Raw genomic sequence first — 40,704 nt, 5'->3', positions numbered from 1 at the left:
CCTCGATGGCCTATGTGCTGATCTGTGCCCTGCGGCGCATCGGCCTTGCCGAAACCACCTTTGCGGACGCCACCTGCGGCACCATCCGCCTCAAGCTCCTGAAGATCGGCGCGCTGGTGCGCATCAGCGTCCGCCGCATCAAGATCGCCATGGCCTCGGCCTGCCCAGCCGCCCAAGAATGGGGACACGTGGCTCGCCGCCTGGCCGAAGCCGCCAAGGCGCGCGCCTCGCCGGCCTGACACGCGACGCTGCGACGCGCCCAATCGGCGGCATCACCAACAAGGTCCAACGGAGACACTCAAAATCAAATCGCCCGCCGCGCCTTCAGCGCCACGGCTCCTCATCGCCTTCGCCAGATCATCCTATCCCCGTCGCAGAGCAATTGGTCGTGTGAGAAATACGGGCTAGCCATCCTTAGCCCGGATTAACCCTAACGGTTGCGTTGCACGATCACGCGTCGGGACGATGCGCGACGAACGTCATCCGCCATGGATTGTGGCCGATATTGCGGGGGGCGCGGGAGGCTTTGAAGCCGGCGGCCGCGAGCTTCTTCAGCATTTGCTCCTCGCCGTAACGCTGAAGGCCGATCCGTGTGCGCAATTGCCGATAGTCCGACAGCGCCGTGCTGATCAGCCCGAGCAGGGCATCCTTGAGGAAGCCGTGGCGGGCGCCGAAACCCAACAGCGCGAGAACGTCCCTGCCCATGCCGACTTCGGGCCGCAGGACATCGCCGAGTATGAGGCGCCCGGAGGGTTTGAGCAGGCGGCGAATGACGGCGAATGCGGCGTCCAGCTCTTCCGGTGTCATGTATTGCGCAACCGAATTCATGATGACGAGATCGACCGAGCCTTCGGCCATCTGCCCCACCTCATCCAGCGAGCGCACCCGGATCTTGGTGTTGGGCGCAAAGCGCGCGATCAGCCCTCCGCGCACGCCGGGCGCGGGCTCCGCGAGATAGAGCGTGGCGCAGGCATCCGCGACCTCTGCTGCGGACAGCGCTTCGCCACAGGCATAGTCGAGCACGATGGCGTCGGGCGAGGAGATATAGGCAATGATATCCCGCGCAACGATCCGGAAATGCAGGTCGCGATGCAGCTTGCTGACATAAATCGTATGCGTGGAATCGTAATAATCGATCCATTCATCCATCGGCAGTGGGCCCGGCAAAAACTTGCGGTTCCGGCATAGGAACCGGCATCCGTATGATGCGTTAGAGGGGCCGGCGACCAGGAGTTCGGGCCGCCGGTGTCCGGTGTCCTAACAGGAAGGTTCAACGTGAGCAAAGCCAAGCCTGATCCAAAATCCGACAAAATCTCCCCCGACCTCGATACCCCGACCGACCTGCCCAACGAGGCGGTCACGAAGGTCTCGGCGGCGCTCAATACGCTGCTCGCGGATGCCTTCGCACTCTACCTGAAGACCAAGAATTTCCACTGGCACGTCAGTGGCCGGCATTTCCACGATTACCACCTGATGCTGGACGAGCAGTCGGACGCAATCTTCGCCACCACCGATCAACTGGCCGAGCGGGTGCGCAAGATCGGCGGGACCACCCTGAAATCGATCAGCCAGGTCAGCAAATTGCAGACCATCAAGGACAACAACGAGGACTACGTGCCGCCGCGCGAGATGCTGCGCGAATTGATGGAAGACAACAAGCACGTCGCGGCCGCAATGCGGAAGGCGCGCAACCTCGCCGACGAGCACGGCGACGCCGCGACCGCAAGCATCCTCGAGACCTTCATCGACGAGACCGAGCGGCGCACCTGGTTCCTGTTCGAGGCCAGCCGCCAGGAAGGCAGTAATGCGGCATAGCACCAAAGACGGTGCGCAACGGCGACGAAGAGTGCGGAACGGCAGCGGGCTGCCTCGCCGCCGTTTGAGCTTATAACAGGTTAATTGGCACCTTCAGATATTGCTTGCCGTCGGCGTCCGGCGCCGGAAGCTTGCCGCCCTTCATGTTGATCTGCAGCGAGGGGATGATCAGCTTCGGCATCTGCAGCGTCTTGTCGCGCGCTTCGCGCGTGGCGACGAATTCGTCCTCCGTGATGCCGTCATGGACGTGGATGTTGTGGGCATGCTGCTCGGCCACCGTCGTCTCCCAGCGGATCTCGCGGCCGTTCGGGCCGTAATCGTGGCACATGAACAGGCGGGTCTCGTTCGGCAGCGACAGAATCCGGTGGATCGAGCGGTAGAGATCGCGGGCGTTGCCGCCCGGGAAATCCGCGCGCGCCGAGCCGCCGTCCGGCATGAACAAGGTGTCGCCGACGAAGGCCGTGTCACCGATCACATGCGTCATGCAGGCGGGCGTATGGCCGGGCGTATAGAGCGCGAAGGCCTTCATCGCGCCGATCTCGTAAGTGTCGCCGTCCTTGAACAGGCGGTCGAACTGGCTGCCGTCGCGCTGGAATTCGGTGCCCTCGTTGAAGATCTTGCCGAACGTCTCCTGCACGACCGTGATCTTCTCGCCGATGCCGATCTTGCCGCCGAGTCTGCTCTGGATGTAGGGCGCGCCCGACAAATGGTCGGCATGAACATGGGTCTCGATCAGCCATTCCAGCTTGAGGCGGTGCTTCGCGATGAAATCGATGATCTTGTCGGCGGATTGGTAGGCGATGCGGCCGGCCGCGTAATCGATGTCCATCACGGAATCGATCACGGCGCAGGCCTTCGATGTGGGGTCCTTGACCACGTAGCTGACGGTGTTGGTCGCCGGATCGAAGAATGCGGTGACCTCGGGCTTCACGGAGAGGTCGACGGTGTGAGGAATGTCGGACATGGGCTGCTCCTCTACTCGTAAAGTGATCCGGCAAGCGCCGGCTGCCGGTCGGCGAGCGCGCGAGCGCCGGCCATTCCGACCAACATGGCGATCAAGAACTGGATCGACGCCGACGATCCATAACCAAGCGCCACGAAGGCCGGACCGGGACAGAAACCGGCGATACCCCAGCCTACCCCGAAAATCGCAGGTCCGACGATCACGCGCAAATCGAAATCGGTTTTGGTCGGCAGATGGAATGCACCCGCAAGAACCGGTCGTGGCCACCTCAGCACAACCCTGAAGCCGATAAACGTGACGATGACGGCACCTAGCATCACGAACACGAGACTGGGATCCCACGATCCGGTGCGAATCGCCGCGAGGTCGAGGAAGTTCAGGACCTTCGCCGGATTGGACATGCCGGAGACCAGGAGCCCGAGTCCGAATGCCAGGCCGATGACGAACTGGATCAGAACAGACATGCGGGACCTCATGCGAGATGCCGGATGACGAAGGTCGTCGCAAATCCCGTCGCCATGAAGACCAGTGTAGCGACAATGGATCGAAGCGACAGCCGCGATATGCCGCAGACGCCGTGGCCGGAGGTGCAGCCGCTGCCCCATACCGAACCGAAGCCAACCAAAAGGCCCGCGATCGCCAAAAGGATACCGCCGGTCTCGATGGCTTGCGGCGGAAGGCTGCCGGTCGCAACCCGTACCACGACGGGCGCGGCGACGAGCCCGGCAATGAAGGCGAGACGACCGGGCCATTCCTGATCGTTGAACGGCGGAAGCAGGCGGGCGGCAATGCCGCTCACTCCCGCGATCCGACCGGCGAACGCCATCAACGCCACGGCGGAAAGGCCGATCAAGGCTCCGCCCAGCAGCGCGGTCATCGGCGTGAAGGCGGTCGGCATCTTCTTGCTCCCTCGATGGGCCGTCACTGAGACGGGGGCGGCGTCCGAAAGTGCGGAGGCTGCGAACCGGATCCGTCATCCGCCAGCCGTCTGATCAACTCGCCCAATTGATTGCGCGAGCCAATCTAGAGCATGATCCAGAAAAGTGGGCACCGGTTTTCCGAAAAAGATCAAAGCGGGATGACGATTCGAAGAAAAGTCATCCCGCTTTAGTGGGTCTTGAGACGGCGCCGACGCCCGATCGAGATTTACTGTGCCGACAATCCCAGCGTTGCCTGCGTCTTGACGACGGGCGGAGGATTCCATTTTCCGGTCAGCGCCTCGGACTTCGGACTGTAGAGGCGCATGGTCAGGTTGAAGGGGCCCTTCGGCGCCGGAAGCCAATTGGCTTCCTTGTCCTTGCCCGGGCTTTCGTTCTGGAAGTAAAGATCGAGCGAGCCGTCCGCGTTATACTTGAACGGCATCCAACTGCTGACTGCGAAGCGGTTCAGCACATTGCCGACCTGGAAGCCTTCCGGATCGTACAGCGTGATCGACCAGAACGCGTTGACCGGCGGGGCGGCATTCTTCTCGAACGTGATGGTGTACTTGCTTGCGCCGTCGAGCGGCTTGCCGGTCTCGTCGCCGAGATTGAGCGGATAGATGGCGTCCTCGGGCAGATTCGCGCCGAGCCCCAATTGCGAGACGATGGCACGCTTCAGATAGTAGTTGCCGTAAACACCCATCGTATCGGTGTTCATCGACCAGCCATTGGCAACCCTCGCCAGCGTCGGCACCTTCCAGGCCATCAGCTTCTGCGCGTCCTGCGGGGCGGTCTCGAAGGCGCGCTGCAGGACAGGGTCGATCCTGCCGATGTCGAAGCTCTTGCCTGGCTCGATGCCGATCTTCTTCATCTGCGCGATGATCGGCTGATCGGTGATATGAGGCGGGTGAAGCTTCAGCAGTTCGGCCGCATAGGCGAAATACACGCCGGCCGTCATCGCATCGACCTGGACCTTCGGCGGCGTCTTCATGTCGACGCTTGGGTCGGGCTTGAATTCGACGGGTTTGGGCGTCTTGCCGAATTCTGAAAGCGGCGCGACCTTGTAACCCGCCTGGATCTTGTGAACCGCATCGTAGTCTGCCGGGCCGTCGGTCTTGGTACGGCCGATCACCCAGACATAAGGCGTTGGTGCGTCGATCCGCTGCGTGTCCTTCGGGAGCTTGAACTCATCGACAAATCTGTCACGCAGATCCGGTCGCCAGCCGGGAGGCGTCAGCAGGAAGGTGCCCGCCTTGGTGCCCGTCGTCCGCCACCCCGGCGAGGCAAAGACATCGGTCCACATGTCCAGCATCGGCAGCAGATAATAGCGCCCGTCGGTATCAGGGACCGAGACCACGACGGGCTCCTTGGTCATGTCGAGCCATGATACGGAATAGAGCGTGTCGAAGTTGGAGCGCACCACGCCCTTGAAATTCGCCGGCGGATATTCTGATACGTTGACGAACGTGTTCATCGGCCCCTTGAAATCGGTGGTGCCGTTGGTGAATTGTTTCCGCGTCACGTCCATCGACAGGATAGGGTAGAAATAAATATAGGCGTCCACCGCGATGGCATGCGCTTCCTGCTCGGTGATTGCCGGCGCCGCTTGTTGCGCAAGCGCAGCGGGCACAGCCGGCGCGCCCAGGCCGAGAGACAAAGTCAGCGTCAGAATTCCTCGAAACATATCGACTACTCCTCAACTGATGTGTGCTGTCGTGATTTATGGGGGCAGGCCTCTACAATCGTTGGATGCTTCGACTTCGAAGTCTTCGCGTTCAGGCAAGGGATGTCAGGTGTGCAAGAGGGGGTGTGCAAGAGGGGGTGTGCAGCATAAGACGCCACACGACGCCCGCGGGGCAGATTATTGAATCCAATGCTATAAAGTCCGATGTCGAAGAACGACTGTTTCAACTACCTCCACGAGTACAATCTAGCACAAGCGCAGATGTGAACCAGTCGGGCCATCGCTAGCTCGTTGCGCTGTGTGCCCGCTCGTGGGCATATCCCCGCGGGCACCTCCCGCATCTTTCGGTCCTGCTGACCCCATGGGGACGCGCGATGGTGCCACTTGGCCCGCACGGTCAGCCGCGCTTCCACAACCTCACCAGCGGCCCATTCTCGCCCATCACCGGATCGGTCTTGGGTGTCGCGACCTGTGGGATCGTCTTCAGCGCCTTGGCGTGATTTTCGGGCGTCGGTCGCGTGATCTCCATCGGCGGTCCCGGCGGATAGGCGCCGACCACGCAGAAATCATCGCTCGCGGCAATCAATTGGTGCCCGGTGCCGGCGGGCAGGATCGCGACGTCTCCGGCGGAGATCTCCAGCACCTTGCCGCGATCGCCGCCGAACTGTACGCGCGCATGTCCTCGTGAGACGCCGAGCACCTCGTGCACGGTCGAATGATAGTGCAGGTAATCGTAGACGCCGTTACGCCACATCGCGCCCCAGCCATTGGCGCCGAACAACCCTTCGATAGTCTTCTCCGGATGCTCGTTGTCGACGTCGACGGTCGCCTTGTAGACCAGGAACGGCAGCGGATTGTTCGGCACCAGGCCGTCATCCTCGAAGACGATCGTGAGCGGCGTTGCATCGGCCTTGACGACGGACATGGGAAGCTCCCGTAGGATGGGTAGAGCGAAAGCGAAACCCATCGCGATTGCCGTGAGCCACCAGATGATGGGTTTCGCTTCGCTCTACCCATCCTACAACGTCATTTCGGCCGCCTACGTTCCTACGCCCGCTTCTTGTCGCGCATCAGGTCGGCGAAGCGCTTGAACAGGTAATGCGAGTCGCGCGGGCCGGGCGACGCCTCCGGGTGATACTGCACGGAGAACACCGGCTTGCCGTCGAGCTGGATGCCGCAATTGGAGCCGTCGAACAACGAGATATGGGTCTGCGTTGCGCCGGCGGGCAATGTCGCCTGGTCCACAGCAAAGCCGTGGTTCATCGAGGTGATCTCGACCTTGCCGGTGGTCTCGTCCTTTACCGGGTGATTGGCGCCGTGATGGCCCTGGTGCATCTTTTTGGTCTTGGCGCCGACGGCGAGCCCGAGGATCTGATGCCCCAAGCAGATGCCGAAGGTCGGCGTACCCGACTCGATCACCTTCTGGATGACGGGCACGGCATATTTGCCGGTCGCGGCGGGATCGCCGGGGCCGTTGCTCAAGAACACGCCGTCCGGGTTCATCGCGAGGATGTCTTCGGCCGACGTGGTCGCCGGCACCACCGTGACCTTGCAGCCGACGCCGGCGAGCAGGCGCAGGATGTTGCGCTTGATGCCGTAGTCGACCGCGACCACGTTGAATTCAGGGGTGGTCTGCCGGCCGTAGCCCTTGTCCCATTCCCAGGGCGTCTCGTCCCAGGTGAAGCGCTGACCGGAGGTCACCATCGGCACCAGGTCCATGCCTTCGAGGCCGGGCCATTCCCGCGCTTCTTCCTTGAGGCCGTGCAGGTCGAACCTGCCGTCTTTTGAATGCGCGATGACGGCGTTCGGCATGCCCTTGCTGCGGATCAGCGCCGTGAGCGCGCGGGTGTCGATGCCCGACAGGCCGATGATGCCGCGCGCTTTCAGCCATTGATCGAGATGGCGGGTGGCGCGGTAGTTCGACGGATCGGTAATGGCGGTGCGGAGGATCACCCCGCGCGCGCCCGGCGTTGCCGCCATGTTCACCGTCTCGATATCTTCGTCGTTGGTGCCGACGTTGCCGATATGCGGGAAGGTGAAGGTGATGATCTGCCCGGCATAGGAGGGATCGGTCAAAATCTCCTCATAGCCGGTCATGGCGGTGTTGAAGCAGACTTCGCCGACGGCCTGGCCTTCCGCGCCGAGGCCAAAGCCTTCCAGCACGGTGCCATCGGCGAGCACGAGGAGCGCGGTCGGTTTGTGGTCCGGCCAGGCTGAAGCGTTTTCGGATGTGGTCATGAGCCCTTTACATAGTTCCCACATCCTGCCGCGTCAAAGCGAAAGGGCGTCCATTCACACGGGTTTTGCGCCTATTTGACTGGCGGTTCCGGGGTTTTAAGCTAGGGTTCCCGCCATAACCTCGTTTCCCGGCCAAATTGCCCGTTTCGGAGCCCGCATGGACAACACGATGCCGATCCTGCTCGTCCCGGGCCTGGTTTCGTCGCCGCGGATCTTTGTCCCTGTCGTGCCGGCGTTGTGGCGGCTCGGACCGGTCACGGTCGCCAACCACATCCGCGACGATCATATGGGGGCGATCGCGCGCCGGATCCTGGCCGAGGCGCCGCCGCGCTTTGCGCTGGCCGGGCATTCGATGGGCGGCTACATCGCCTTCGAGATCATGCGCCAGGCGCCGGAGCGGGTGGCAAAGCTGGCCTTGATCAACACCCAGGCCCGCCCTGATACGCCGGAGGCCTCCGAGCGCCGCCGCAGCATGATGGCCCGCGCCAAAAGCGGCGATTTCCGCGGTGTGTTGGATGAGCTGTTTCCCGGCTTCGTGCACCCGTCGCGGCGCGAGGATGCCAGCCTGCGCCGGCTTGTCCACGAGATGGGCGAGGATGTCGGGGTCGAGGGCTTCATCCGCCAGCAGACGGCGGTGATCAGCCGCCCCGACTCGCGGCCGACGCTGGCCTGGATCAGGTGCCCGACCCTGGTGCTGACGGGCGACGAGGACCATACCATCCCGAATTCGCTGTCGGTTGAGATGGCGAACGGCATTCCAGGCGCCAGGCTCGTGATCCTGCCCGATTGCGGGCACCTGCCGCAGCCGGAACAGCCCGAGGCGACCGCGAACGCACTGGTCGAGTGGCTGCGGAACTGAGGTTGTTCTCGCGGAACGAACGGCCTAGATGGAAGGTTTCATCATTCAGGGACACGGCCATGCTGCGCGACGACATCAACAACGCGGTCAAGGACGCCATGAAGGCGAAGGAGGAGCGTAAGCTCTCCACGCTGCGCATGGTCAATTCGACCATCAAGAACGCCGATATCGACGCGCGCGGCCAGGGCAAGCCGCCGCTTTCGGATGCCGAATTGCTCGGCGTGCTGCAGAAGATGATCAAGCAGCGCCAGGAAGCGGTCGAGCTCTACGACAAGGGCGGCCGCGCCGAGCTCGCCGCGCAGGAGCGCGAGGAGATCGCGGTGATCTCAGCCTATCTGCCGAAGCAGATGTCGGAGGATGAGGTGAAGGCCGCGATATCAGCCGCGATCGCCGAGACCAATGCTGCCGGGGTCAAGGACATGGGCAAGGTCATCGGCGCGTTGAAGGCGAAGTACACCGGGCAGATGGATTTCGCGAAGGCCAGTGGCCTGGTGAAGGCGGCGCTGGGATAGGGCTTCGAACGGACCAGTTTCAAACCGACGGAGGACATCATGGCCGACCAGCAAGCCCAACCCTCCGGTCCCGATCTGTCGCAAGGCGTGGCGCCCTCCGACTTCTCCGGCGCCACTCTGCTCGGCCATGTCGGCGATGAAGACGTATTGCTGGTGCGTTCAGGGTCGGACGTCTTCGCGATCGACGCCCATTGCAGCCATTATCACGGGCCGCTGGCGGAAGGCCTCGTCGTCGGCGAGAGCGTCCGCTGTCCCTGGCATCACGCCTGTTTCGATCTGCGCACCGGCGAGGCTGCACGCGCTCCGGCGTTGAGCACGCTCGCGGTGTGGAAGGTCGAGCACGAAGGCGAGCGCATCTTTGTCCGCGAGAAGCGCGAGCAGCCCAAGCCTCGCGTGAAAGGCGCGATCGATGCGCCCGGCCGCATCGTGATCGTGGGCGGTGGCGCGGCGGGATTTGCCGCCGCCGAGATGCTGCGACGACAGGATTATCACGGCAGCATCACGATGCTGAGCGGCGAGGCCGCGGCGCCTGTCGATCGGCCGAACCTGTCGAAGGACTATCTTGCCGGCAGCGCGCCGGAGGACTGGCTGCCGCTGCGGCCTGACGATTTCTATTCTGGCGCCGCGATCGATCTGCGGCTCAAGATCAAGATCGCGTCGATCGATCCGGCTGCGCACCAGGTGGTTCTCGCCGATGGCAAGGCCTTGCCCTATGACCGGTTGTTGCTGGCGACCGGCGCGGAGCCGGTGCGTCTATTGATACCGGGCGCGGACCAGCCCCATGTTCATCTCTTGCGCTCGCTGGATGATTGCCGCGCGATCATCGCTTCAGCGAGCGGCGCGCGCCGCGCGGTTGTGATCGGCGCAAGTTTCATCGGGCTCGAGGTCGCGGCCTCGTTGCGGGCGAGGGATATCGAGGTCCACGTCGTCGGGTTGGAGCAGCGGCCGATGGAGCGCGTGCTCGGGCCCGAAATGGGCGACTTCGTCCGCAACCTGCACGAAGAGCACGGCGTCGCGTTTCATCTCGGCGACACCGTCACCGCGATCGACGGCAAGCGCGCGAGCCTGCAGAGCGGCGGCGTGCTCGAGGCCGATCTTGTCGTGATCGGCGTCGGCGTGCGGCCGCGTCTCGCGCTGGCCGAAAAGGCCGGGCTTGCGATCGATCGCGGCGTCACCGTCAATGCCTATCTCGAAACCAGCAGCGCCGGCATTTATGCAGCGGGCGACATCGCCCGCTGGCCGGATCCGCATTCCGGCGAGAACATCCGCGTCGAACACTGGGTGGTGGCGGAGCGCCAGGGCCAGACTGCCGCGCGCAACATGCTCGGTCAGCGGGAAGTGTTCAATACGGTGCCGTTCTTCTGGAGCCAGCATTACGACGTGCCGATCAACTATGTCGGCCATGCCGAGAAATGGGACGAGATCGACGTTGACGGCGATATTGCCGCAAAGGACTGCGTGGTGCGCTACAAGAGAGGCGGCCGCGTGCTCGCGGTGGCATCGATCTATCGGGATATTGCGAGCCTCGAGGCTGAGCTCGCCATGGAGCGCGGCGCGTTGGCGGCGTAGCCTGACCTCAGTACAATGCCGTCATGCCCGGGCAAAAGCGCGAAGCTCGTCTTCGCGCAGATGTCCCGGGCATCCACGTCTTTGTAGCTTGAGCAAGTGTCTTCGTGGATGGCCGGGACAAGCCCGGCCATGACGAGAATTGATCACTTCGGCTGCAGCTTCAGCGCTGCCGAGTTGATACAGTAGCGCAGGCCGGTCGGGCCGGGGCCGTCGGGGAAGACGTGGCCAAGATGGCCACTGCATTTCGAGCACAGGACTTCGGTGCGCACCATGCCGTGGCTGTGGTCGGTCTCCTCGTCGATATGGCCTTCCGTCGCCGGCTGCGTGAAGCTCGGCCAGCCGCAGCCGGAATCGAACTTGGCATCGGATTCGAACAAGGTCTGGCCGCAGCCGGCGCAGACATAGGTGCCCTGGCGGTGCTCATGCTCGTATTCGCCGGTGAAGGGACGCTCGGTCGCTTTCTCGCGCAGCACCGCATATTGCATCGGCGTCAATTCCTTGCGCCATTCGGCGTCGCTCTTGACGACCTTGTCTGGGGTCTTGGTGTCGGACATGGAGGCTCCTCTCACTATGCCGTCATTGCGAGCGAAGCGAAGCAATCCATGCCGCAGCACGTGCAGAGATGGATTGCTTCGTCGCTTCGCTCCTCGCAATGACGGAAACTGTGGCGCTTAATTCGTGACCTTGGTGTTGCCGACCAGTGTCGGCTTCTCGATGTAGTTTTCCGCGAAGATCTTCTTCAGGTTCTCGACCTTCGGGATGTCATTATACGCAATATAGGGTTGGTTGGGGTGCAGCGTCAGGTAGTCTTGGTGATAGGCCTCCGCGGGATAGAACCCCTCGAGCGGTCCGACCTTGGTCACGATCGGTTTCTTGTAGACCTTGGCGGCGTTGAGCTGGGCGATATAGGCCTCCGCCACCTTCTTCTGATCGTCGCTGGTGGCGAAGATCGCCGAGCGGTATTGCGTGCCGGTGTCCGGACCCTGGCGATTCAACTGCGTCGGGTCGTGCACGACCGAGAAGAAGATCTGCAGGAGCTTGCCGTAGGAAACCTGCTTCGGGTTGTACTTGATCTCGACGGATTCCGCGTGTCCGGTCGTGCCGGTGGAGACCATGTTGTAGTCGGCGGTCGCCTTGTTGCCGCCGGCATAGCCGGAAACCGCGCTGACGACGCCAGCGGTGTGCTGGAACACGCCCTGCACGCCCCAGAAGCAGCCGCCCGCGAGCACCGCGGTCTGGATGCCATCGGTGGCCTTTGCGTCGAGCGTCGGGACGGGAATGATCACGGCGTCTTCAGCCGCCCGCGAGGGGGCTGCGGCGAAGGAGGCGATGGCCAGCGCGCCGAGGGCGGCAGCGCAGAGCGACAGGCGGCGGAACGGGCGATTGGACATGGTTTCCTCTTTGGATGGGAGGGCCTGAAGCCAGTCTAGAACGGAAGCCAGGTTTCGGAAATCGGGCGGTCTTCCCCTGGATGCCGAAGATACGGGCTGGGGAGGGGGGTGTTACGGCCGGATGGACACGAGTCTGTGAACCAGCCCCGTCATTGCGAGGAGCGGAGCGACGAAGCAATCCATGCCTCCGCAAGTGGCGGCATGGATTGCTTCGCTGCGCTCGCAATGACGGAGGAGAGAGGTCACACCACCACGCTCAATCGCTTCGCCGCTCGCGTGATACCGGTGTACAGCCACCTCGCGCGGCTGTCCTGGAACGCAAAACTTTCGTCGAACAGTACGACGTCGTCCCATTGCGAGCCCTGCGACTTGTGCACGGTGAGCACATAGCCGTAGTCGAATTCGTCGTAGGGCTTGCGCTGTTCCCATGGGATGGTCTCGATGGCGCCGCCGAAGCATTCGCCGCGCACGGAGACCTTGGTGACCTTGTGGCCGAAATCCTCGTCCGGCATCACGCGCATGGTGATGATCTTGGATTTCGATTGCGCGCGCGCTTTCACCCGCCACAGGCCGCCGTTGAACAGGCCCTTCTTGCGGTTGTTGCGCAGGCAGACCAGCTTGTCGCCGGCGACCGGCAAGGGATCCTCGATGTTCTGCCGCTGTCGCATCCGCATGTTGTAGGCGCGGCGGGTGTTGTTGCGGCCCACCAGCACCTGGTCGGCATTCATGACGCGCTCGGGATCGAGCTCGTTGCGCGGCACCACCTCGCTCTCGCCATGGCGGCCGATCTCGAGCTCGCGGCCTTCGCGGATGTCCATCGACATCCGCACGATCGGATCGTCCTGCGCCTGGCGATGCACCTCGGTCAGCATCGCGTCGGGCTCGGCATTGGTGAAGAAGCCGGCGCCCTGGATCGGCGGAAGCTGCGCGGGATCGCCGAGCACGAGCAGTGGACAGTCGAACGACATCAGGTCGCGGCCGAGATCGGCGTCCACCATCGAGCATTCGTCGATCACGATCAGCTTGGCTTTCGATGCCGGCGCGTCGTCCCACAATTCGAAAGTCGGCTGCTCGACGCCGGATTCGCGGGCGCGGTAGATCAGCGAATGGATAGTGGAGGCGTTCTCGCAGCCCTTGTTGCGCATGACCAGCGCGGCCTTGCCGGTGAATGCCGCGAATTTCACCTCGCCGTCGACGCCGTCGGCGATATGTTGCGCCAGCGTCGTTTTGCCGGTGCCGGCATAGCCGAACAGGCGGAAGATCGGCGGTGTGCCGTTCTTACCCGGTTTTGCCTTGAGCCAGTCGGCGACGGCTTTCAGCGCGGAATCCTGATGCGGCGTAAAGGTGGTCATGGGTCTCGGCGGAGGAGAGGACAAGCGGGCGATCGCCCGCCGACTCAGCCCCTCAACCTAGCCATTCAGGCTGCCGGCGCAAGGTGCCGGCCGGCCGCCCCAGGATACCCAAAGATACCCAAGCCTATTGCCAGCCGGGAACGCCGCGCATATCCGGCAGGTGGTGAGCGATACCCTTGTGGCAGTCGATACAGGTCTTCTCGCCCGTGAACAGGAAGCGCTGATGCGCCACGCTCGCCCGCGGCGACTGCTTGGTGATGTCCATCGATTGCGCGCTGTGGCAGTTGCGGCATTCGAGCGAATCATTGGCCTTGAACCGCGCCCATTCGTGCAGCGCGAGCTCGAGCCGATTGTCGACGAACTTGTCGCGGGTGTCGATGCTGCCGAAAAGATGGCCCCAGACTTCCTTGGAGGCCTGCATCTTGCGGGCGATCTTGTCGGTCCAGTTGTGCGGGACGTGGCAGTCCGGGCAGGTCGCGCGCACGCCGGAGCGGTTGGTGAAGTGGATGGTGGACTTCAATTCGGCAAAGACGTTGTCACGCATCTCGTGACAGCCGGTGCAGAATTTTTCGGTGTTGGTCAATTCCAGCGCGGTGTTGAAGCCGCCCCAGAAGATCACGCCGGCGACGAAACCGGCAAGCACCAAGACGCCGAGCCCGAACACCGAGCTCGGCCGGATCAGCACGTCCCATAGTTCGAGGGCAAAACGCCACGGCCGCGCAAACCAGCCTTGGCGTGGCGGCGCCTTGTCGACGTCGCTCATCGGTGGCCACCGGGTGCTGGGCGATTCAGGATGGTGTCGATGTCGACGAAATCATTGGTCACCGGCGGCGTCGTGACGTTCTGCGGAACGTGACATTCCGTGCAGAAGTACCGACGCGGCGATACCGAGGCGAGGAACTGGCCGTCGCGGTCCATGAAATGGGTGATGCTCACCATCGGCGCCTGCGATTCGCCGGTGCGGGCGCGGGCGTGGCAGGACAGGCATTTGTTGCCGTTCATATCGACCTGGTAGCCGTCGATCGAATGCGGGATCACCGGCGGCTGCTCCGGGTAGTTGCGGATCTCCCGTTCAGCGGTGTTGCGCATCGGCGTCATCGGCGGCGCCGGTCCCTCCTCGTTGAGCGGGGCGGGACCGCGCAGGCCGGACGTGACGCCTTGCGCGAGCAGCGAGCTTGAAGCGGCGACAAGCGCAATGGCAAGAACAACGATAGCGGACTTCCCGATCATGTCGTCGTCACCTTCTCGATGCGCACAGCGCATTTCTTGTAGTCGGTCTGCAGCGAAATCGGATCGGTCGCATCCAGCGTCACCTTGTTGATGAGCTTGGATTCATCGAACCAGGGCACGAACACCAGGCCGCGCGGCGGCTTGTCGCGGCCGCGGGTCTCCAGCCGGACGCGGATGAAACCGCGGCGGGATTCCACCTTGACCTCGTCGCCGCGGCGCAGCTTCAGATCAGCGACGTCGTCGGGGTGCATAAAGCAGACGGCTTCAGGAAATGCCCGGTAGAGTTCGGGAACGCGGCGGGTCATGGTGCCGGAGTGCCAATGCTCCAGCACGCGGCCGGTCGAGAGCCAGAACGGAAAGTCCTTGTCGGGCGATTCCGCCGGCGGCTCGTAGGGCAGTGCGAAGATCCGCGCCTTGCCGTCGGGGAAGCCATAGAACTGAACGCCGGTGCCCTGCTGGACGTAGGGGTCGAGCCCCTCGCGGAAGCGCCAGCGGGTCTCCTGGCCGTTGACGACAGGCCAGCGCAATCCGCGCACCTGGTGATAGGTGTCGTACGGCGCGAGGTCGTGGCCGTGGCCGCGGCCGAACGAGGCATATTCCTCGAACAGGCCTTTATGGACGTAGAAGCCGAAGGCCTTCGACTCGTCATTGGCGTAGCCGGCCTCGATGTCGGTGACCGGGAACTTGTCGACCTGGCCGTTGCGGTAGAGGATGTCGAACAGCGTCTTGCCGCGATACTCCGGCATCTTCGCGATCAGCTCTTCCGGCCAGACTTCCTCGACCTTGAAGCGTTTGGAGAACTCCATGAGCTGCCAGAGGTCGGAGCGCGCCTCGCCCGGCGCCGACACCAGTTGGTGCCAGGTATGGGTGCGGCGTTCGGCGTTGCCATAGGCGCCTTCCTTCTCGACCCACATCGCCGTCGGCAGGATGAGGTCGGCGGCCAGCGCCGTCACGGTCGGATAGGCGTCCGACACCACGATGAAATTCTCGGGGTTGCGATAGCCGGGATAGGTCTCCTCGTTGCCGTTGGCGGCGGCCTGCAGGTTGTTGTTGACCTGGATCCAGTAGGCGTTGAGCAGCCCGTCCTTCAGCATTCGGTTCTGCAGCACGGCATGATAGCCGGGCTTGTCGGGAATGGTGCCTTCCGGAAGTTTCCAGATGTGCTCGGCCTTGGCGCGATGCTCCTTGTTGGTCACGACCATGTCGGCCGGCAGGCGGTGCGAGAAGGTGCCGACCTCGCGCGCGGTGCCGCAGGCCGATGGCTGGCCGGTCAGCGAGAACGGGCTGTTGCCGGGCTCGGAGATTTTTCCGGTCAGGAGGTGGATGTTGTAGACGAGGTTGTTGCACCAGACGCCGCGGGTGTGCTGGTTGAAGCCCATGGTCCAGAAGCTCGTGACCTTGACCTTCGGATCGGCATAGAGCTCGGCGAGTGCCTGCAGCCGGCTGAGCGGGACGCCGGCCATGTCGGCCGCCTTCTCCAGCGTGTAGTCGGAGACGAACTTGACGTATTCGTCATAAGTCATGTCCTGGGCATCGCCCGCCTTGGCGCGGCCGGTCGCCTTCTTCTCCAGCGGGTGGTCGGGCCGCAGGCCGTAGCCGATATCGGTCTGGCCGCGCTTGAACAGCGTGTGCTTGTTGACGAAGTCCGTGTTGACCCGCCCGGTCTTGACGATGTGGTTGGCGATCGCGTTGAGCAGATAGAGGTCAGTCTGCGGCTTGAACACGAGGCCGATGTCGGCGAGATCGAACGAGCGGTGCTCGAAGGTCGAAAGCACGGCAACGCGCACATGCGGCGCCGAGAGGCGGCGGTCGGCGACCCGGGTCCACAGGATCGGGTGCATCTCCGCCATGTTCGAGCCCCACAGCACGAAGGCATCAGTGGCCTCGATGTCGTCATAGCAGCCCATCGGCTCGTCAATGCCGAAAGTGCGCATGAAGCCGACGGCAGCGGAGGCCATGCAATGCCGCGCATTGGGATCGATGTTGTTGGAGCGGAAGCCGGCCTTGAACAGCTTTGATGCCGCGTAGCCTTCGAAGATCGTCCACTGGCCGGAGCCGAACATGCCGATGCCGCTCGGCCCGCGCTTCTTCAGCGCGGCCTTGAACTTCTCCGTCATCACATCGAAGGCCTCGTCCCATGAGACTTCGGTGAAATCGCCGTTCTTGTCGTACTTGCCGTCCTTCTTGCGCAGCAAAGGCTTGGTCAGGCGATCATGGCCGTACATGATCTTGGAGAGGAAATAGCCCTTGACGCAGTTCAGGCCGCGGTTGACTTCCGACTTGATGTCGCCGTGGGTGGCGACGACGCGGTTGTCCTTGGTCGCGACCATCACGCTGCAGCCGGTGCCGCAGAAGCGGCACGGCGCCTTGTCCCACTTCATTTCGCTCTCGGCGCGTTCGGTGACGAGGTTGGCGGCACCTGCCGCAACCGGCATGCCTCCGGCGAGCGCCGCCATTGCGGCGGCTTCCAGTTTCAGGACCTGGCGGCGATCCAGCTTGGGGGCGGTCATGGCATTTCCTTCCCTTCATCAAGGGGCGGCCGATCACGTGTCATCACACGTTATCGGCGTCGACGGCGTGGAACACGAGCGAGGCGGAATAGACGTTGGGCAGCGCGGAAATCGTGTTGAGCGTCGCGCCGAGCGAGCTTGCGTCGGGCGCATCCACGACGACCACGAGCTTTCCCTTCTCATCGCGGCCGTAAATCTCGCAGCCGCGCAGTGCCGTGATCGCAGCTTCGGTGGCATCGAGCCGCTCAGGCCGGGTTTGCACGAGGATGCTGGCGATCTCGCCGCCGGGCGGCGGCACGACAGGCTCGGCCTGCAGGACGCGCCCCGTGATGAGCGCTCGGCGGTCGATGGTGGTCTGAGCTCTGATCATGTCGGGTGTTCCTTGAGAAATCGGCTGCTCAATGTGGCGGGGGAGGGCCCGGCGGGCCCGCGATCATCTGATAGATCCACACAGCAAGTCCGTAGCTGCCCACCGTGGCCACGGCCAAAGCGGGCATCACAACTGCCGTGAGAAAAAGAAATGCGAAGATCTCCATGCGCCTACGGCGCGGCCTCGCGCTCGCATCGTCGCTGGTTGCCGACATACGTCGTCTCGATTCGATTTGGATTGTGTGGGGGAAGGCCTCGTTGCCTTCCGAAAAAAAGTAACGTCGCTGGGATACTTTAGCACTGATCTAAATCAATGCGCGCCAAAACTATACTAGCTCGAAGCGGATTCGGCGGCGCCGCTACCCGCAAGGTTACTGTTTGGTTGCGGCGCGCGTCTTCCGCCATCCGGAATTGGCAAAGGCTGGACTTCGCGCGCCCCGGCAATACACTGCAGCAAACAAACAAGACGTACGGGAGCGACGCCATGAAATTCGGCATCTTCTACGAGCTGCAACTGCCGCGTCCGTGGAACGAGGGCGACGAGCTCAAGCTTTATCAGGACGCATTGACGCAGCTCGAGACCGCCGACCGGCTCGGCTACGACTATGCCTGGGTCGTGGAACATCATTTCCTCGAGGAATACTCGCACTCGCCGGCGCCGGAATCGTTCCTGGGTGCGGCAAGCCAGCGCACCCGCAACATCCGGCTCGGGCATGGCATCTTGCAGCTCACGACCAACCATCCCGCGCGTGTCGCCGAGCGGGTCGCAGTCCTCGATCTCCTCAGCAACGGGCGCTGCGAATTCGGCATGGGCGAGAGCGCCTCGATCACCGAATTGACGCCGTTCGGCCGCGACATGGAGACCAAGCGGGAAGTGTTCGAAGAGGCGGTCGCGGCGATCTTCCCGATGTTCACCAAGGTCGGCACCGAGCATCACGGCAAATATTTCGATATCCCCTTGCGCAACGTGGTGCCGAAGCCGGTGCAGAAGCCGCATCCGCCGCTCTGGATGGCGTGTTCGCAATTGCCGACCATCGAGCGCGCCGGGCAGCACGGCTTCGGCGCGCTCGGCTTTCAGTTCGTCAGCGCGGACGCGGCGCATGCCTGGGTGCATGCCTATTACAACGCGATCACCAAGCGGCTGAAGAAGCTCGCCGACTACCAGATCAATCCCAACATGGCGCTGGTGTCGTTCTTCATGTGCGCCAAGACGGATGAAGAAGCGCGCGCCCGCGCCGACGGCGCCACCTTCTTCCAGTTCGCGCTGCGCTATTATGGCGCGTCGCAGAACCGGCAGCGGCCGGCGCCGGGCACCGTCAACATGTGGGACGAGTACAACAAATGGAAGCGCGACAATCCGGAAGCGCAGGAAGCCGCATTGCGCGGCGGTCTGATCGGATCGCCTGAAACCATCCGCAGGAAGCTGCGCCGCTTCCGCACCTCGCACATCGACCAGGTGATCCTGCTCAATCAAGCCGGCAAGAACACGCACGACCATATCTGCGAGTCGCTCGAATTGTTCGCCCGGGAAGTGATGCCGGAGTTCCAGCACGATCCCGAGCACGATGCATGGAAGCAGGGCGTGATGAGCGGCGAGATCAAGCTCGAGGAGATCGACACCGAAGCGTTCAAGGATCGCTACAGCAAACTGTCGATCAACCCTGGCTCGCAAGCGGAGAAGGCAGCAGCGAGCGGCTGACAAATTTGAAGGCAGCGCCACACTCCACCGTCATGCCCGCCAACGGATCGGCGCGAAGCGCCGCCCGATGACAGGCTCCGGCGGGCATCCAGTGCGCCGCGGCATTTCGGCTCACGCTCTGGCGCCGGTGGTTACTGGATCGTCTGCTTTCGCGAACGATGCCAGCGGAGAGCTGTCCGCATCCCGATTTCGTGAAGGAAATATTTCGCTACGCACAATCCGCGGCTTGAAAGAAACCGCGCGTCCGGTGCCCGATGGCAGTGCGGGCATCGCTATTTTTTCGGGGTCCTCGACAGCCTCATTCGTGCCCCCCATCATTCCCTGACGCCGCATGATGGCGCGCGGATAACGCGCTCGATCGTCAGGAGAATTTGGTAGTGAAGCGTCGCGAGTTCCTAACACTGTCGCTCGGCTCTGCCGCCGTCGCTGCTTTGCCCTTGCGCGCGCAGGCCGAGGCGGCGCTAAAGGAAATTCGTGTCGGCTACCAGAAAACCGGCGTGCTGGTTATCGCGCGGCAGCGCGCAACCTTGGAAAATCATTTCAAGTCGGCCGGCATCGAGGTGAAATGGGTCGAGTTTTCCTCGGGCCCGCCGATGATGGAAGCGATGAATGTCGGTAGCATCGACTACGGTGCGGTCGGCGACTCGCCACCGGTATTTGCGCAAGCTGCCGGCGCGGCGATCGTTTATGCCGCCGGCCAGCCGATCACCAACGGCCAAGGGATATTGGTGCCGCAGAACTCGGCCATCCGCACAATTGCCGATCTCAAGGGCAGGCGCATCGGCTTCACCAAGGGTTCCAGCGCGCACAACATCGTGGTGCAGACGCTGGAAAAGGCCGGCCTCACCTACAACGATATCACGCCCGTCTATCTGACGCCGCCGGACGCGGGCCCGGCATTCGCCAATGGCAGCATCGATGCCTGGGCGGTCTGGGATCCCTATTTCGCCATCGCCGAGACCAAGCAGAACGGCCGCATCCTGGTGAACTCCTACGAGATCACCAAGACCAACTCGTTCTTCATCGCCAACCGCGACTTTTCGAAGAATCACGGACCGATCCTGCAGCAGATCAACGACGTCATCGCATCGACCGCGACGTGGGCGGAGGCGCACCGCAACGAAGTGGCCAAATCGCTCAGCGCTGTGACCGGCGTTCCGCTCGACATCCAGACCGTCGCTGCCAATCGCGCCGCGTTCAAGATCGGACCGGTCACCGACGACATCGTCGCGACCCAGCAGGGCGTTGCCGACCGCTTCTTCAAGCTCGGCCTGATCCCGAAGCAGATCGCGATCCGCGACATCGTCTGGCGCAACCCCCAGAGCTGAGTTCATTTCCACGCAGAGGTCATCATGCGACGTATCATTCAACGCTGGATCACCAGTGCGGTGCTTTCAGTCAGCATTGTCGCCGCCGCCGTCAGCGCGTCCTACGGGCAGGAGAAAACCGTCCGCATCGGCTTCCAGAAATACGGCAAGCTGGTTCTGCTCAAGAGCAAGGGCACGCTCGAGGAGAAGCTGAAGGCGGTCGGCTACAAGCTGGTGTGGACCGAATTCCCGTCCGGACCGCCGCTGCTCGAGGCGCTCAATGTCGGCGCGATCGATTTCGGCAACACCGGTGAAGCGCCGCCGATCTTCGCGCAGGCCGCTGGCGCGCCCATCCAATATGTCGCCTATGAGCCGCCGGCGCCGAAAGGCGAAGCGATCCTGGTGCCGAAGGACAGTCCGCTGAAGTCGGTTGCCGATCTCAAGGGCAAGAAGATCGCGCTCAACAAGGGCTCCAACGTCCATTATCTCCTGGTAAAGGCCCTGGAGAAAGCCGGCGTCAAATATTCCGAGATTGAGCCGGTGTTTCTCGCGCCCGCCGATGCGCGCGCCGCCTTCGAGCGCGGCTCGGTCGATGCCTGGGTGATCTGGGATCCGTTCCAGGCCGCGGCGGAAGCTGCCACCGGCGCGCGCACGCTGGCCGACGGCACCGGCATCGTCTCGAACTACCAGTTCTATTTCTCCTCGAAGAAATTCCTGGAGAGCGATGCGAAGATCGTCGATCTCGTGCTCGCGCAACTGAGCGAGGTCGATGACTGGGCCAAGGGCGACATCCACGCGGTCGCCGAGCAACTCGCGCCGTCGATCGGCCTTTCGGTGCCGGTGGTCGAGGTGGCGTTGAAGCGCCAGTCCTACGGCATCAAGCCGCTCACCGATTCCGTGATCGCCGACCAGCAGCAGGTGGCGGACACGTTCTTTGCCCTCGGCCTGTTGCCGAAACCCATCAAGATTTCAGACGTCGCGCGGAGGTCCGGATCGTGACTAAGCAACTCAACGCCAACATCCTCTGGTTCCTGCCGACCCATGGCGATGGCCGTTATCTCGGCACCTCTATCGGCGGACGCGAGGTGAACTTCAACTATCTGCGCCAGATCGCGCAGGCGGCCGACCAACTCGGCTATTACGGCGTGCTGCTGCCGACGGGACGAAGCTGCGAGGACTCCTGGGTGGTCGCCTCCGCGGTCGCGCCGCAGACCGAGCGGCTGCGTTACCTGGTGGCGGTGCGGCCCGGCCTGCAGTCGCCCGCCGTCGCCGCGCGCATGACCGCGACGCTGGACCGGCTGTCGAACGGACGGCTCTTGATCAACGTCGTCACCGGCGGCGACCCCGTCGAGAACAAGGGCGACGGCATCTTCCTGGCGCATGACGAGCGCTACGAGGTGACGCGCGAGTTCCTCAACGTCTATAGCGACCTGCTCGCCGGCAAGACCGTCAATGTCGAGGGCAAGCACATCCGCATCGAGGATGGCCGGCTGTTGTTCCAGCCGATCCAGTCGCCGCGGCCGCCGCTCTATTTCGGTGGCTCGTCGGACGCCGGCATCGACGTTGCGGTCGACACCGTCGACAAGTACCTGACCTGGGGCGAGCCGCCGGCGCAGGTGGCCGACAAGATCGCGCGCGTGAAGGCCGTTGCCGATAAGCGCGGCCGCAAGGTCTCCTTCGGCATCCGCCTGCACGTGATCGTGCGCGAGACCAATGCGGAAGCCTGGAAGGCCGCCGACGAATTGATCCAATACGTCACCGACGACACCGTGGCGGCGGCGCAAAAAATCTTCTCGCGCATGGACTCGGTCGGCCAGCAGCGCATGGCGCAATTGCACGGCGGCCGTCGCGACAAGCTCGAGATCAGCCCGAACCTGTGGGCGGGCGTTGGCCTCGTGCGCGGCGGCGCGGGCACTGCGCTGGTCGGCGATGCTCAGACTGTGGCTGCGCGGATCAAGGAGTATCAGGACCTCGGCATCGATACCTTCATCATGTCGGGCTACCCGCACCTCGAAGAGGCCTACCGCTTCGCCGAACTGGTGTTCCCGCTGCTGTCGCTTGAGCATGGCGGCAACGTGACGCCGATCCGCGTCAACACCGGACCGTTCGGCGAGACCATCGGCAACGAGTATCGGCCGCAAAAGCAGGTATCGGAATCATGAGCCTCATCGACAGCCTCCCGCGCGTCCGCGCGCCCAAATTGCCGCGGGCTGACGGCCTGATCCCCTGGATCGTGCCGCTCGCCATCATCGTCATCTGGCAGCTCGCCTGCGTCACCGGCTTTGTGCCCGCGCGGGTGCTGCCGGCACCGACCGACGTTGCGCTGGCGGGATGGAAACTGCTGTTGTCAGGTGAGTTGATCCGCAACATCTGGGTTAGCTTCTGGCGCGCCAGCATCGGCTTTTTGATCGGCGGCGCCATCGGCTTTGCTTTCGGCCTCGCCAACGGCCTGTCGCAACTCTCGGCGAAACTGACCGACACCACGCTGCAGATGGTGCGCAATATCCCGCATCTGGCGCTGATCCCGCTGGTCATCCTATGGTTCGGGATCGACGAGTCGGCAAAACTGTTCCTGGTGGCGCTCGGCGTGTTCTTCCCGATCTATCTCAATACGCTGCACGGCATCCGCACCGTCGATCCGCAACTGATCGAGATGGGCCGCATCTATGGCATGACCGACGGCGAATTGTTCCGCCGCGTGATCTTCCCCGGCGCGCTGCCCTCGATTTTCGTCGGCCTGCGTTTTGCCCTCGGCATCATGTGGCTGACCTTGATCGTGGCCGAGACAATCGCGGCCTCCTCGGGGCTCGGCTACATGGCGATGCAGGCGCGCGAATTCATGCTGATCGACGTCGTCGTGCTCTCGATCCTGATCTACGCCCTGCTCGGCAAGCTCGCCGACAGCGCCTCGCGCGCGCTGGAGCGGCTGACGCTGTCCTGGCATCCGGCCTTCCAGAAACACTAAGGAACTGAGGAAGAAATGCAGGAAGTCCTTCGTTTTCGTCCGCTCGAGACCGAGGCTGTCGCGCGCGAGGATTTTGTCGAGGAGGCGCGCCAGTTCCGCCGTAGTCCCGACCTGCCGTCGCGCGGGCTGTCGCTGACCATCCGCGGCTTGCGCAAATCCTTCGGCGACAATGAGGTGCTGCGCGGCATCGACCTGCACATTCCGGCCGGCCAGTCGGTCGCGATCGTCGGCCGCAGTGGCTGCGGCAAGAGCACATTGCTGCGGCTGATCGCGGGGCTGGAGAAGCCGACCGCCGGCAGTATCAGTTTTGGCGAGCCGGCGCGGCCAGAGGATATCCGCGTCATGTTCCAGGAGCCGCGGCTCCTGCCATGGGCGCGCGTGCTGTCGAATGTCGAAGTCGGCCTCGGGCGCGAGCGATCGTCCGCCGATGCGCAGGCGCGCGCCGAGAAGGCGCTGGTCGAGGTCGGCCTCGGCGACAAGCGCGGGCAATGGCCTTCGGTGCTCTCGGGCGGCCAGAAGCAGCGCGTCGCGTTGGCCCGCGCGCTGGTTAGCCAGCCCCGGGTGCTGGCCTTCGACGAGCCGCTCGGCGCGCTGGATGCGCTGACCCGGATCTCGATGCAGCGGCTGCTCGAGCGGGTCTGGCGCGATCAGGGCTTCACCGCGATCCTGGTGACGCATGATGTCTCGGAAGCGGTGGCGCTGGCCGACCGGGTGCTGGTCATTGAAAATGGCCGCATCGCACACGATTTCAATGTCGACATCGCGCGCCCGCGCGAGCGCGGCTCGGCCGAACTCGCGGCGCTCGAGGGCGCGATCCTGAAGAATCTCCTGGAAGGCACCGAAGACACTTCCGACGATCTGTGAGGCCCACATGAACTCCGCCGTCCGCAACATCGCGATCGATCCCGTGGTCACCTCCGACGAGTTTCGCGGCGCCATGCGCCATCTGACCGGCGGGGTCAGCGTCATCACGGCGGGGCGCGGCAAGGACATCTCCGGGATGACGGTGACTTCCGTCTCCTCGTTGTCGGTCGAGCCGGCCTCGCTGATCGTGAGTCTCAATCGCGCCGCGTCGTCCTGGCCGCTGGTCAAGCGTCACGGCGTTTTCGGCGTGAACATCCTGAGTTCGGACCAGGTCGAGATCGCCGAGCGCTTCACCGGCAAGGGCGGGCTGAAAGGCGCCGAGCGCTTTGCCGGCGCCGAATGGACGACGCGCGCCTCCGGCGTGCCGCTTCTGGTCGGCGCGCTGGCGGCGATCGATTGCGAGGTCGAGGACGTCGTGGAGCGTCATTCGCACGCAATCGTCATCGGGCGCGTGCTCGACCTGCAGGTCTCCTCGCGCACGGGAGCGCTCGCCTATTGGCAGGGGCGCTATGTCGCCGTCGACCAGGACGAGGATGCCGCCAAGCTGGCCGACGTCAGCGTACCCACACGCGGCGTGCATCTGCGTTAAGGCTCGATGACTTCTCTTTGAAGCGGAATTCCGGGTGAGGGGAGCCTCCGCGAGCGCAACTGCTATCGTATTCGCGGAGACAGCCCCTCACCCCAACCCTCTCCCATAAGAACGGGGCGAGGAAGAACGGCCGTCATCGCTTTTGGGAACGGACACGCCAGCCGTGGCGTTTTGCCTCCTCGCGCAATAGAAGGCATCAGTCTTCTATTGCCGGAAGGGAACGAAGCGCGTCATGGGCTCGATGAAACGTCTTGCAACCTGGGTCTTCTACGGCATCGGTGCGCTCGCGATCGCCTATCTCGCGCTCTATGCCTATGTCGCCTTCACTGGGCGCGACTTTACGCCCGGTGATCCCATTCACATCTTCCGCAAGCCGGACGCGCCGAGTTATTCGTAGCTCCATGCGTCATTGCGAGGAGCGAAGCGACGAAGCAATCCATGCCTCCGCGTGCGGCGCTATGGATTGCTTCGCTGCGTTCGCAATGGCGGTGGTGGCGATTACCCGGCCGTCGCCAGGCGCTGATAGTCCGCCGTGCCCGATCCCGCGGGCGGGATCGGCAGGCCGCCATCGGCATATTCGTTCAGCTTGTTGCGCAGCGTGCGGATCGAAATGCCGAGGATGTTGGCGGCATGGGTGCGGTTGCCGAGGCAGTGCTTCAGCGTCTCCAGGATCAGATCGCGCTCGACGTCGGCAACGGTACGGCCGACCAGCGCGCGCGTCACCTGCTCGGCGGCGAGGGTGGCGTGAGCGACCGCCGGCGCGGTCTTGGCGAGGTCGAGGCGGTCGCCGTCCGGAGTCACGATGGCATCGGGGCCGATCTCGTCGCCCTGCGCCATCAGCACGGAGCGGTGGATGGTGTTTTCAAGCTCGCGGACGTTGCCCGGCCAGCGGTTCGTGGTCAGCACCCGCCGTGCCTCGGATGACAGCGGCCGCGCCGACACGCCATTGGCCTCGGCGTATTTCTTCGCGAAATGCTGCGCCAACTCCAGGATGTCGGCCGGCCGGTCGCGCAGCGGCGGGATCTTCAGGTTGACGACATTGAGGCGGAACAAGAGGTCCTCGCGGAAGGTGCCGGCGCGCACGGCGTCCGCGAGATTGCGGTTCGAGGTCGCGATGATGCGGATGTCGACCGGGACCGGCTTGGTACCGCCGACGCGGTCGATCACGCGCTCTTGGATCGCGCGCAGCAATTTCGATTGCAGCCGCACGTCCATTTCCGAGATTTCATCGAGCAACAGCGTGCCGCCGGTGGCTTCCTCGAACTTGCCGATACGGCGCGCGATCGCGCCGGTGAACGCGCCCTTCTCGTGGCCGAACAATTCGGATTCCAACAGATGCTCGGGGATCGCGGCGCAATTGATCGAGATGAACGGCCGTTTGGCGCGCGCCGAGCGGGAATGGACGTAGCGCGCCAGCACTTCCTTGCCGGTCCCGGATTCGCCGGTGATCATCACGGAGGCGTCCGAGCCCGCGATCTGCTGCGCCAGCTTGATCACACGGCCCATGGCTTCGTCGCGGTAGACGAGGTCGCGGGAATCATTTGCGACCGCGGCGAGTACGGCGGCGATCAATTCCGGCTCCGGGGGCAGCGGGATGTATTCCTTGGCGCCGGCGCGGATCGCCGCCACCGCGGCGCGGGCGTCATTGGAGATACCGCAGGCGACGATCGGCACGTGGATGTGCTCGGCTTCCAGGCGCATCACGAGGTCGCGAATGTCGAGGCCGACATCGACCAGCAGCAGGTCGGCGCCCTTGCCGCCGCGGAGCACCGCCATCGCCTGCTCGTTGCCTTCCGCGTGCGTCACGGAGGCGCCGTTGTCCATCGCGATCTTGGTGGCGGTCGTGAGCTGGCCCTTGAGGGTGCCGACGATGAGAAGCCGCATGAGTGTCTCCTGTCTCCCGCGCGTCCGTCGCGCGTCTATCGGTTAAAGGCTAGCTACGCTCTGCCTTGATGATTTCGGTCATGGTCACGCCGAGCTTGTCCTCGACCAGCACCACTTCGCCGCGCGCCACCAGGCGGTTGTTGACATAGATATCGATGGCCTCGCCGACCCGGCGGTCGAGCTCGAGCACGGTGCCGGGGCCGAGCTTCAGGAGCTGGCCGACATCCATCTTGGAGCGGCCGAGCACGGCCGAGACCTGCACCGGCACGTCGAAGACGGCTTCGAGGTCGGAGGCGATGCGCGAAGCATGTTCGTCCTCGTTATAGCCCACATCGTCGTCCCTTGGCGCGTCCGCCGAGTTGAGGTCGGGGAGCGGGACATGTGTGTCGGTGTCACTCATCGTCGATCCTTTGGCTCAATCCTCATGGCCGTTGGTCACGGGACGCCATGTAGCGTCCGACAAGTTCGTTGATCTTGGCGTCGATCGTCGCGCGTTCCAGCACGATGCCGCCGTCGGCCCATTCGATCCGGCAGTCGCCGATCGCAATGGTCGGCTCGGCCAGGATCACGAGGCGACCCTGAAAGCCGCTCTGCGCGGCCAGCCGCTCGATCTTATCGCGCGCGCCCTCGTATAGCGCATCATTGATGCGGACCACGATGTGAGGTGTCGAGACCAGATGCGAGAAGCAGTCGGACACCAGCGCCGTGATCTCGCCAAGCGGTTCGCGCGCGATCATTTCGCCGCACAATTTGCGCGCGACCGAGACCGCGACGTCGACGGCTTCGGTCTCCATCCGCGCCTCGATGCCGGAAAAGCGCGACGCGATGGTCTTGATCGCAAGCCCGATCTCTTCCAGCGCGAGCGCGGCGCGGCGGTCGCTCTCCACCTTCGCTTCGTGCTGGGCGGCATCGTAGCCGTTGCGATAGGCGCGCGCTTCGGCTTCCGCGACCTTCTGGGCGATCTCGGCGGCGGTTGCGGCGCGCTCGCGCGACTTGGCGGGGACCGAGAAGTCGGTATCGAACAGGAATTTTGCGGGCGCGGCCATCAGTACACCAGTTCGTCGTCGGCACGGTTCTTGGTCAGCATGATCTCGCCCTTGGCGGCGAGGTCCTTGGCGAGATTGACGAGCAGCGCCTGCGCCTCGTCGACGTCGCGCAGGCGTACCGGTCCCATCGCCGCCATGTCATCCATCAGCATCTTGCCGGCGCGCGAGGACATGTTGCCGAGGAAGAAGTTGCGGACCTCCTCATTGGCGCTCTTCAGCGCGATGCCAAGCTTCTCCTTGTCGACATGGCGCATCAACGTCTGGGCCGAGCCTGAATCGAGCTTGACCAGGTCGTCGAAGGTGAACATCAGCGCCTTGATGCGTTCGGCGGATTCGCGGTTTTCCTCTTCCAGCGAGGTGATGAAGCGCGTTTCGGTCTGGCGGTCGAAATTGTTGAAGATCTCGGCCATCACCTCATGGGCGTCGCGGCGGCGGGTCTGCGACAGGTTGGACATGAATTCGGTGCGCAGCGTCTGCTCGACGCGCTCGATTACTTCCTTCTGCACAGCCTCCATCCGCAGCATGCGGCCGACGACATCGAGAGCGATATCCTCGGGCAGGATCGCCAGCACGCGCGCCGCGTGCTCGGACTTCAGCTTCGACAGCACCACGGCGATGGTCTGCGGATATTCGTTCTTGAGGTAGTTGGCGAGCACCTCTTCCTGGACGTTGGAGAGCTTCTCCCACATGTTACGGCCCGCGGGCCCGCGGATCTCGTCCATGATGCCGCTGACGCGGTCGGCCGGCAGATATTGCTGCAGCAGCCGCTCGGTGGCGTCGAAATTGCCCATCAGCGCGCCGGAGGCCGACATCCGCGAGACGAATTCGAGCAAGAGGTCCTCGACCACGTCGGCTTCCACGGTGCCGAGCGTCGACATCGCCATCGATAGCTCGCGCACCTCGTCATCGTCGAGCAGCGACCAGACCTTGCCGCCGTATTTCTCGCCGAGCGCCAGCATCAGGATCGCCGCGCGCTTCGGGCCGGAGATCGGCTTGCTCTTCGGACGGTCGCCCTGACGGCTCGACAGGGTCGAGATGACGCTCGTGATGTCGTTGGCGTTTGCGGTTTGCGGGACGCTGGCCATCTCAGGTCTCGGCAGGCTCGGTCAGCCATTGGCGAACAATGGAGACGGTTTCGTTCGGATTGCGTTCGGCGAGTTCGCCCACGCGGTTCACGGCCTGGGCATGGACCTGGCCCTGGATCTGGGCGACGTCGATCATGTGCGCGGCGCCGCCGCCGGTCAGGAGCGCCTGGCCCTGTCCGCCTTCGCTGCCGGCCTGCGCGCTGGCGTCGGCCAGTGCGGGCACCGAGGCCTCGGCGCGGCCGGGTACGACCTCGTTGGCCAGGATGCGCTTGACCAGCGGGCGGATCACCATGAACAGCACGACCAGGCCGAGCAGCATCATCACGCCGAGCTCGATCACATACATCACGTCGTCCTTGGTGAACTGCAGCATGCCGAGGAAGCCGGTGGGCTCGTTGAGCGGGGCCACCGAGGGCGCTTCGGCAAAGCGCAGGTTGACGACCTCGACCTGATCGCCGCGCTTCTGGTCGAAACCGATCGCCGAGCGCACCAGGGCGGCGATGCGGTCGAGCTGCTCCTTGGGGCGGTCCTGGTAGACCATCTCGCCCTTTTCGTTCTTGGCATAGCTGCCGTCGACGAGGACGGCGACCGAGATGCGGTTGACGCGGCCGGCTTCGGTCACCTCGGTCTTGGTGGTGCGGGAGATCTCGTAATTGTTGGTCTCCTCGCTCTTCTTGCTCTGGTCGCGGGCGCGCGCGGCATTGTCCTGATTCTGGTTGCCGGGCAGCTCGTTGTTGACCGTGACCTGGCCGCTATTGTCGGCGGAGAGGCTCGATTCCTCCCGGGTCTGGCTCGAGCGCAGCACGCGCCCTTCGGGATCGAACTTGTCGGAGGTCTGGGTGATCTTGTTGTAGTCGAAATCGGCCGAGAGCTGGACGCGGGCGCGACCCTGGCCGACCACGGAGGACACGATGTCCTCGACCTGCTTGCGCATCCGTTTCTCGAAGGCAGCGCGGCGCTCGTCGCCGACGGCGTTGTCGGCATCGCTGGTGGCGCCGTCGGCGAGCAATTGGCCGGCCTCGTCGACGATCGACACCCGCTGCGGCTTCAGCCCGTTGACGGCGGAAGCGACCACGTGGCGGATGGCGCGGATCTGCTGCGGCTCGAGGGTGCCGCGCACCCGCACCACGATGGAAGCGGACGGCTCCGGCGTCTCGCGCGAGAACAGCGGCCGCTCCGGCAGCACCAGGTGCACGCGCGCGGCCTGGATACGGTCGATGGCGCGGATGGTGCGGGCGAGCTCGCCTTCCAGGGCGCGCAAATGGTTGATGTTCTGGACGAAGCTCGTGGTGCCGAGCGCGTCCGACTTGTCGAAGATCTCGTAGCCGACGCCGCCGCCCTTGGGCATGCCGCCCTCGGCGAGCTTCATGCGCAGCCGCATGACCTTGTCCTTTGGCACCATGATGACGGCGCCGTCATTGCGCAGCTCGAACGGGATCGCCTGCCGCTCGAGCTCCTTGACGATCGCGGAGGAGTCCTCGATGCTCAAATCGGTGAACAGGGTCGTCAGTTGCGGCGTGGTGACGCGCAAGATGACGAACGCGAAGAAGCCGATGAGCGCGGCGGTGACCGCCACCATCGCCGCCAACCGGGCCGCGCCCAGGCCCTTCAGGAAAGCAACCAGACTTTGCACCAACCGCCCCCAGGGATTCGGCCCTCGGAGGGTCCGACTGGGCAATTATTGCCTAGGGTATGGTTTCCATCCGGTTAACGACGGTTAAGAACCGCGGCAGAAAGTAGGACATGAAAAAAACCGGCTTCGCAAAGCGAGGCCGGTTTTCATCAAATTCGATTGGTTTCGAGGGCTTATTGTCGATATTGCTGGATCCGGGTGGTGCGCAGCCCGGCCAGCCCGTGCTGATCGATGGAAAATTGCCAGGAAAGGAATTCGTCGACCGTCAGCGTGTAGCGGCTGCAGGCTTCCTCCAGGGAAAGCAGACCGCCGCGCACCGCGGCAACAACTTCAGCCTTCCGGCGAATGACCCACCGTTTTGTACCGGGCGCAGGCAAGTCGGCAATGGTTAGCGGACTGCCGTCGGGCCCGATGACGTATTTCACCCTCGGGCGATGGGGTTCTGTCATGGCGTACTCACAAACTCTCGACCACTGAACTCACTCTGCCAAACTACGCGTGTCGGCTTAAAATTTGCCTAAGCGCAATCCTGCAATACGAATCGTTGGAAATGCCGGTAGGGTGGCTCCGCCCCGGCACCTGTCCCAGTGTGGGAAAGCGGCCCCGGCCGGAGCCGACGGGCGCCTGGTGGGGTCCGAATCACAACCCAGCGGAAGCGAGGTCGCCCGTGGGCGAGATTGTAGTGCCGATCCTCCTCTGGTTCGCGGCGATCGGCTGTGGCCTGCTTGCTGGGCTCTATTTTGCGTTCTCGACCTTCGTGATGAGGGCGCTCGGCCGCATCGAGCGGGCATCCGCCATCGCGGCCATGAATGCCATCAATGTCGACATCGTCCGCTCTCCGTTCATGCCGCTCTTCCTCGGCACGACGCTGGTAAGCGCGATCCTCGCCGCCCTTGCGGTCTTCCGCCTGGGCGAGCCGGGCGCGGCGGCGATGCTCGCCGGCGGGGTGCTCTACGTCGTCGGCATGTTCGTCGTGACGATGATCTTCAACGTTCCCCTCAACAATGCGCTGGCTGCGGCCGATCCGGCGAGCACTGAGGCGGCCTCCCTATGGATGCGGTATCTCAAGGAATGGACCTTCTGGAATCACGTGCGGACGATCGCCTCCACCGCGGCCTGCGCGCTTTTCATTGCCGCCATCGCGGCGGATTAGAGCATTTTCGAGCGAAGTGGGTACCGGTTCGCGCGAAGAAAACCCGTCAAACAAAGAATCTAGAGCTATTCGGTTCTGATTCATCAGAACCGAATAGCTCTAGGTCGATCCCGACCCATCGCCGGAGCCTGCATCAGAATCCTTGCCGCCAGTGCTCGGGCGGATCACCCGCTTGATCTGGTCGGTTGTATAGGTCTGGCCACCGATCGAGAGCAGTGGCGGGGTGGCGGTCAGGTCGACGGAATCGACAATGCCCTGGACTTCGGTCGAGATCGCGACGTTGTTGCCGGAGGCGTCCTTGCCGGTTGCGGTGAGCGTGTAGCTGCCCGGCGGCCATTGCGTGCCGTCATTGCCCTTGCCATCCCAGACGAAACTGGAGCCGCCCGTCTTCAGCGAAAAATTGCCGGAATAGGCGGTTTGGCCGGTCGAATCGGTGATCGTGATGGTGGCGCTGCTCTCCTTCGGCGAATTGATGTTCCAGGTCGCTGAGCCGTTGAAATTGGCCTTGCTGCCGTCGACCGCGACGGTATTGCCGACATAGATCAGCGCCTGCGTCGACTGCGCGCTCTTCTCCAGGGCGACGATCGAGCTCAACTGGTCGTTCATCTTGAGCTGCTGCTCGACGCCGGCGAACTGCACGAGTTGCGCCGTGAACTGGTTGGTGTCGAGCGGATCGAGCGGGTTCTGATTCTGCAGTTGCGTCGTCAGCAGCGTCAGGAAGGTCTGGAAGTTGTCGGCAATGCCCTTCGTCTGGGTCGACGCGGTGTTATTGCCCGAGGCCGTCCCGGTCCCGGGTGCCGATACGACCGGCGACGGCATGGATACGTCGGTTGCCATGGTGCGCTCCTCTAGACTCTAATATCGACGCCGCCGCTCGCGCCGAGCATGCGGCCATAGCTGCGACCGGCGACGGTCGCCGGCACGCTGTCTTCTTCGCTGACGATCAGGCGATGTGCATTGGGATTGGACTGGTGGCCGCCGTTCTGCCCCGACGACGATTGGTCGCGCAGGCTGAACTGCAGCCCGCTGTTGCCGGTCGAGAGGCCGGCATTGTCGAGCGCGCGCTGCAGTTGGTTGGCGTCCTGGCGCAACATCTGCAGCGTTTCCGGCCGCTCGACGGTCAGATGCGATGTCACCTGACCATGGTTGTCGACATGGATGCGCACATCGATGCGCCCGAGCTCGGGCGGATCGAGCCGGATTTCGAAGCGGCTCTTGCCACTCTTGGCCGAGGCCGCGATCTCCAGTGCGAGGCCGCTGACCGGCACCGCATTGCCATGGGTTGTTGCCGCGGTCACGGTCAGTTGCGAATTGGCCGCCGGCGTTGTGGGCGTGGATGGCATCTGCGGCTGGATCATGGCGGCCGCCTGCGCAGCGTTGTCGGATGCGGCGGCCAGCGTTTGCGCGGTGTTCGCTGCGCCCGACTCCACATGGCTTGCCGCGTGCGCGGACGGCGTCTGCGCGGAATTGCCTGAGGCGTCCGCTTTCACCGCGTCAGCAAAGGCGTGCTCGGCTTTCTGCTTGCCGGCGGCTGCTTCTGGCGGGGCGATATCCGGGACAAGGCCAGTCGGTGTTTCGGCCGGCGCGGAGTCTGTCGCGCTGTCTTGTGCGCCGGACGTGGGGATGGCGTCCTTCGCGGTCAGCGTCGGCTTTGACTGGGCTGTGGCCTTCGCCTGCGGCGTCGGCGAGGGGGCGGCGGCTGCAGACAGTGCGATGCCGGTCGCGGTGTCGCCAACTGCCTCCGCGCCAACGGAAACGGCGGTTACGGCTTTGGCGTCCGCCTGAGCTTCGGCCTGGGCATCGGTCTTGGCCGCGTCGGCCGCTGCGGGAGTTGTAGCGGCGACCGAGGCCACAGCCGCGATGGCCGCGGCTGCCGTCGCGAGCGGAGCGGCGGCCGGGTCCGCTACCGGCGGTGTTGCGGGCGCTGCATTCGCGGGGCTCCCGACGACTGCGGAAACCGTCGCTGTTATCACCGTGGTTGCAGCGGTGCCGTCGTCCTGCTTGGACTCATCACCATCCTTGTCACCATTCTTGGCATCGTCCTTGGCTGGGACATCGTCCTTCGGCTTCGACGACTTTGCCGAATCGGACTTTGGCGTGTCGGGTTTCGAATCAGGCTGATCGGCTTTGTCGGCCCGGGTGCTGGAGCCGATGTCGTTGCGCGCACCGACATCGTTCCGCTCAGAGCGGTCAGGGCCGGCGCCGTCATCGCGCGACCTCGAGTCCGCCGCCGGAGCAGGATCATCGTTCCGGCGCGCCGATGCAGGCGGCGCACGGGAACTGTCGTCGGGGCGCTCGTTGCGGGCCGCCGTGTTGCTGTCGACCAGTGCGGCAAAACTGTCATTTCCGGGCGCGGGGCCGGAATCCGGTCGCGCCGACCTCGGCGAATTGGCCTGAAACGACATGCCTGCCAATGCTTCTTGCGCGACCTTGACCACAACCGACCCTCAGGATGGAATTCAGTTCCCCATCAGCAAGGAGCGGGCCAGCAAGTCTGCGAAAGAATATCCATACATTACAGTGGTTTACGAGGAGGATGCGGGATTTGGAACAATGGCCCGGCGGTTCGCTTTTTGCCCGGCGGCAAGATTTGCCGTCTACATCTCTTCCAAGGACGGCTGATTGCTTCGCGGCGATACGGCCTATATTCTATATTAAAGGGTGGCTTTTCCTGCGCCCCGACGAGGCAAATCGGCCTTTTTCGGCGATGCTCCAAAGCCTTCTGGGTAAAGTCCGCTTTTAACGCTGGTCGCGGGGGCAACGGCTGCTCGCGACAGAAATCGATGACCTCTTCCATGCGCAACAGTCTCGATCTCGAAGGCCGTCCCGAGGACACCAGGGTCGTGGTCGCCATGTCCGGCGGCGTCGACTCATCGGTGACGGCTGCGCTCTTGAAGTCGGAAGGCTACGATGTGGTCGGGATCACGCTGCAGCTTTACGACCACGGCGCCGCGACCCATCGCAAGGGCGCCTGCTGCGCCGGCCGGGACATCCACGACGCCCGCAATGTCGCCGAGCGGATCGGCATTCCGCATTACGTGCTCGACTATGAGAGTCGTTTCCGCGAATCGGTGATCGACAATTTCGCCGACAGCTACGCGCTCGGCGAGACGCCGGTGCCATGCATCGAGTGCAACCGCGCCATCAAGTTCCGCGATCTGCTCGCGACTGCGCGCGAGCTCGGTGCCGCCGTGCTCGCGACCGGGCACTATGTCGCCTCGCGGCCCCTCGCCGACGGATCGCGGGCGATGGTCTGCGCCGCCGATGCCGATCGTGACCAGAGCTATTTCCTGTTCGCGACCACGCGCGAGCAGCTCGACTATTTGCGCTTTCCGCTCGGCGATATGACCAAGCCGCAGGTTCGCGAACTCGCGCGCCGCTTCGGTCTCGAGATCGCCGACAAGCAGGACAGCCAGGACATCTGCTTCGTGCCGACCGGCCGCTATACCGACATCATCAGCCGCCTGAAGCCGAATGCGGTCGCGCCCGGCGACATCGTCGATCTCGACGGCAAGGTGATCGGCCAGCACCAGGGCATCGTTCATTTCACGGTGGGCCAGCGCAAGGGGCTGGGGATCGCCACCGGCGCGCCGCTGTATGTCGTGAGGCTCGATGCGGCGAGCCGCCGTGTCGTGGTGGGCCCGCGCGAAGCGCTGCGCATGGATCGCATTCTCTTGCGCGACGTCAACTGGATCGGCGATGGCGCGCTCGATCGCGTCATCGGCGAGGGTATCGAGCTGTTCGTGCGCGTGCGCTCGACGCGCGCGCCGCAACCGGCCTGGCTGCGTAGGACCGATCGCGGCTACGAGGTTGAGCTCGTCGCCGGCGAAGAGGGCGTATCGCCCGGGCAGGCCTGCGTGTTCTACGACGCGCCGTCCGGCCAGGCGCGCGTGCTCGGCGGCGGATTCATCAAGAGCGCGGCCGCGAGGAACGTGGCTGCGATGGTGCGGCCTCTCGCCGAGGCCGTGCGCTGACATAAATTCGGGGCAGGGGATGGCGGCGGATATCGACCGCGAGGGGGTCGAAAAGGCCTATGGGCGCTGGGCGCCGATCTACGATTTCGTGTTCGGCAAGGTGTTCGATCAGGGCCGGCAATCGACGATCGCCGAAGCCGACCGGATCGGTGGTCGCGTGCTCGATGTCGGCGTCGGCACTGGACTGTCGCTGGCGGATTATTCGCGCAGCACCAGGCTTTGCGGTGTTGATATTTCCGAGCCGATGCTGCGGCGGGCGCAGCAGCGCGTGCGGGCGCTGGGCCTGACCAATGTCGAGACGCTGGCGGTGATGGACGCCAAGAACCTCGCGTTCCCGGATTCGTTCTTCGACGCCGTGGTGGCGCAATATGTCATCACGGCGGTTCCGGATCCCGAGGCGACGCTGGATGATTTCATCCGCGTGCTGAAGCCTGGCGGCGAGTTGATCCTGGTCAATCACATCGGCGCCGAAAGCGGGCCGCGGCGCCTGTTCGAACTGGCTTTCGCGCCGCTTGCCCGAAGGCTCGGCTGGCGGCCGGAATTTCCATGGGCGCGGCTCGCCAACTGGGCCAGGAAACATGGCGGCGTCACCCTCGCCGAACGGCGCCCAATGCCGCCAATGGGGCATTTTTCGCTGATCCGCTTCCGCAAATCGTGAATGCGGTTTTGGCCGGAACCTCCGCGCGCGCCGGCCGTTTGCTTCGCATGCGGATGAACCAGTCACTTGTCTTTTTCGGTGTGCTGATGGCGGTGCCGGGTGCGGCGGTCGCACAGGCCCCGCCTGCGCCGACGACGCCCCCGGCGCAGACCGCGCCGCCCCAGCCCCAGCGCGGCGAGAATTGCACGCCGATGCAACAGCCGGCGAATCCCAACGCAAAGCCGGATACCACCACCGGGCAGCGATCCGAGCCGCTCGGCGAAAAACTGTCGCGCTCCGATGGCGTGCTGTGCCCGCCTGCGGGCGTAGATCCCGAGATGCGGGCACCGCCCCCGGACGGCGGCAATACTCCGGTGATCCCGCCGCCCGGCAGCCCCGGCGGCGATCCCTCCGTCCGGCCAAAATAGCCTCCGTTTCGCAGCACCTTGGCTGGCGGCTTGTTGGCAGGAGGCATATTGGCAGAAGGCCGGCCGACGGCCTGCTTTGCTTGACAGGCCGTCCGCCCACTCCTTATATGCCGCGCATTCGCGCCGCGGCATCTGCATGCCGCAACGGCGCCGCCGTGGCGGGGTAGCTCAGCTGGTTAGAGCACGGGAATCATAATCCTGGGGTCGGGGGTTCGAGTCCCTCCCCCGCTACCAGCTTTCACCACACTCCTTTGACCTGGTTTGGATAGGGCTTTTCCGAAGGCTATATTGCCGGCCTGCTCTCTCAACGGCTACGCTACCTGGGCGTCCTGGATCGCGAAACACGGTGTCTCGGCCAGGTTTAATGGCTTCTGCCGCCTCTCCATCGTCCATGAACTCGATGCCGACGATGTGTGCGCCTTCCAAAAGGAAGGCATGCAAGGCAAAAGGCTGCAGCTATGGCTATTGAGCAGCAGCGATTCGCAACAGCAAGCTTCGTTCACAACTGGCGATCCAGTCTTAGCGCGCGGAGCCACCCACGTTGCGGTATCTGCTCAAAATGCGCTGCTCGATCGATTGCATGGTGTCATCGTCCGCGCTGCCCCGTGGAGCAGAAGAAAATGAATCGCGAACTTCGCGCGGACTGACGCCGAAGCGGCGACGAAAGGCGCGGCTGAAGCTGACGTCGCTATTGAACCCGCAATCGTAGGCGAGACTGGTGATCGGGCCAGCCTCGCGCCCTTGGGTTCTTAGCTTCTGCCAGCAGCGGTCGAGCCGGCACGCCCTAATATGGGTGATGACGCCGCCTTCCTGTTCGAACAGGCGGTAAAGGGTGGATTTCGAGATACGGAAGGCCGCGCAGATGACATCCGGTCCAAGGCGCGGATCGGCGAGCCGGTCCTGGATGAATGACTGGATCGAACGCAGCACCGTTCGGCTCATCGCTTGCCGATGCTCCGGTTGCAATGGCATGGTCGCATGAAGGCTTCCGCTGGCGATTACAAACGCAGCGTCCACCGAGGCGGCGATCTCGTCTGGCGCAAGATCGGCGAGCGAGGACCACAGACCCTCGATGTGCCGGGTGAGCAACGCGGTGCCGGCGCGCCCTTCCTTCAGAACGGCTCCGTTGACGTCGCTGTCGCGCAGAAAGGCGGGCGCCATGGCGCGTGGAATGTGAAGCCGGAGACACTCGAAGGACGAGTAGGCGATCGTACTGGAGCGCGCGTGATGGGTGAAGAAGACGTCGCCGGGCAAGAGGGTCGCGGATCTTCCGTCTGCTCCGTGCGGAGGATGCGCCGAAGCAGCCGGGGCCGGCGCCGGAAAAGCTCGAGCTGCGATATCAGGGCTGGTCGGGCCGCGTGCTCTACCCCGAGCTCGCCGAGGAGCTCGGATAGCTCGCGCCGTCAAACTCAACTGGATCGGCAATACAATTAGTGGCCCTCAGGACATCCAGGCGGCAGTGACGGTGACATCGACTTCGGCGGCGCTTTCAACGGCTCTATCCTGAAGCTCGCCGCTGCGGGCGCGCCTATCAAGGCGGTCATCGCCTATCTCGGCACCGACGCGCAGACGTCAAGCGGTATCGTCACGCTTGCCTCCAGCCAGACCCAGAGCCTGATCATCACCGAGGCCGCCGACGTGGATCAGTCCAGCCACGGTTACGCAAGGACACCCGGAATCCACTCGGAAGCCCAAATGCAGGGCTGGCGCCCGGTGACCGATGAGGTTCACCGTCATGGCGGCACGATCTTTCTGCAGTTGTGGCACGTCGGCAGGATGGCCCATTCCTCGATTCTGCCGAACGGCCAGGCGCCGGTGGGCGTGACCGAGCAACGGGCAAAGGGCTCGTCGGTGTTTGCCCACGGCCCGGATGGCCGATTGGGTTATATGCCTACGGAGACGCCGAGGCCCCTCAGCACGGATGAAGTGTCGGCCATAGTCGGCACCTTTGCCAAAGCTGCCGCCAATGCACGGAAGGTCGGGTTCGATGGTGTCGAACTCCATGCAGCCAACGGCTATCTGTTCGAGCAGTTCATGAACTCGGTGCTCAATACGCGCACCGACAGTTACGGCGGGGGCCGCATGGAAGATCGCACGCGCTTCCTGATGGAAGTCTTGGAGAACACTGTAGTCAAAGGTCAAATGCCCACGCTCCGGCAGACGCTCATTCCGGGCGAACATATACCGTTGCGACGCCGATCGTTTTTGCGTCAGCTAAATTGACCCGCCACTTTTGCCCGCAGTAAAGACAACAACCTCGCGGCGGCAGCCGCGCCGCTGACACCGCCAAAGCAGCCCTCTATTGATCTAGATCAAGTAATCAATCCGGCAGGCTCGAAATCTAGGCAAGCGCGCTCCATCTAGTCGAGTTTCTGCAATGGATACGCTGCTCCGGACCCTGCTGACCATCGCTGTTGCTGTTGCCTCGTTGGGCGCGATCTCGGAGCGCGTGCGTGAGGAGGTGGCCGACAACGAAATCCGCATCGGCAATCTCATGCCGTATAGTGGAAACCTTGAGATCTTCGGGGCAATCGGCAAGGCCGAGGCGACCTATTTTGAGATGCTCAATGAGCGCGGTGGCATCAATGGCCGCAAAGTGCGCTTCATCTCCTACGATGACAAATCTGATGCGGCATCCTCCCTGAGCTTGACGCGTGCGCTTGTCGAGCAGGACAATGTTCTCCTGATGTTTGGTTCCTTCGGTACACCAGGCAATTTCGCCGTTCGCCAATACTTGAATGAAAAACAGATCCCTCAGCTGTTTGTTGCTTCCGGCGACGATCATCTCAGCGATCCAAGCTCGTTCCCATGGACAATGGGCTGGCAGCCTTCGTTCCGAGAAGAGGGACGCATCTACGCGAATTACATCCAGGCAGTGTACCCGGGAAAGAGGATCGTGGTTCTCTGGCAGAATGACTACTTCGGTCGTGAGATCATCAAGGGTCTGGAGGATGGGCTAGGAGAGATCGCCCGAATGATCAGGGTTGGTATCGCCTACGATCTTAGGGACGAACATCTAGACACACACGTATCGATCCTGAAGCGATCAGGTGCAGAAATCGTTGTCTTTGCGGGCGTAGCCTCAAACGCCGCGAAAGTGATCCGCCTGGCAGCGGACATTAATTGGCGTCCCACCTTCATCCTGAACCAGATGGCCTCGTCGATCGCAATGGCTCTAAAACCTGCCGGCTTGGACAATGCGGTAGGTGTAATCACCGCCGCATACCTCAAGGACGCCGACGATCCGGCTTGGAAGGTCGGACAGTCCGGCTCTGATTGGCAATCATTTCTGGAGAAATATCAACGAATCGGTGGCAGGGACGAAAGCGCCGCCATGTTCGGATACGCCGCCGCCGAGACGCTGGCGCAGGTGCTCAGGCAGTCTGGCAATGACTTGTCGCGTGAGAATGTCATGAAGCAGGCTGCAGCGCTAAAGGACTATCAGAGCTCAGCCCTTTTGCCCGGCATCAAGATCACCACCGGTCCATTGAATTTCCGGCCAATCAAGCACATGCGATTGGTTCAATTCGACGGCCGCACTTGGCAGCCGATTGGCGACGTTCTAGAGACGGCGTTTGCCAACCTCGATAACTAGGCATTCCCGTCCAACAGCTTTAGAGGACCGGAAATCATGGCCGAAACAAAAAACTCTCCGTAGAAGGCGCTCAGCAAGATGTGCGCCGACGATGCGACCGTATCGTGGTCTAATCGTCATGATGAGGAGATGCAACGCGCTTGATGAGGAGATCAAGCGGATGCGGGCGCAGCGGCTTCGCCTCTCGGCTGCAGTGACAGAGTTACGATCGATTAATCAACTCGCTTGCGCCGCGCCAGGCTGCCCACCACAGGTGACCGCCATTCTGGTTCTTCCTCCCTATGCGCCCCCAAACAAGCTCTGCATCCACAAGACGCTTGCAGAGATCAGCGAAATTGACTCCACGCGGCGGTTGCGCGCGGGCAGTACCATTCCGTTGCTTCAACACGCGACGTCGCAAGGCGTAACCTGGGCGTCGATGAGTCCGACACG

44 protein-coding genes and 1 tRNA gene are annotated in these 40,704 nt (G+C 63.5%); 21 read left to right on the top strand and 24 right to left on the bottom strand.

The features are described 5' to 3' along the window. Positions 1 to 239 (top strand): transposase (locus tag AC5ZG5_RS28300; RefSeq protein ID WP_496165474.1); only part of this gene is annotated, 239 nt, incomplete at its 5' end. Positions 240 to 450: 211 nt separating this feature from the next. On the opposite strand, the gene AC5ZG5_RS28295 is transcribed toward AC5ZG5_RS28300, so the two are convergent. Next, positions 451 to 1,149, bottom strand: coding sequence for a class I SAM-dependent methyltransferase (locus tag AC5ZG5_RS28295; RefSeq protein ID WP_456644815.1), 699 nt, complete (start codon positions 1,147 to 1,149; stop codon positions 451 to 453). 126 nt (positions 1,150 to 1,275) lie between these two features. Here AC5ZG5_RS28295 and AC5ZG5_RS28290 point away from each other — a divergent pair, with 126 nt between their 5' ends. After that, positions 1,276 to 1,815, top strand: a complete 540-nt coding sequence (locus tag AC5ZG5_RS28290; protein WP_028165388.1) for a Dps family protein — start codon at positions 1,276 to 1,278, stop codon at positions 1,813 to 1,815. 70 nt (positions 1,816 to 1,885) lie between these two features. Here AC5ZG5_RS28290 and AC5ZG5_RS28285 read toward each other — a convergent pair whose 3' ends face one another. From AC5ZG5_RS28285 to carA, 6 genes are all read right to left on the bottom strand, one after another. Then, positions 1,886 to 2,779, bottom strand: coding sequence for an MBL fold metallo-hydrolase (locus AC5ZG5_RS28285; protein WP_456644816.1), 894 nt, complete (start codon positions 2,777 to 2,779; stop codon positions 1,886 to 1,888). An 11-nt stretch (positions 2,780 to 2,790) separates the two neighbouring features. Beyond that, on the bottom strand, positions 2,791 to 3,243 hold the full coding sequence (locus AC5ZG5_RS28280) for a DUF6691 family protein (RefSeq protein ID WP_456644817.1): 453 nt from the start codon (positions 3,241 to 3,243) through the stop codon (positions 2,791 to 2,793). An 8-nt stretch (positions 3,244 to 3,251) separates the two neighbouring features. Then, on the bottom strand, positions 3,252 to 3,677 hold the full coding sequence (locus tag AC5ZG5_RS28275) for a YeeE/YedE family protein (RefSeq protein WP_456644818.1): 426 nt from the start codon (positions 3,675 to 3,677) through the stop codon (positions 3,252 to 3,254). Between the two features lie 248 nt (positions 3,678 to 3,925). Continuing rightward, positions 3,926 to 5,383 carry a DUF1254 domain-containing protein gene (locus AC5ZG5_RS28270; protein ID WP_456644819.1) on the bottom strand — a complete coding sequence of 486 codons (1,458 nt, stop codon included), beginning with the start codon at positions 5,381 to 5,383 and terminating at the stop codon, positions 3,926 to 3,928. 397 nt (positions 5,384 to 5,780) lie between these two features. After that, positions 5,781 to 6,308 (bottom strand): cupin domain-containing protein, encoded by a 528-nt coding sequence (locus tag AC5ZG5_RS28265; protein ID WP_456644820.1) that lies wholly within the window; start codon positions 6,306 to 6,308, stop codon positions 5,781 to 5,783. Between the two features lie 122 nt (positions 6,309 to 6,430). Continuing rightward, positions 6,431 to 7,621, bottom strand: a complete 1,191-nt coding sequence (gene carA, locus AC5ZG5_RS28260) for a glutamine-hydrolyzing carbamoyl-phosphate synthase small subunit (protein ID WP_456644821.1) — start codon at positions 7,619 to 7,621, stop codon at positions 6,431 to 6,433. Positions 7,622 to 7,778: 157 nt separating this feature from the next. Here carA and AC5ZG5_RS28255 point away from each other — a divergent pair, with 157 nt between their 5' ends. From AC5ZG5_RS28255 to AC5ZG5_RS28245, 3 genes are read left to right on the top strand one after another with little or no spacing between them, the layout of a single operon-like run. Then, positions 7,779 to 8,480 carry an alpha/beta fold hydrolase gene (locus tag AC5ZG5_RS28255; RefSeq protein ID WP_456644822.1) on the top strand — a complete coding sequence of 234 codons (702 nt, stop codon included), beginning with the start codon at positions 7,779 to 7,781 and terminating at the stop codon, positions 8,478 to 8,480. Between the two features lie 59 nt (positions 8,481 to 8,539). Further along, a complete protein-coding gene (locus AC5ZG5_RS28250) occupies positions 8,540 to 8,992 on the top strand; it encodes a GatB/YqeY domain-containing protein (protein ID WP_028165380.1) in 453 nt (150 codons plus the stop codon). A gap of 39 nt (positions 8,993 to 9,031) precedes the next feature. Further along, positions 9,032 to 10,561, top strand: a complete 1,530-nt coding sequence (locus tag AC5ZG5_RS28245) for an FAD-dependent oxidoreductase (RefSeq protein WP_456644823.1) — start codon at positions 9,032 to 9,034, stop codon at positions 10,559 to 10,561. A 143-nt stretch (positions 10,562 to 10,704) separates the two neighbouring features. Here AC5ZG5_RS28245 and msrB read toward each other — a convergent pair whose 3' ends face one another. From msrB to napE, 8 genes are all read right to left on the bottom strand, one after another. Further along, positions 10,705 to 11,115, bottom strand: a complete 411-nt coding sequence (msrB, locus tag AC5ZG5_RS28240; protein WP_130226010.1) for a peptide-methionine (R)-S-oxide reductase MsrB — start codon at positions 11,113 to 11,115, stop codon at positions 10,705 to 10,707. A 117-nt stretch (positions 11,116 to 11,232) separates the two neighbouring features. Then, the gene (msrA, locus tag AC5ZG5_RS28235) at positions 11,233 to 11,952 is read right to left on the bottom strand and encodes a peptide-methionine (S)-S-oxide reductase MsrA (RefSeq protein ID WP_456644824.1); all 720 of its coding nucleotides are present in this window, start codon (positions 11,950 to 11,952) and stop codon (positions 11,233 to 11,235) included. Between the two features lie 242 nt (positions 11,953 to 12,194). Beyond that, the gene (locus tag AC5ZG5_RS28230; protein ID WP_456644825.1) at positions 12,195 to 13,304 is read right to left on the bottom strand and encodes an ATP-dependent DNA helicase; all 1,110 of its coding nucleotides are present in this window, start codon (positions 13,302 to 13,304) and stop codon (positions 12,195 to 12,197) included. Positions 13,305 to 13,428: 124 nt separating this feature from the next. Then, complete coding sequence (locus AC5ZG5_RS28225) at positions 13,429 to 14,067, bottom strand: NapC/NirT family cytochrome c (RefSeq protein ID WP_456644826.1); 639 nt, start codon at positions 14,065 to 14,067, stop codon at positions 13,429 to 13,431. Beyond that, positions 14,064 to 14,534 (bottom strand): nitrate reductase cytochrome c-type subunit, encoded by a 471-nt coding sequence (locus tag AC5ZG5_RS28220; protein ID WP_028165374.1) that lies wholly within the window; start codon positions 14,532 to 14,534, stop codon positions 14,064 to 14,066. The genes AC5ZG5_RS28225 and AC5ZG5_RS28220 overlap by 4 nt, the downstream gene beginning before the upstream one ends. After that, a complete protein-coding gene (napA, locus tag AC5ZG5_RS28215) occupies positions 14,531 to 17,044 on the bottom strand; it encodes a periplasmic nitrate reductase subunit alpha (protein ID WP_456644827.1) in 2,514 nt (837 codons plus the stop codon). The genes AC5ZG5_RS28220 and napA overlap by 4 nt, the downstream gene beginning before the upstream one ends. Positions 17,045 to 17,087: 43 nt before the next feature. Next, positions 17,088 to 17,414: a chaperone NapD gene (locus AC5ZG5_RS28210; protein ID WP_028165372.1), complete on the bottom strand. Its 327-nt coding sequence runs from the start codon at positions 17,412 to 17,414 to the stop codon at positions 17,088 to 17,090. A 28-nt stretch (positions 17,415 to 17,442) separates the two neighbouring features. Beyond that, the gene (gene napE, locus AC5ZG5_RS28205; RefSeq protein WP_028165371.1) at positions 17,443 to 17,628 is read right to left on the bottom strand and encodes a periplasmic nitrate reductase, NapE protein; all 186 of its coding nucleotides are present in this window, start codon (positions 17,626 to 17,628) and stop codon (positions 17,443 to 17,445) included. 269 nt (positions 17,629 to 17,897) lie between these two features. Here napE and AC5ZG5_RS28200 point away from each other — a divergent pair, with 269 nt between their 5' ends. The 8 genes from AC5ZG5_RS28200 (at position 17,898) to AC5ZG5_RS28165 (ending at position 25,234) form a co-directional block, all read left to right on the top strand. Beyond that, positions 17,898 to 19,112, top strand: a complete 1,215-nt coding sequence (locus tag AC5ZG5_RS28200) for an LLM class flavin-dependent oxidoreductase (protein WP_456644828.1) — start codon at positions 17,898 to 17,900, stop codon at positions 19,110 to 19,112. Between the two features lie 377 nt (positions 19,113 to 19,489). Next, positions 19,490 to 20,440, top strand: a complete 951-nt coding sequence (locus AC5ZG5_RS28195; protein ID WP_456644829.1) for an aliphatic sulfonate ABC transporter substrate-binding protein — start codon at positions 19,490 to 19,492, stop codon at positions 20,438 to 20,440. A 24-nt stretch (positions 20,441 to 20,464) separates the two neighbouring features. Next, positions 20,465 to 21,418, top strand: coding sequence for a sulfonate ABC transporter substrate-binding protein (locus AC5ZG5_RS28190; protein ID WP_456644830.1), 954 nt, complete (start codon positions 20,465 to 20,467; stop codon positions 21,416 to 21,418). Next, complete coding sequence (gene ssuD, locus AC5ZG5_RS28185; RefSeq protein WP_456644831.1) at positions 21,415 to 22,581, top strand: FMNH2-dependent alkanesulfonate monooxygenase; 1,167 nt, start codon at positions 21,415 to 21,417, stop codon at positions 22,579 to 22,581. The genes AC5ZG5_RS28190 and ssuD overlap by 4 nt, the downstream gene beginning before the upstream one ends. Beyond that, positions 22,578 to 23,384: an ABC transporter permease subunit gene (locus AC5ZG5_RS28180; protein ID WP_028165366.1), complete on the top strand. Its 807-nt coding sequence runs from the start codon at positions 22,578 to 22,580 to the stop codon at positions 23,382 to 23,384. Before ssuD ends, AC5ZG5_RS28180 begins: the two co-directional genes overlap by 4 nt. 15 nt (positions 23,385 to 23,399) lie before the next feature. Continuing rightward, entirely contained in the window at positions 23,400 to 24,248 is an 849-nt protein-coding gene (locus AC5ZG5_RS28175; RefSeq protein ID WP_456644832.1) for an ATP-binding cassette domain-containing protein, read from the top strand. Between the two features lie 7 nt (positions 24,249 to 24,255). Then, positions 24,256 to 24,837 (top strand): flavin reductase family protein, encoded by a 582-nt coding sequence (locus tag AC5ZG5_RS28170; RefSeq protein WP_028165364.1) that lies wholly within the window; start codon positions 24,256 to 24,258, stop codon positions 24,835 to 24,837. Positions 24,838 to 25,069: 232 nt separating this feature from the next. Beyond that, positions 25,070 to 25,234 carry a hypothetical protein gene (locus tag AC5ZG5_RS28165; RefSeq protein ID WP_165435215.1) on the top strand — a complete coding sequence of 55 codons (165 nt, stop codon included), beginning with the start codon at positions 25,070 to 25,072 and terminating at the stop codon, positions 25,232 to 25,234. Between the two features lie 101 nt (positions 25,235 to 25,335). On the opposite strand, the gene flbD is transcribed toward AC5ZG5_RS28165, so the two are convergent. From flbD to sciP, 6 genes are all read right to left on the bottom strand, one after another. Further along, positions 25,336 to 26,721: a sigma-54-dependent transcriptional regulator FlbD gene (gene flbD / locus AC5ZG5_RS28160; protein WP_028165362.1), complete on the bottom strand. Its 1,386-nt coding sequence runs from the start codon at positions 26,719 to 26,721 to the stop codon at positions 25,336 to 25,338. Between the two features lie 49 nt (positions 26,722 to 26,770). Further along, entirely contained in the window at positions 26,771 to 27,121 is a 351-nt protein-coding gene (gene fliN, locus AC5ZG5_RS28155) for a flagellar motor switch protein FliN (protein ID WP_028165361.1), read from the bottom strand. A 22-nt stretch (positions 27,122 to 27,143) separates the two neighbouring features. Next, complete coding sequence (locus AC5ZG5_RS28150) at positions 27,144 to 27,767, bottom strand: FliH/SctL family protein (protein WP_130226000.1); 624 nt, start codon at positions 27,765 to 27,767, stop codon at positions 27,144 to 27,146. After that, positions 27,767 to 28,852 carry a flagellar motor switch protein FliG gene (gene fliG / locus AC5ZG5_RS28145; RefSeq protein ID WP_028165359.1) on the bottom strand — a complete coding sequence of 362 codons (1,086 nt, stop codon included), beginning with the start codon at positions 28,850 to 28,852 and terminating at the stop codon, positions 27,767 to 27,769. The genes AC5ZG5_RS28150 and fliG overlap by 1 nt, the downstream gene beginning before the upstream one ends. 1 nt (position 28,853) lies before the next feature. Next, the gene (fliF, locus tag AC5ZG5_RS28140; protein WP_456644833.1) at positions 28,854 to 30,485 is read right to left on the bottom strand and encodes a flagellar basal-body MS-ring/collar protein FliF; all 1,632 of its coding nucleotides are present in this window, start codon (positions 30,483 to 30,485) and stop codon (positions 28,854 to 28,856) included. Positions 30,486 to 30,658: 173 nt separating this feature from the next. Further along, the gene (gene sciP, locus AC5ZG5_RS28135) at positions 30,659 to 30,934 is read right to left on the bottom strand and encodes a CtrA inhibitor SciP (protein ID WP_002714638.1); all 276 of its coding nucleotides are present in this window, start codon (positions 30,932 to 30,934) and stop codon (positions 30,659 to 30,661) included. A 218-nt stretch (positions 30,935 to 31,152) separates the two neighbouring features. On the opposite strand from sciP, the gene AC5ZG5_RS28130 reads away from it, so the two are divergent. Continuing rightward, positions 31,153 to 31,638, top strand: coding sequence for an anthrone oxygenase family protein (locus tag AC5ZG5_RS28130; RefSeq protein WP_456644834.1), 486 nt, complete (start codon positions 31,153 to 31,155; stop codon positions 31,636 to 31,638). A 99-nt stretch (positions 31,639 to 31,737) separates the two neighbouring features. Here AC5ZG5_RS28130 and AC5ZG5_RS28125 read toward each other — a convergent pair whose 3' ends face one another. Next, positions 31,738 to 32,475: a flagellar hook assembly protein FlgD gene (locus AC5ZG5_RS28125; protein ID WP_130225196.1), complete on the bottom strand. Its 738-nt coding sequence runs from the start codon at positions 32,473 to 32,475 to the stop codon at positions 31,738 to 31,740. Positions 32,476 to 32,486: 11 nt separating this feature from the next. Then, positions 32,487 to 34,043: a flagellar hook-length control protein FliK gene (locus AC5ZG5_RS28120; RefSeq protein ID WP_456644835.1), complete on the bottom strand. Its 1,557-nt coding sequence runs from the start codon at positions 34,041 to 34,043 to the stop codon at positions 32,487 to 32,489. Here AC5ZG5_RS28120 and AC5ZG5_RS28115 point away from each other — a divergent pair. The 5 genes from AC5ZG5_RS28115 to AC5ZG5_RS28095 all read left to right on the top strand — a co-directional run bounded on the left by AC5ZG5_RS28115 (position 34,042) and on the right by AC5ZG5_RS28095 (position 36,911). Next, positions 34,042 to 34,260, top strand: a complete 219-nt coding sequence (locus AC5ZG5_RS28115; RefSeq protein WP_456644836.1) for a hypothetical protein — start codon at positions 34,042 to 34,044, stop codon at positions 34,258 to 34,260. The genes AC5ZG5_RS28120 and AC5ZG5_RS28115 overlap by 2 nt on opposite strands. 173 nt (positions 34,261 to 34,433) lie before the next feature. Beyond that, positions 34,434 to 35,612: a tRNA 2-thiouridine(34) synthase MnmA gene (gene mnmA, locus AC5ZG5_RS28110; protein WP_130225246.1), complete on the top strand. Its 1,179-nt coding sequence runs from the start codon at positions 34,434 to 34,436 to the stop codon at positions 35,610 to 35,612. 19 nt (positions 35,613 to 35,631) lie between these two features. Continuing rightward, a complete protein-coding gene (locus AC5ZG5_RS28105) occupies positions 35,632 to 36,270 on the top strand; it encodes a class I SAM-dependent methyltransferase (RefSeq protein WP_130580310.1) in 639 nt (212 codons plus the stop codon). Between the two features lie 47 nt (positions 36,271 to 36,317). After that, positions 36,318 to 36,677, top strand: coding sequence for a hypothetical protein (locus tag AC5ZG5_RS28100; RefSeq protein WP_130225247.1), 360 nt, complete (start codon positions 36,318 to 36,320; stop codon positions 36,675 to 36,677). 157 nt (positions 36,678 to 36,834) lie between these two features. Next, positions 36,835 to 36,911: transfer RNA gene (locus tag AC5ZG5_RS28095), tRNA-Met, on the top strand. 285 nt (positions 36,912 to 37,196) lie between these two features. On the opposite strand, the gene AC5ZG5_RS28090 is transcribed toward AC5ZG5_RS28095, so the two are convergent. Continuing rightward, positions 37,197 to 37,931 carry a helix-turn-helix domain-containing protein gene (locus AC5ZG5_RS28090; RefSeq protein WP_456644837.1) on the bottom strand — a complete coding sequence of 245 codons (735 nt, stop codon included), beginning with the start codon at positions 37,929 to 37,931 and terminating at the stop codon, positions 37,197 to 37,199. 384 nt (positions 37,932 to 38,315) lie between these two features. Here AC5ZG5_RS28090 and AC5ZG5_RS28085 point away from each other — a divergent pair, with 384 nt between their 5' ends. Both AC5ZG5_RS28085 and AC5ZG5_RS28080 read left to right on the top strand, forming a co-directional pair. Then, positions 38,316 to 38,900, top strand: coding sequence for an oxidoreductase (locus tag AC5ZG5_RS28085; RefSeq protein ID WP_456644838.1), 585 nt, complete (start codon positions 38,316 to 38,318; stop codon positions 38,898 to 38,900). A gap of 154 nt (positions 38,901 to 39,054) precedes the next feature. Further along, complete coding sequence (locus AC5ZG5_RS28080; protein WP_130225206.1) at positions 39,055 to 40,272, top strand: ABC transporter substrate-binding protein; 1,218 nt, start codon at positions 39,055 to 39,057, stop codon at positions 40,270 to 40,272. Positions 40,273 to 40,704 lie beyond the last annotated feature (432 nt).

The organism is Bradyrhizobium sp. Ses1 (genome assembly GCF_059512365.1).
Note: the sequence above shows the minus strand (reverse complement) of the source record. Positions and strands in the feature narration are given on the sequence as shown.

Coding starts and splice junctions, on each gene's coding strand:
- AC5ZG5_RS28275 (WP_456644818.1), bottom strand. CDS start 3,677: ATGCCGACCGCCTTCACGCCGATGACCGCGCTGCTGGGCGGAGCCTTG.
- AC5ZG5_RS28125 (WP_130225196.1), bottom strand. CDS start 32,475: ATGGCAACCGACGTATCCATGCCGTCGCCGGTCGTATCGGCACCCGGG.
- napA (WP_456644827.1), bottom strand. CDS start 17,044: ATGACCGCCCCCAAGCTGGATCGCCGCCAGGTCCTGAAACTGGAAGCC.
- AC5ZG5_RS28115 (WP_456644836.1), top strand. CDS start 34,042: ATGCCTGCCAATGCTTCTTGCGCGACCTTGACCACAACCGACCCTCAG.
- AC5ZG5_RS28245 (WP_456644823.1), top strand. CDS start 9,032: ATGGCCGACCAGCAAGCCCAACCCTCCGGTCCCGATCTGTCGCAAGGC.
- AC5ZG5_RS28190 (WP_456644830.1), top strand. CDS start 20,465: ATGCGACGTATCATTCAACGCTGGATCACCAGTGCGGTGCTTTCAGTC.
- AC5ZG5_RS28170 (WP_028165364.1), top strand. CDS start 24,256: ATGAACTCCGCCGTCCGCAACATCGCGATCGATCCCGTGGTCACCTCC.
- msrB (WP_130226010.1), bottom strand. CDS start 11,115: ATGTCCGACACCAAGACCCCAGACAAGGTCGTCAAGAGCGACGCCGAA.
- AC5ZG5_RS28295 (WP_456644815.1), bottom strand. CDS start 1,149: ATGGATGAATGGATCGATTATTACGATTCCACGCATACGATTTATGTC.
- AC5ZG5_RS28285 (WP_456644816.1), bottom strand. CDS start 2,779: ATGTCCGACATTCCTCACACCGTCGACCTCTCCGTGAAGCCCGAGGTC.
- mnmA (WP_130225246.1), top strand. CDS start 34,434: ATGCGCAACAGTCTCGATCTCGAAGGCCGTCCCGAGGACACCAGGGTC.
- AC5ZG5_RS28150 (WP_130226000.1), bottom strand. CDS start 27,767: ATGGCCGCGCCCGCAAAATTCCTGTTCGATACCGACTTCTCGGTCCCC.
- AC5ZG5_RS28250 (WP_028165380.1), top strand. CDS start 8,540: ATGCTGCGCGACGACATCAACAACGCGGTCAAGGACGCCATGAAGGCG.
- AC5ZG5_RS28165 (WP_165435215.1), top strand. CDS start 25,070: ATGGGCTCGATGAAACGTCTTGCAACCTGGGTCTTCTACGGCATCGGT.
- napE (WP_028165371.1), bottom strand. CDS start 17,628: ATGTCGGCAACCAGCGACGATGCGAGCGCGAGGCCGCGCCGTAGGCGC.
- AC5ZG5_RS28280 (WP_456644817.1), bottom strand. CDS start 3,243: ATGTCTGTTCTGATCCAGTTCGTCATCGGCCTGGCATTCGGACTCGGG.
- AC5ZG5_RS28265 (WP_456644820.1), bottom strand. CDS start 6,308: ATGTCCGTCGTCAAGGCCGATGCAACGCCGCTCACGATCGTCTTCGAG.
- AC5ZG5_RS28200 (WP_456644828.1), top strand. CDS start 17,898: ATGAAATTCGGCATCTTCTACGAGCTGCAACTGCCGCGTCCGTGGAAC.
- AC5ZG5_RS28080 (WP_130225206.1), top strand. CDS start 39,055: ATGGATACGCTGCTCCGGACCCTGCTGACCATCGCTGTTGCTGTTGCC.
- AC5ZG5_RS28255 (WP_456644822.1), top strand. CDS start 7,779: ATGGACAACACGATGCCGATCCTGCTCGTCCCGGGCCTGGTTTCGTCG.
- AC5ZG5_RS28225 (WP_456644826.1), bottom strand. CDS start 14,067: ATGAGCGACGTCGACAAGGCGCCGCCACGCCAAGGCTGGTTTGCGCGG.
- AC5ZG5_RS28100 (WP_130225247.1), top strand. CDS start 36,318: ATGCGGATGAACCAGTCACTTGTCTTTTTCGGTGTGCTGATGGCGGTG.
- AC5ZG5_RS28180 (WP_028165366.1), top strand. CDS start 22,578: ATGAGCCTCATCGACAGCCTCCCGCGCGTCCGCGCGCCCAAATTGCCG.
- fliG (WP_028165359.1), bottom strand. CDS start 28,852: ATGGCCAGCGTCCCGCAAACCGCAAACGCCAACGACATCACGAGCGTC.
- msrA (WP_456644824.1), bottom strand. CDS start 11,952: ATGTCCAATCGCCCGTTCCGCCGCCTGTCGCTCTGCGCTGCCGCCCTC.
- AC5ZG5_RS28210 (WP_028165372.1), bottom strand. CDS start 17,414: ATGATCAGAGCTCAGACCACCATCGACCGCCGAGCGCTCATCACGGGG.
- AC5ZG5_RS28220 (WP_028165374.1), bottom strand. CDS start 14,534: ATGATCGGGAAGTCCGCTATCGTTGTTCTTGCCATTGCGCTTGTCGCC.
- AC5ZG5_RS28120 (WP_456644835.1), bottom strand. CDS start 34,043: ATGTCGTTTCAGGCCAATTCGCCGAGGTCGGCGCGACCGGATTCCGGC.
- flbD (WP_028165362.1), bottom strand. CDS start 26,721: ATGCGGCTTCTCATCGTCGGCACCCTCAAGGGCCAGCTCACGACCGCC.
- AC5ZG5_RS28270 (WP_456644819.1), bottom strand. CDS start 5,383: ATGTTTCGAGGAATTCTGACGCTGACTTTGTCTCTCGGCCTGGGCGCG.
- carA (WP_456644821.1), bottom strand. CDS start 7,621: ATGACCACATCCGAAAACGCTTCAGCCTGGCCGGACCACAAACCGACC.
- sciP (WP_002714638.1), bottom strand. CDS start 30,934: ATGACAGAACCCCATCGCCCGAGGGTGAAATACGTCATCGGGCCCGAC.
- AC5ZG5_RS28230 (WP_456644825.1), bottom strand. CDS start 13,304: ATGACCACCTTTACGCCGCATCAGGATTCCGCGCTGAAAGCCGTCGCC.
- fliN (WP_028165361.1), bottom strand. CDS start 27,121: ATGAGTGACACCGACACACATGTCCCGCTCCCCGACCTCAACTCGGCG.
- AC5ZG5_RS28105 (WP_130580310.1), top strand. CDS start 35,632: ATGGCGGCGGATATCGACCGCGAGGGGGTCGAAAAGGCCTATGGGCGC.
- AC5ZG5_RS28175 (WP_456644832.1), top strand. CDS start 23,400: ATGCAGGAAGTCCTTCGTTTTCGTCCGCTCGAGACCGAGGCTGTCGCG.